The following is a 57671-nucleotide window of genomic DNA, read 5'->3' on the forward strand; positions in this document are numbered from 1 at the left end:
CGATCGAGCTCGGCGCCAATTACGACGCCTATTGGGCCTATATCCCGCATTTCATCCATTCGCCCTTCTATGTCTATGCCTACGCCTTCGGCGATTGCCTCGTGAATTCGCTCTACGGCGTCTATGAGCGGGCGCAAGAGGGCTTCGCCGAGCGCTATCTCGCCATGCTCTCCGCTGGCGGCACCAAGCATCATTCCGAGCTTCTCGCGCCTTTCGGCCTCGACGCGCGCGACCCCGCCTTCTGGCAGATCGGCCTGTCGATGATCGAGGGCATGATCGCGGAGCTCGAAAGCTTGGAAGGCAAGGTTTGACGCGGAGCCTGGCGCACATGCCCTGGCTCTTTCTCGCTGTCGCCATCCTGTCCGAGGTCGTCGCGACCTCAGCGCTGAAATCGGCCGAAGGCTTCACCCGCCTCGGCCCGTCTCTTTTGGTCGTCGCCGGCTATGCGCTCGCCTTTTACTTGCTCTCATTGACCTTGGACGCGATTCCGGTCGGCGTCGCCTACGCCGTGTGGTCGGGGGCCGGAATCGCGCTCGTGTCCGTGATCGGCTGGATCGTCTATAAGCAGGCTTTGGGCGTCGGCGAATTGGCCGGCATGGGCTTCATCGTCTTCGGCGTCATTCTGCTCAATATGTTTTCCAAGACGCCGCATTGAGGCGCGCCGCTCATGATGTTTCAGTCTCAGTCGCTTGCCGCAGAAAAGGTTGCGCCGAAACGCATCCTTCGTGAATGTGGATGATGCGATCGGCGACCTCGAAATAACGATCGTCATGTGAGACGACGATCAACATCTTGCCCTGACGTTTCAGCTCCGGCAGAATCTCCATGTAGAATATGCGGCGAAACGTCGGATCTTGCTCCGCCGCCCATTCGTCGAACACGATGATCGGGCGCCGCTCCAGATAGGTTCCAATGAGCGCGAGGCGCTTGCGTTGGCCGGCGGAGAGATCCGTCGTCGAGAAAGCTCCCGCCTCGACGCGCACCTTATGCGCGATGTCGAGACGCTCGAGATAGAAGCGCACGGCCTGCGACGCTTGCTCGTCCGCGACGATCAAATCGTCGAAAAGATAGAAGTCGAAAAATATCGCCGAAAAATTCTGGCGATAATCGTCTCGGCCGATGTCCGTCACAGCTTCGCCATTGAGCAAGATCTCGCCCGCCCTGGGCGGATAAAGGCCAAGGATCAACTTGATCAGCGTCGTCTTGCCGCTGCCGTTTTCTCCCATGATGAAAGCGATCTCGCCCGCGCTGAAAACGAGATCGACGGGGCCGAGCGTGAAGGATTCGCCGCCCGCCGCGTGGGGAAAAGCGTAGGCGGCCCCGCGCAGCTCGAGGCTTTCGATTTTACCGCCTGGCGTCGCAAGCGCATCTTGCAAGAGATTCGATTCGGGGCTCGCGAATTTGTCGGACAATTCCGCGACGGCCGCGAAGGCCACGAACATCCGATTGAGAGCCGGCAAAACGGCGACGATATGGCTGACCGGCCCTTTCATGAACATCAACACGAGCACGAAGCCGGACAGAGTCGCTGAGCTTTCGCTGATGAAAGGCGCAAGCGCGATCAGCATCCCGGCGATGAGAAAAAACGACGCATCATCGATCGCGCTGCCCGTCGCAAACCTGAGAAAGGAGCGATTGCTCGCATCGCGCATTTGGTCGATTGTCGCGAGAAGCTTTGCGTCAAGGAAGCGGCGGCGCCGCTCGCGGTTGACGCGCAGCTCCTTGGCGCCGTCGACCAGCGCGTTGTAGTGTTTTTGCAGCTGTTCGGAGATCTGTCGCTCGAGAGATAGATTCGCATGAGCGCTTTTCAGAAGGTGGCGAATGACCAACCATGCGCCGCCGCCCACCGCGGCGCAGACGAGGAACATCGGCAAAGACAAGGTGATCAGATAGGCCGCGGCGCCCACGGTCTCGCAAACCGAAACCACGAGGAAGGCGAACCCGCGCGAAAAATCGCTGAGGCTGTTCACGTCCTGATTGAGCGCGGTGATGATGCGATGCGATTGAAAACGTTCGATTTCGGCGATCGGGGCTGATAGAATTTTTTGCACGAGATCCTTGCGCATCGCGGCAATGGCGTCTTGCCCGACAAAGCTATTAGCGACCCCTGAAGCGATCTCGCTCGCCAGCAGGACGAAAAAGAGTCCGGCGAAAGACGCGACCAGGACCATCGAGGCGGGAGCCTCGGCATGGAGTTCGCTTTGGATGATGGAGAGAAGCGCGACCGCCGCGAGACTGTTCGCCGCGCCCATGAAAGTGGCGAAAACAGCCATTTTCCAGAAAGGCCGCAACAGGCGAACCGCATATGCGATCTGCGAGCTCGCATTGTCGTCCATGATCTCGCCGCCTCGCCGAGTTTAGCGCGACGCCTCGCGCCGACAATCGCAGTATAACGCTGCGTTTAAGCCCAGGTTGCGACGGAGCTGAGCTTCTGGCAAGCCGCTGCTCTGCATTATGTCGCCGACGCCGAGGACCAAAAGATGAACCAAGCACGCTATCAGCATCTCTGGCCCGGCGTTCCTTTTGCGCTTGCGTCCGCCCTGCTGTTTGGCGCCTCGACCCCTTTGTCGAAGCTCTTGCTTGGATCGGTCGAGCCGCAAATGCTCGCGGGCGCGCTTTATCTCGGCGCGGGCTTCGGGCTCGCTCTATTGCGCAAGGCCTCCGCTCTGGGCGGCCGACTCGCGCAGGAGGCGCCGCTGCGCAAAGGCGATCTCCCCTGGCTCGGCGCCGCCGTCTTCTTCGGCGGCGTGCTCGGCCCGCTGTTCCTGATGCTCGGCCTCGCGCGGACGGACGCGGCCTCGGGCTCATTGTTGCTCAATCTGGAATCGCTCGCGACCATGAGCATCGCCTGGATCGTCTTCAAGGAAAACGTCGACCGGCGCTTGCTCCTGGGGGCTTTCGCCATCCTCCTCGGCGCGATGCTCTTGTCCTGGACCGGCCAGGGCGTCTCGCTCGATCTCGGCGCCGGCCTGATCGCCGCGGCCTGCCTCGCCTGGGGCATAGACAATAATCTCACCCGCAAGCTCTCGGCCGCCGACCCGACCCAGATCGCCATGATCAAGGGGCTCGTCGCGGGAGCGGCAAATGTGGGCCTCGCGCTTTGGCGCGGCGTGGCGCTCCCAGAGCCTTGGCCGTTCCTCGCCGCCAGCTTCGTCGGCTTTCTCGGCATCGGCCTGAGCCTCGCCGCCTTCATCCTGGCCTTGCGCCATCTCGGCGCGGCGCGCACCGGCGCTTATTTTTCCCTGGCGCCCTTCATCGGGGCCATTCTCTCGCTCGTACTCCTGCCGGAGCCTTTCAAGGCGAGGCTTTTCGTCTCAGGCCTCTTGATGGGCCTCGGCCTTTGGCTCCATCTTAGCGAGGATCATGGCCATGATCATGAGCATGAAACGCTCGAGCATGAGCATAGCCATGTGCATGACGCCCATCATCAGCATGCGCATGCGCCCGCCGACGAGGCGCGCGCGCCGCATTCGCATCGGCATCGCCACGCGCCGCTGCGCCATACGCATCCGCATTATCCCGATCTGCATCATCAGCACCGCCACTGACGACGTCAGCGGACAAAGCCCAGAATATCCTTCACCGCGCGCATATTGTCCTGCGCCAGAGCGCGGGCGCGATCGGCGCCGTCGACAAGAACCTGATCGATAAAAGCCGCGTCATTGGTCAGCCGCTTCATTTCCGCTCCGATCGGCCCGAGCTTCGTCACCGCAAGATCGACGAGCGCCTGCTTGAACGCCGAGAACGTGCCGCCGCCGAAGGTCTTCAGAACATCCTGCTTCAACTCGCCGTTCAGGGCCGCGAATATGCCGACGAGATTCTCCGCCTCGGGGCGCCGCGCAAGGCCCTCGACCTCCGACGGCAGCGGCTCTGGGTCCGTCTTCGCCTTGCGGACCTTTTGCGCGATGGCGTCGGCGTCGTCGGTGAGATTGATGCGCGAATAATCGGACGGGTCCGATTTTGACATTTTCTTGGCGCCGTCGCGAAGGCTCATCACGCGGGTCGCCGGCCCCTGGATCAAGGGAGCGGGCAAGGGGAAAAAACCGTCGCCATAGCCGCGCGCGGCGATCGACTCGGCGAAATCCAGATTGAACTTTTGCGCAATGTCGCGCGCGAGCTCGAGATGCTGCTTCTGGTCCTCGCCGACCGGAACATGGGTGGCGCGGTAGAGCAGAATGTCGGCGGCCATGAGACAGGGATACGCATAGAGCCCGACCGACGCGTTCTCGCGATCCTTGCCGGCCTTTTCCTTGAATTGCGTCATGCGGTTCAGCCAGCCGATGCGGGCCACGCAATTGAAGACCCAGGCGAGCTCGGCATGCTCGGCGACCTGACTCTGGTTGAAGACGATATGCTGCCTCGGATCGACCCCGGAGGCGATGAAGGCGGCCGTCACCTCCCTGATATTCGCTTTCAGCTGAGCAGGCTCTTGGGGAAGAGTGATCGCATGGAGATCGACGACGCAATAAATGCAGTCATGCGTGCGCTGCAGCTCGACGAATTTGACGATGGCGCCGAGATAATTGCCGAGATGCAGATTTCCCGTCGGCTGGACGCCGGAGAAGACGCGTTCAACGAATTTTGCCATGCGGGCAACGATTCCTAGTGTTTGGCTCTAGCGGTCGGCACGTCTTATTACGCGTGCATGAGGGGGTGACAAGGACAATAAACGGATCGCAATAGCGCGTCAGATTTGAATGGAGGGAGACTTGAACGGACAGAATCTGATTCGTGGCGGCACCGCTTTTGTGCAGGACGTGCTGGCGGGATTGAGTTTGCCTGGCTCCGCCGTATTTGGCCTAGCGGTCGCTAACGCGTTGGAACGACGAAAACAAGAGGCAATTGGCGTATTGATTGACGAGATCAAAAAAGAAGGGATACAAAATATCAAATTCTCAAATAACGATGCGGACGAATTTGTACAAATGCTTCTACGCTTTTCAAGCGCCGTCGACGCTGGAGCTGTGCGACAAAATCTACGTTTGTTGGCGCAAGTCATAGTCGGATTAAAGCGGCACAAGACATTTGAATTCAAATTCGATCGTTTCTCAAAATGGGCAAATGTGCTTCAATCGCTCACAAGAAATGAGATTCTCTTTCTTGGTGCTTGTTACAAAAATGTCAGCGATAGGGACCCTAACGAGTTTTGGAAAAATATTTCAGCGTCCTTATCAAACACCTTCACACCCTTAGAAATATCTGAGTTAGCTGCCGCGTTGACTCGAACGGGGTTATTGCTGCCGATAGCTGCCTGGGGCGGTCAAACGTATAAACCGAGCCCTTCCCTTGAAGAGTTGGGTCAATTAGCCGAAATTGAACTCGCTTCATTAGACCGTTAATTCGATTCACGTGGAGATCAGCATTAAAGAATAAACCGGCTCAGATCCGCGTTCTTGGCGAGGTCGCCGATGTTTCGCTCGACGAAAGCCGCGTCGATCTCGATCCTTTCGCCAGAGCGGTCAGAAGCCGTGAAGCTCACGTCGTCGAGAACGCGCTCCATCACCGTCTGCAAGCGCCGCGCGCCAATATTCTCGACCGTCGAATTGACCTGCGCCGCGATCCGCGCGAGCGCATTGACGGCATCCGGCGTGAAGGAAAGCTCGACGCCCTCTGTGCCTAAAAGCGCCTCATACTGCTTGATGAGGCTCGCCTCTGTCTCCGTGAGAATGCGGCGGAAGTCGTCCTCGGTCAAAGGCGCGAGCTCGACCCGGATCGGCAGGCGCCCCTGAAGCTCGGGCAACAGATCCGAAGGCTTGGAAATATGGAAGGCGCCCGAGGCGATGAACAGAATATGGTCGGTCTTCACGACCCCATGCTTGGTCGCCACGCTCGTGCCTTCGATGAGCGGCAAAAGATCGCGCTGCACGCCTTCGCGCGAGACATCCGCGCCACGGCCTTCCCGCGCGCAAATCTTATCGATCTCGTCGAGAAACACGATTCCATTGTTCTCGACGTCGCGAATGGCGTCGCGAACGATCTCGTCCTGGTTGATCAGCTTATCGCTTTCCTCCAGAATCAAGGGATCGGTCGCGTCCTTGACCGTGGTGCGGCGCGGCTTGGCGGACTTGCCCATCGCCTTGCCGAATATATCGCCGATCGAGATCGCGCCGATGGAGGCGCCCGGCATGTTGGGGAGATCGAACATCGGCAGCGACGAGGCGGCCTGCGCCACCTCGATCTCGATTTCCTTGTCGTCGAGCTCGCCGGCCCGCAGCTTTTTGCGGAAACTATCCCGAGTCGTGGCCGAGGCGTTGACGCCGACAAGCGCGTCGAGAATGCGCTCTTCCGCCGCAAGCTCGGCGCGGGCGTGGACGAGCTTGCGCTTCTCGTCGCGCGCCATGGAGATCGCGGTCTCGACGAGATCGCGCACGATCTGCTCGACGTCGCGGCCGACATAGCCGACCTCGGTGAATTTGGTGGCCTCGACCTTCAGAAAGGGCGCGCCCGCGAGCTTGGCGAGGCGGCGCGAGATTTCGGTCTTGCCGCAGCCGGTCGGCCCGATCATCAAAATGTTTTTAGGCAGGACTTCGTCGCGCATGGCCCCTTCGAGCCGCAGGCGGCGCCAGCGGTTGCGCAGCGCGATCGCCACGGCGCGCTTCGCCTCGTTTTGCCCGACGATATAGCGATCGAGTTCGGACACGATCTCGCGCGGAGAAAAATCAGTCATCTCAATCGCTTTCCGTCTTGTTCAGTCGAAGCGCGCCGGCGAAGATTCGGTCGGCTCGCCTCATTCATCCATCGACCGCGGCGCTTCATCTAGACGCAATCGATTCGATGACGAAATTGCCGTTGGTGTAAACGCAGATCTCGGAGGCGATCTGCAGCGCGCGACGGGCGATGGCCTCGGCGTCGAGATCGGTCGCGAGCAGCGCCCGCCCCGCGGCCAGCGCATAATTGCCGCCGGACCCTATGCCCATGACGCTCGCGCCGCCCTCAGCGGCCTCGGGCTCGAGCACGTCGCCCGTGCCGGTCAGGACGAGACTCGCCTCCTTGTCCGCGACAAGCATCATCGCCTCAAGCCGACGAAGGTAGCGGTCGGTGCGCCAATCCTTGGCGAGTTCGACGCAGGCGCGCATGAGCTGTCCCGGATATTGCTCGAGCTTGGATTCGAGCCGCTCGAACAAGGTGAAAGCGTCGGCCGTCGCGCCGGCGAAACCGCCGATGACTTCGCCCTTGGCGAGCCGGCGGACCTTTCGCGCATTGCCCTTGACGATCGTCTGCCCGATCGAAACCTGGCCGTCGCCGCCGATGACCGTCCGGCCGTCCTTTCGGACCATAACGATTGTCGTCGCGTGCCAGCCGTCACGACCCGCCGGATGATCTTGCATCGAGGCTCCAAGAAAATGCAGGCCGCAGACCGGCGGCTTTCAGAAAAAGGATCGTCACCCGTCTATGGTCTTGTCAAACGCGATGCAAGCGCGGCGAAGGCGGCGACTCCCGCCGGCCAATGTCATGCCGGCAGGGAAAGATGCGGCTTGCCTTTCGTCGAGTCTTGAAACGCGCTCGAAGCAAACCTTGCATCAAATGGCCCGCGAACGGCTGCGCCACACCTCATGACAAAGCGAGGCGCGCGTTGACACACTAATCACAACCCCCTATTTTTTAATGGTAGTATGCCTACATTGAGTATTGAATGTTGATTATTGTATTTTGATTTTAGATGGGGCGGTTTGGAATTTCGTTCCTCATCAAACGCTCGAACCTGAATGCTGCATTCGCGAGCGCGGACGGCTGTTATATAAATTCGACCGGTAGAGTCCGGGCTCATGCAACGCCTTCGGGCCGCCCTGATCTAGCGCGTTCCGCGCTGGAGTTCCTTTGCTATCGTAAGCTTGAGTCGAACCCACCGATGATGAGTGTAATCAACAAACCCGAAACGGCGGCCACGGCGCGGCTGAAGCCGGACCTCGCCGGCATTCCGGAAACCATGCTGTGGACGCTCTACGATCGCGCGATCGAGTCGAAGCGGCCGGATCGGATGTTTTCCGATCCCGAAGCCGAGCGCATTTTCAATTCCATCGATTACGACTTCGAGAAAAATTACGGCGCGCCGACGCGGCTATTTTCCGTTCGCGCCATGCTGATCGATGCGGCGTTGAAAAAATGGCTCGCTCGCCACCCGAACGGCTTGGTCGTATCCCTCGGCGAGGGCCTGGAGACCCAGGCCCTGCGCGTCGACAATGGCCGGATGCGTTGGCTCTCGATCGATCTTCCCGAGGCTATACGCACGCGCGAGCTCTTCATCGCTCCGACGCAACGCTTCCGTCACTTGGCGGCCAACGCGCTCGATCCCAGCTGGATGGAGGACGTCGATCCGCGATCAGGTCTCTTCATCGTGGCCCAGGGACTTTTCATGTATTTGCAGCCCTCGGAGGTCCAAGGTCTTTTCGTCGAAATTGCGCGGCGCTTTCCTGGAGCGGACCTCATATTCGACGTCGTGCCGCGCGCGATGTCCGAGCTTACCCTGGCGGGGCATCGGCAGACGCCGCACTACGTAATCCCATCCATGCCATGGGGGCTCGACCGCAACGAGATCGAATCCACGCTCCGACAATGGCATCCCGGACTGAAAAGAATTGATTTTTTGCCTTACCGCCATCCAAGCCGGCGTCCGGCCCTGTTCGAAAAACTTCTCGACAAACTGTCCTGGCGCAGAAACAAGCTACAAAGCCTGGTGCATGTATCGGTTTGATCTGTGGCGCGGACGGGACGGGACAGATGCGGCGGCTCGTCGACACCGTCTATTTCGAAGGCTCCACTTGCGGATGCGCTTATATGGCGTTCGACATGGCGGGCTGCGCGCGCTGCGAAGTCACCTATTGGCGCGAAATCTGGCTTCGCCGCGTCGAAGCGCCCAACGAGCTTGCCGCCGAGCGCCGTTGAGCTCGTCCCTCATGGGAAGGGCCGTCGGCCCGAGCTCTATCCGGTCGGCCGACGATCATAATTAGCGACGGCCAACGGATTCGCGCGATAATAGCGCAGAATGTGGAGAAGACGATGGGCGACGTCGCGGGGTGGACGAAGACTTGGACCTTTTTCGAAGGGAATTGGCATGAGGGCAATGTCCCGATCATGGGGCCGCGAACTCATGCGGTTTGGCTCGGCTCCTCGGTTTTCGACGGTGCGCGCGCCTTCGAAGGCGTGACGCCCGACCTCGACCTACATTGCGCCCGCGTCAACCAATCCGCCGGGAAAATGCATCTTAAGCCGAGCGTTTCAACCGAGACCTGGGTCGGATTGACCAAGGAGGGCCTAAAGCGCTTCGATAGATCGGCGGAGCTCTACATACGCCCCATGTATTGGGCAGAGAGGAACGGATGGCTCGCTGTTGCGCCCGATCCGGATTCGACGCGCTGGTGCCTGACGCTTTACGAAGTGCCGATGCCGAAGCCTGACGGCTTTTCGATCACCCTGTCGCCGTATCGCCGTCCCACGAACGAGACCATGCCGGTCGAGGCCAAGGCCGGCTGCCTCTACCCCAACAACGCGCGAGCCATATTCGAGACGCGGGCGCGTGGATTCGATAATTGCTTGCTCTGCGACATGCTCGGCAATGTCGCAGAGCTCGCCACCGCCAACATCTTCATGGCGCGAGACGGCGTCTTGATGACCCCGAGCCCGAACGGCACTTTCCTCGATGGGATCACCCGCCGCCGGGTCATCGGCCTGTTGCGCGCCGCCGGAATTGAGGTCGTCGAAACAACCCTACGTTATGCCGATTTTCAGGCCGCCGACGAGATATTCTCGACTGGCAACTACACCAAAGTGAATCCCGTCAATCGGATCGACGACCGCAAGATTGAGCCGGGCCCATTTTATCGCAAGGCCAGAGAGCTATATTGGGCCTTCGCCCATTCTTGACGACAATCGCCAGCGCTTTCAATTTTTGGCGGCGATCATCGATTCGGCGAGAGGCGCGAGCTGGCTTTTCAAAATCTTGCCGGTCGGCCCCGCAGGAAACACGTCCAGCGCAAACACCCGCGACGGCCGCTTATAAGGGGCCAAGCTCTGCGTCGCGTAATCGGAGAGATCGTCAACCGTGGCGGCCGCGCCTGGAACGAGCCGCACAAAGGCGATGACTTCTTCCTCTCCATTGGCGGTCCGGCCGATGACCGCCGACTGTGCGACGGCCGGATGCGCGTTCAACACGGCCTCGATTTCCGCTGGATAAACATTGAAGCCGTAGCGGATGATCAATTCCTTGGTGCGGCCCACGATGAACAGATTGTCCTGCTCGAATCTCGCGAGGTCGCGCGTATTGAACCATCCATCCTTATCGATCACGGCGGCGGTTTCCTCCGGGGCGCGATAATAGCCTTTCATGATGTTGGGACCTCGCACCCATAATTCGCCGACCTCCCCCGCCGGCGCCTCCCCGCCATCGAGCCCAACGAGTCTTGCCTCAACCCCCGGCAGCAAGGGACCGACGGAGCAGTCGGCGCGTGGCCTGTCGACTCTGATCTGCGCGACGGTCGGCGAACATTCGCTGATCCCATAGCCATTATGCAGCGGCAGGCCGAAGAGGCGCTCGGCCGCCGCCTTGACCGCGGAATCGAGCGGCGCGCCCGAAGCCGAGATGATGCGCAATGCGGGCGCCGCCAATTGCGTCATGCCTTTCTGCTTTGCGTATTCAGCAATGAGCGAATACATGGCGGGCGTTCCAAGCATAATCGTCAGTCGGTCGCGGTCGAGGGCCGCGATTGCGGCGACCGGATTGAACCGCGACTCGATGTAGAGCGCGGCGCCATGCATCAAGGCGCCGAGGACCAGCACGGACAGGCCGACGATATGCGCGATCGGCAGGAGGCAATAAACGCGGTCCTGCGGTCCGAGCGAGCGGATCTCTCCTGAAACGCGCGCAATGAAAAGCAGGTTGCTATGCCTGAGCATCACTCCTTTGGGGCGACCGGTCGTGCCGGACGTGTAGATGAGCGCGGCGACCCTGCTCGCAGCCTCGACCTCCGTCGGCTCCGGCTGCGTCGCGTCGTTCAGGGAGCCGAGGCCGGCGCGGCCGAGCAAGCTCAGTTCATGTTCAACGGCGCCGTGGCGCGCCGCATGCGCTTTGGCGGCTGAGGAGGTCGCGGAGGTGTAGATGATGCGGCGCGGCTCGCAATGGTCGCGGATTTCGTCGATTTCGCGATCCGACAGACGAGCGCTCACGATCACCGGCCATGCATCGAGTTCCGAGGTCGCAAGCCATAGGGCGACCAAGGCGCGGCAATTTTCATTGACGATCATCACACGGTCGCCGGCGCGCACGCCCTGATCCGACAGCCAGGACCGCGCCTCGGCCACGGCGTCGGCGAGCTGCCCAAAGGTCCAGGCGCCGCTGCTTTCCACCAAAGCGATCCGGTCCGGAGCTCGCTCCGTCCATGGCGCCACCACTTGAGAAATGCGTTGTGGGATTTGCGAAAGAGGGCCCTTCTCTGGGTCCTTCTCCACACTCATGGCGTTCGCCATTTCATCCGCCTCTTCAAATTATTGAATCGAAAATCAACACGTATGGACGCCTACAGAGAACCCGGCGTCGCTTCAAACCGGCAAATCGATATACTTCGCTACGCCGGAGCTGTCACCCGATCCGCCGAGCCCGCGCTCTACCTAATTTGGACGATAAGGCCCTAAATGACTTAGGAAGAGTGATCTGTGCCTTTCGATGATCATGCGCTAGCTTGTCTCCTCAATCCCCACGTCTTTTGAGCCCGCGCGGCTCGGAGCCGGATCCATTCGATCGGAGAGTGAAATAAAATGAACGGAGCCGAAAGCCTCGTCCGCACCTTGACCGCGGGCGGCGTCGAGGTCTGCTTCGCGAATCCGGGGACATCCGAAATGCATTTCGTCGCCGCGCTCGACCGTGTGGCGGGGATGCGCTGCATTCTCGGCCTTTTTGAGGGCGTCGTCACGGGAGCCGCGGACGGCTATGGGCGCATGGCCCGCAAGCCCGCGTGCAGCCTGCTGCATCTCGGTCCTGGACTCGCCAATGGCCTCGCCAATCTTCACAACGCGCGCCGGGCGCGCGCGCCACTCATCAACATCGTCGGCGAGCACGCGACCCGGCACAAGCGCTATGACGCTCCGCTCACGACCGACATCGAGGCGATCGCGCGGCCCTATTCGGACTGGCTGCGCATATCGGCTCACGCGGCGGATCTCGGAAGCGACGCCGCCGACGCCATCGTCGCGGCGCGTTCGGAGCCGGGCCGCATCGCCACCCTTATCCTGCCCGCCGATGTCGCCTGGACGGAAGGCGGAGCCGTTGCCGCGCTCCCGCCGATCCCTTCGCCGCCGATGCCGGCGTCCGCGACCATCGACCGCGCGGCCGCTATGCTGCGCGCGGATCTTCCGACAGCCATCCTTCTCGCCGGCAATGCGCTTCTCGAACCGGCCCTAACCGCGGCCGGACGCGTCGCAGAGGCAAGCGGGGCGCGGCTTCTTGCGGCCTATTCCATGGCTCGAATCGAAAGAGGCGCCGGACGGCCGATCGTCACGCGGGTTCCTTATGTGCTGGAGCAGGCGGCCGCCCTTCTTCGAGAGTTTCGACAACTCATCCTGGTCGGCGCGGGGCCGCCGGTCGCCTTTTTCGCCTACCCAGATAAGTCGAGCGCGTTGACGCCCGAAGGCTGCGAGACGCATGTCTTGGCGCGGCCAGGGGAAGATTGCGCCGCCGCGCTCGATGCGCTGGCGACGATTTTGGGCGCGAGCCCAATATTGCGGCGCGTCCAGGACTTCGATCGGCCGGCGGCGCCGAGCGGCGAGATCACCTTGCCGGGGCTCGCCGCCGTCGTCGCCGCGCTGCTTCCCGAGAATTGCGTCGTCGTCGACGAATCGATGACCTCGGGCCGCGGCATGCTGGCGGCCACGAAGGGGGCTCCCCCGCATGATTGGCTGTGCAACACGGGCGGCTCCATCGGCATCGCCATGCCTATGGCCGTCGGCGCGGCGGTCGCGCGCCCCGACCGCTCGGTTCTCTGCCTCTCGGCCGATGGCAGCGGCATGTTCACTTTGCAAGCGCTCTGGACCATGGCGCGCGAAAATCTTGCGATCACGACAGTCGTCTTCGCAAACCGCGCTTACGCCATCTTGAAGGGCGAGTACGCCAATCTGGGCGGAGGTCCTCTTGGACCCTCGGCCACCAGCATGCTCGAGATCGGCCGCCCCGAACTCGACTGGACGGCGCTTGCGAAAGGCATGGGCGTGCCGGGCGTTCGGGTCGAATCGCTCGAAGCCTTCGCAAAGGCCCTCGATGCGGGATTGCGAAGCCAAGGGCCGTACCTGATCGAGGTTCCTCTATAAGCGGCGCGGAGCGCGCTACGGGCTCCAACCCATCACCGCCTTGACCTCGAGGAATTCGTTGAAGGCGAGCGCGCCCCACTCGCGCCCATTGCCCGATTGCTTGTAGCCTCCAAAGGGCGCAGCGAAGTCGAAGGGCACGCCATTCAACACGACCTGGCCCGCCCGCAATTCCGCCGCGACGGCCCGCGCGTGCGCGAGCTCGCCGTAAACATAAGCCGCAAGCCCGTAGACCGTGTCATTGGCGATCTCGATCGCTTGGCTCTCCGTCTCATAAGAGAGGATCGCAAGAACAGGCCCGAAGATTTCCTCGCGCGCGATTGTCATGTCATTGGTCACATCGGCGAAGATCGTCGGCCGCACGTAATAGCCGCGCTCGAGCCCTTCCGGCTTGCCGGGGCCCCCGAGCACGAGAGTCGCACCCTCCTCGACGCCCTTATGAATCAGCGCCTGCACCTTGCGCCATTGAGCGTCGGAAACCACGGGTCCGAGCTTCGCATTGCTGTTGGGATCGCCGGGCGCCTGCGCTTCGCCGGCCGCGCGCGCGAGCCGAACGACCTCCTCCATGCGCGACGCCGGCGCCAATAGGCGCGTCGGCGCGTTGCAGGATTGGCCGGAATTGCGCATGATCGCAGCGACCGCCCAGGGCACGGCTTCGGCGAAATCCGCATCCTCGAGCAAAATAAACGGGCTCTTTCCGCCAAGTTCCTGGCAGACGCGCTTGACCGTCGGCGCGGCGTTCCGCGCAACCTCTACCCCCGCCCGAGTCGAGCCGGTGAAGGAAACCATATCGACAAGCGGATGCCCGCTGAGCGCCGCCCCGGCGACTGGCCCATCGCCATTCACCATGTTGAAGACGCCCGCGGGCGCTCCGGCGGCCTGCAAGATCTCCGCGACGAGATAGGCCGAGAAGGGAGCGAGTTCTGACGGTTTCAACACGACGGCGCAGCCGGTTGCAAGAGCGGGGGCGAGCTTGCAACAGATCTGATTCAGCGGCCAATTCCAGGGCGTGATGAGGCCGCATACGCCGATGGGCTCCTTGAGCAGGCGCGTGGTCGCATCGAGCGGCTCCTCGAAACTGTAGCGTTGCAGGATCTCGCGGGCGATTTTCAAATGCGCGAGGCCCGCCCCGAATTGAGCCTGCCGGGCAAGCCAGGCCGGCGCGCCCATCTCTTCCGTCATCGCCTCGGCGAGATCGCTCGCCCGCCGCTCGAATTCGGCGACGACGCGATCGAGAAGAGAGATCCGCTCGTCCCGGCTCGAGCGCGAGAACGTCTTGAACGCCCGTCGCGCGGCGACCACGGCGCGATCGACATCGACGGCCGACGCGAGGCTGATGCGCCCAACCGGCGCCTCGGTCGCCGGATTGACGACATCCAACACCCGCGGGTCTATAGGATCAACCCAGGCGCCGTCGATAAAAAATTTCAGATAGTCACGCATCATTGGCTCCTGAACTCAACGCGGATGTTGCGGCGGCGCAGTGCTCGCCCTTCGCAGTGCGGCGCCGCCTAACGAACGCGGTCATGCGACGACGTGCTTCGACAACGCACTTGCCACAGCAAAGGGACTTGCCTCAACGAGAGACATGTTGCAACAAAGAGAAGCGAGGCCTCGGCCTGCACGGAAGATTGCATGGGAACGGCGACGCGGGCCGAGGCGGCCTATGCGCGGCCCTCTCCGGTCGGTGAAGGAAGGCGCGTCAATTCAGCGCAAGTCTTTCGGATGATTCATGTTGATAAGGCTTTGATCGAAAGTTCGGACAGATTCCCTGTTACGTTACTTGAACCTACCTAAATTAGCTTAGGTCCACTGAACAGTTTACGGCGCGCCCAAATGTTGGAGCCCAGCTAATTTTCAAAATCATTATCAGAAATTTGTCATTCAACAGAAGTTATCCGGACGGCGAAGCCGCCTCCGCAAACGCCAAATTCCTGCTCACCGCCTATGCAGAGCATTTTGTTTGAGCTAAAATTATGTGGTGCCAGACCATATCCTTGGCTCGATCGCCGGCAAAGGATTTCAATCGTCCCTTTTGATCGAAATTCATCATTTGCGACTCTTGCAGTTTTAAGGTTGCGCTTAATGGCTTCTATTTTATTGGTTGCGCTGGACGATTGGATCTCGACTGCGCGACTGCCCAAGGCCTTTGCCGGGCTCGGGGTAGAGATCGTCGCGCTTTGCAAGGCCGACGCTCCGCTCGAAACGAGTAGGTACCTTGCGGCGGCTGCGATCTCGACATCTAACATTCTAACCGATTTGGAGCGACTGGTCGAGAAACACGATCCAGTTGCGCTGATCGCTTGCGACGAGAGCGCGGTCCGTGAGCTTTACCGCACTGTCGACGCCCCTTCCCTCTCGTCTCGGCTCCGCGAATTGCTTCGCCGATCCCTCGGCGATCCCGCCGGACATCGCGTGGTTTCCAGCAAATGGGCGACGGCGAAGCTAGCGGAACAGCTCAATATTCGCGCGCCGAAGCAACGTCAGATCAATGCGCCGGAACAAGCTTTGGATTTCGCGGCGGAGGTCGGCTATCCGATCATCCTTAAACGGCCGGGCACTTACGGCGGCATGGGATGCTATATCTGCCGATCGGATCACAAGACGCAGGACAATTATCACGCGCTCCTCATGCCGGCCGGCTTGCGCAAGTTCCGGCACGCTCCGGGCCTTCTTGCGGCTTTTCGCCGCTTCCTCCCCCACTGGCAAGCGCCCATCGACGAGCCGCTCATTGCGCAACGCTACCATGAAGGACAACCTGCATTTTGCGCCGCGGTAGCGCGCAACGGCGTCATGCTGGGCGGCTTCGCCGCCGTGGCCGAGGAAGTTCACCCAGCCGTCACCGGAGCAAGCGCGGTTGTGAGAGCCGTCAACAATCCCGCGCTGCTGGAGGCGACCGAAGCGTTGATCAGGCAAACCGGTTTCAGCGGCTTCATCGGCGTCGACTTTATTCTCGATCGGACAGACGGCGCCCCCTATCTGCTCGAAATCAATCCGCGCGTGACCCCGGTTTGTCGCTTGGGCGGTCTTCTCGACGCGGATCTTTGCCGCTTATTCGTCGCCGGTTTCACTGGCGCGCGCCTGGAGTCCGCCGCCTCCCGGACCTTGGAGCCGATCGCCTTTTTTCCCAATGAATGGCTCAGGGATTGGCGCAGCCATTATCTACGCCTGCCTTACGATGACGTTCCCTATGATGAACCGGCGTTGCTTGCGCGAATCCATCGGACCTTGCCGCTTCGGCGAAGGCTGATGCTCGCGCTCGGGCTACGCGGCGCCCTTCCATCAACGCCAGGCCAACGTCTTCCGTCCACCACCTCCACGGAGAAGATCGGCAACATCAGCCCGGACGCGAACACGGCGCTCAACGCGCCTTCAACCGGGGTCGGCCAATAGCGCGCAGCTCAGGCGGCGGCCGTTTGGCGACGGCCGGAAGCGCCAGTCACTCGGCTTTCTTATAGTAGTTGTCGTAGTGTCGATGGTAGTAGCCGTCCGAGCCGAAGTCCTCGTAAACCCTAAGCTTTTTCATATCGACTTTATTCAGAATCACCCCGAGCAACTTATCCCTTATGGCATGCTCTTTGGTGAGAACCGCTCGGACCGCGCCGCGGGAGGTCTCCCCCCATGCTACAACAAATATGAAGGCGTCGACAGACGAAGCCATTCCACGCGCGTTGACGACCGGACCGACAGGGGGAAGATCGAGGATGATATAGTCGAATATTTGATCCGCGCCCGCCAACAGCCTATGTAGCGTCTCCGATGTCAGCCCATCGGCGACCCGCGGATCCTCCTTGGAATAGATGCAGGGCACGATCAGGAGCTTGCTGTCGGGCTCATATTTGACGAGTTCCGAAAGGGGCGGCAGGAGAGCTTCCTTTTCCGATCCCTGCCTCCGCTCGCAACCGATAGCCCGGGTCAGAGCAGGATTTCGCGTATCCGCGTCGATGAGAAGAGTTTTCGCGCCTTGCAACGCAAGTAGGCTGGCGAAGTTCTTGGCGACCGTCGATTTTCCTTCTCGAGGCACGAGCGACGCCACGCCAATGATCTTCGGCCGTTGGTCGTGGAGAGCAAGATCGGCCGCGACCTTGGCCGAGCGCAACGTTTCGGCGAAGGCCGAAAAAGGGTCGTCGATCACATAGCGCATGATTGGCGCCATGGCGCCGTGATCGGACCGCGGGAGCGCTTCGTTTGGAAGGTTGGGCAAAAGGCCGAGCGCTTCGACGCCGAGCTCGTCGCGAATTTGTTCCGCGGTTCGAAAAACGCGATCCAACATCTCCCGAAGCAATCCAAGGCCCCCGCCCACCGCCGCTCCGAGCGCCAGAGCGAGGCCGAGAACAATGGGCTTGCGCGGAAAAGTCGGAGTGAGTGAGGGATTCGCCGCGCTGACGATATGCTGATCGGCCAAAGGAAATGTCTCTTGTTGCGCGGAGCCCTGAAAGCGCTGCATGTAGCTTTCATAAAGCCCCTTGTAGCTGTCAGCCTGTTGCTCGAGCTGCCGCAACTTCACTTGCGCGTCATTCGCCTCAACAGCTACTTTCTTTTGGCGCGCCAAATTTTCAGCCAGGGATTTTTCGCGCGCCACAGCGACTTCATAGTCATTTCTGTAGCTTTCTGCGACCCGGCCCAATTCCTCGAAAAGACGCGCCTGGAGTTCGTCCATCTGATTCTTGTAATTGACGATCGCGGCGTGGGTCGGCGCGAGATTCCGTGCGACCTCCAAGTCTTTCAAACGGTTCGCCAAGTCCAGATATTTTTTGCGCAGGTCGTTGATGATCGGATTCGCGAGAGATTCGCTGACTGCGGATTCGGTTTGCTTGGTGTCGATAATGTTCTTCAGATGCAGATAACGCGCCTTCGCCTTGAAGGTTTCGGATTGCGCGCTGACGAGCTGGGTCGTCATCTCGTTGAATTCCTGGTCCGAAACCAGCAAGCCCTTCACTTCCAGAAGATTATTGTCCGCGCGGAACTTCTGCACCGCGAGATCGGCCTTCACGTGGAGGTCGCGAAGCTCATCGATCCGTTGCTTGAGCCAATCGCGGGCGCGATGCGCGGATTCGATGCGCGAATTGACTTGCTCGCGCATGAAGGCCTCGGCGTAACCATTCGCGATCTCGGCCGCGCGGTCGGGGTCGGTCGCCGTATACTGAACCTCGAGAACAAACGTATGTCCGACGCGGCTCACCGCGAGATTGCGATTCAGGTTTTTTAGAGCCTCGAGTTGTCTCGCCTCGGCGGCTTCGGCGCCCGTCAAGGTTTTCGTTGGCGCGGCGATAATCCCCATCTTCGCTTTCAACGAAGCCCAGAGCTCGCGCAGCCAGGACTTGGGGGGATCGGTAAATGCCGGATCATTCGCCAAATTCATATATTTGACCGCAGCCAAACCGATTTGGTCCGATCGGAGCACCTCGAGCTGATTTTCCACGTCGGCGCTCACGCCGCTCGCGTCGGCCGGAGGCTGGTCGGTCAAGCTCGACACTTCATGAAAGGTGCGGCCTGACCGATTGTCGATCATGATTCGCGCGGACGAGGTATATGTCGGCGTCGCGACCATGATAAATCCGACTCCGCCAGCGAGGCCGAGAAGGCAACAGGCCGCGAACAACCACGCTTGTCGGCGAAGGGCCGAAATGAGGCGAGAAACTCCGGCTGCGGATCTCACGGCCTCGTCGACATGGTCATAGGCCGGGCCGCGATCCATATTGTTCAAATGCAATGGGCTTTGAAACATATCCAGCCTTCAGTATCGGTTTCGCGGTCAGATGCCGCAAGACAATAATTTCTCAAAGCCGCGCCGGCTTTATTTGGGGCGCAAGAATAGAAAAATAAGGCTCGTCTCTCGTCATCGCATCCCGCGCCTATCCATCCTTTTTGGCCGCCCAGCTCGGCGCACCTAAACAAACGGCGACGAAAAACTCGCAAAACGCCCAAAATGTCTCAAATATTCAACCAGCCCGCCTCAGGGCGTTTTGACCTGACATACCGACATGCTGATCAGACGACTTAGCCAGATCGGCAATGGCTTGAAGAGTAGCGCATCAAGGCTTGGAATGACTTTGCTCATATTAATTTATCAGCCCAGCTAAAGACTATAAATATAACTTGTTTACGCCCAAATGTCTATTTCGAAGCGAAAAGCTGAAACCAGCCATTGTCGAAGTCGCCGCGACCTCTGCGCTAGCGGGACCCCAGCGAGGCAGCGAGCGAACAGTGGCGCTGCGAGATCGCTTCGGACCTAAACGCCCCACTCCGCGCGCCTCGACTTAACCGCCAAATACTTCAGATCCTCAGTTGCTCACAGGACGCAATAAGGGACGAAGACAATCATTGAGCGTCAAAGCGACGCCCGCGACGTGAGGCTGATCCAGCATAGTGCGATGGCCGCCAGGGACGAGATGGACTTCCAGCTCCTCGACGCGAGCGCGCCAGAAAACATCCGGATCCAATGGCGCCCAACCCGGAGTGTCCGCGGCGAGAAAGATCATCTTTCCCGGGTAGAACCCTGGACAATAATTGGACCCGGCGACGACCTCCTGATCCCAGACAGCCTGTAGGGCGGGGGGCAACTTCCTTTCGGCGGCGATCATTGGCTTTGCGAGCCGCAAACGTGCGAGGACGACATTGACCAACATGCGCGATCTTCGGACGACATAGGCGGCCGCTTTGCCCGGCGAGAGCGAAATGATGACGGATAGATGGTGGCGCAGCCGAAGCCAGAGCACGAAGAGAAAATAGGACCACGGCCAAAACGCTTGATCGATTGGCGAGTCGAGCAGGATCAGCGCGCCGATCTCGGCTCCGGCCGCGCGCAGCCGCGTTGCGATCTCGAAAGCCACCAGGCCGCCGAGAGAATGACCACAAAGGAAATAGGGCCCTTCCGGTTGGAGCCGAACGACTTCCACGAGGTAATGTTCGGCCATGTCCTCGATTTTCGGATTTGGCCGGGTCTCGCCGTCGATTCCGAGCGACTGGAAAGCATAGACTTTCACCGGCGTGTCCATTGAGCGGCTCAGTTCCGTCAAAGCGTCGACGGTCCCGCCCAAACCCGGAAAAATAAACAGGGCGGGAAGGTCTTCCCTACCTTTCCTGAGTTGGACGGCGCAGGTGAAACTGGGCAGCGGGCGTGCGATAGGCCATGTCATGTGAGGTCCTCGCGATTATGCGGCGGCCCTATTCCGCCGCCGCGCCCTGCCGGCGCTGCGCAAGCCATTGCGCCGCACGTCTTGCATAGCTGAATGCGCGCTCCCGAGAGTCCAGCACATTGAGCGCGACCGCGGCGGCCGCATAGGTCACCGAACCGACGAGTCCGCGCGAAATCAACCCTGCCCAACCGCTATCGGGCAATTGCGCCACGACCATAGCCATCACGGCGCAGCACAAGCCGATTCGAGCAGCAGGCTCGATTGGGAATGGGAGCGGATAGGCGCGACGGCCTGCGATGACTGCATGAACGCAGGAAACCGCCATGGCGACCGTCACGCCGATCGCAGCGCCGACCGGTCCAACTCTCGGAATCAGGACATAGCTCAACCCGATCGCAATGATCACGGCCAGACCCATGATCCAAATCTGGAGATGCGGCTTCTTGCCGAGTTGGAAGGCGTGATCGAGATGGAAGGCGCGAAAGCAGCCGAAGAAAGAGCTGGCCGCCATCCAAGGCATGAGCGGGATGACTCCCGCGATGAATTTCGCGCCGACCAAAGTGGTGGCTATGCTGCGTCCCGCAAGCGCCATGCCCAGGCTCGCTGGAGCGAGAATCGCCAGCAGCAACGTGCTATTGGCCAAAAGCTGGCGGCGCGCCGCAGCTTGATCGCCGCTTTCCACGGCCTGAACCGCCAGCGAATAGCCGGCCGAATAGACCCCCGCGGCCATGACCCCGAGCGTTGTCTGCATGAGAATGGACGCGGCGGTGTAAATGCCGAGCGCCGCCGCCGAGTCGAGCTTGTCGAGAAGGACGCGCGTCCCATTGTCGATCAGGCTATACAACGTCATGCTGGCCGCGACGGGAGCGCCGAAAAAAATGACGTCGCGCGCGAGCTTTCGGTCGAAGCGGCGCAAGGACGGCAGCGGAATGGGAATCCGCCCTAAAAACGCTCCGCCGAACATGCCGGCCGCATTTCCCATCGCGGCCCAGAGCGGATTTGCGGTCAGCCAAGCGGCGGCCGTGGTCCCGACCAGGATCAACGAGGAACGGCCCAAGTTCATGGTCAAATATCTGAAGGGCTGGAATTCGGCCACAGCCAGCCGAGACACGAGCTCGAACCAGGAATAGGTCCAAACCATGATCATGCCGACGATTGAAACGCCGATCCTGTTCGCTGGGATAAGACCGAAGATCAGCGCAAGCGCGAGCGCCGCCGCCGACAGGATCGCGATGGCGACGAAAAGCGTGACGAATGTCACGAGGACGTCCGGATCCTCTCGCCGCGCCTGGTAGAACCGGAGGAACGACATCCCCAGCCAATCGAAAAGCACCGTCGAGCCGAGCATCATCACGACCAGGGCGAGGCCATAATGTCCATATTCCAACGGGTTCAAAAAACGCGTCAGGACGGCCGTCGTCGCCAAGCCGAAAATGCCGGGCAGCAATTTGGCGACCGCGTAAAGGGCTGTGTCGCGGATCAGCATTTCGCAGCCCGAACCATAAATTTCGAGCCGAGGAAAGCCTCAGCCGCGCCCGTTGTCGGAATCGTGTCGACCATTATTTCCCATCCAACAGCTTATGGCCGCGTTTCTTCGATCTGCCTATCAGCAGACAGACTGTGGGGCGCGTCCCAAATGGTTTATATGGATTGCGCTAGCGTTAATAAAACAGGCGACGACATCTTATGCGAAATCTTACGCATTTCCACCGCGCCGTTCGACCAACGCTACAAGCGTTCAAATAGGGATTGGCGCCATAAAAAGATTTCTCAAGAAAAGATGCAAATTACAGACAAAGATAAGCGCGTCGCTAGCCCACAAAGCAGCTAGCGGCTAAGACTACCGCTCGTTTTGGCAAAGCGCGCTTCAAATTAAATTGATTGAAGTCAGAGGACAACGCGCCCGCACTCGGAGACCCAGGCAAGGCCTGCTAAAAGAATTAGCTAACTTATTCGGAACCGATCCAGACAATATCCTCGCGAGAGGAGAGCTTCCAACCCTGCTTTCGCTCGAGATAATCGAGCCCGATCATCTCGTCGAAGGCAAAAGAGTCGCTCTGTTGCCAAGCCATATACAATAAAACATAGCATCTACCCTTAACCAGCGCAACGACAAATAGTCATCAGTATTTATCAGCTGAAATCATATAACTGCCGTATATTGAAAATAGTGGAAAATATCGTCCCACATATCTTGACGCCCGTCCCGACCCAAATATTCTAACATTAGAAAATCCATGCATCTGCATTCTTAAGCGAAGAATTTTTGGGAAATGTTGAGTAAGATGACCCGGTCCATAAACAGAATAATTATATATCTTATTTCTTAAATAATGCGGATTTGGCGTCGTCAGCAACACCCTCCCGCCGATCTTCAATATTCTTTGAATTTCGCAGAGCGTCTTATCAACGTCTGAAGGGTATAAATGCTCCAGAAATTCTCCCGCAACCACCACGTCGAACGAACGGTCCTCGATCGGCATATCCGTCGCTAGGCCGTAGATCTTTTCTGAATACGCCTTCGGAAGACGCTCCAGCCGTTCATGAACGCAATCAATGCCGACGATCTGGAGACGATTGTCGAGAGCCTTCAGGGCTTCGCCGCCGCGCCCGGTATTGCATCCAATATCCAGAAGTTTTTCCGCGCCCGATGGAAGCAACCGGTAAAATTGTCCATAACGTTCGACGGTGAAGCCATCTTCTTCGGAGATGACCTGAACCTCATTTTGCTGCTCATAGGCTTGAAGCGACACGCTCACAACAAAAGTCCCTCGTTAAAAGACCAATCGACAGGCGTCCGGCGGCCGAGCGTGGATTACCCGCTGACCCTGCCGCCGCGTTGCACGCTTGCCTGGCGATCGCCATAGGCCGGCGCGGCGACATATGGCTTGCGCGCCCGCGTGGCGCGGACGATATGGTTGGCGATTTGAGGCGCCGCGAATTTGGCCCCGACAATAAAGCGAAGCACTGGACCGAAGCTGTTCGCCGCCGCCGGACCGGCAAAATAGAGGCCCGGGACCGTGGACTGCAAAGAGGACGAGAGCACCGGGGTATTGCCGGCCGTCTTAAGCCGGCCGAGAATAGATGCGCTCAAGAACGGCAAACGTCGGACATCGGGCGCATATCCGGTGGCGGCGACGACATGTTCCGCCGTCAATTGCTTCCTCGCGCCGTCGCGCCCCAGTAAATGAAGGTTCACGCGGCCGCCTTTAATTTCCGCACAATCCACTGTGTAGCCGAGAAGCGCCGGGACTTTTCCGACAAAACGCTCCTTCATGAACCATCCCGCGGAAGGGCCGAGCGACTTTCGCACGATGCGCAGCCGTCTTTGTTCAGGAATCCAATGAAAAAGCTGCGGGAAATCCGAATAGAGCAGGCTGCGCCAACCCGGTCCGACGCCTGACATCGGCGCCGTGAGTCGATCCCAAAGCGGACGGGGCAGTTGCATTTTTTCATGAATGGAGAGGCTTTGGCCGCGCGCGACGAGTTGCGCGTCGGCTCCGCTTTCATGAAGAAGCGTCGCGAGGTCAATTGCGGAAGAGCCGCCGCCTATGACGACAACCTTTCTCGATTTGAAGGGAGTCAGGTCGTGATGATCCTGAGAATGCGTGATGAATTCGCTTCCGAGCCCTTCCAGCGCCGGGGGGATCTGCCGAAAATAGCTCAAGCCGACCGCGACCACGACGGCGTCTGCGGCGACCGTTTCACCGTCGTCGAGAGTCAGGACAAATTCGTCCTCTCGGCGATCGAGGCCAGCGACAAGCCTGTCCTCGACGTCGGGAGCGAACCTGCTTTGAAAGGCGAGCCCGTAGGCGTTGAGCGTATCGAGGGGCACCGGAAGGCCGAGATCGGCGTAAGGCAAGCCGGCGTCATGGCAATATTGCTTCAACGTAAAGGCCGACTGCGGATCGTACAGGGTCGACGCGAAGCCTTCCGACTTGAGATGCATGCCCGCCGGCATTTGTGTCCGCCAAGGCCCCATCGTCCGGCCGAATATCCGATGCTCCACGCCACAGGCGCGCAAATGCGCCGCGATCGACAAGCCATACGGACCGGCTCCGATAATTGCGACTGGAATAGATTTCGTCATATCTTTCCTCATACGCGCGTCTGAATAAATCCAAATGATAAAAGCGCCGCGGCCCTTTCGGCCTCCGTCGCGAATGCTGGCTTACGACGCCGAAAATCTCTTCTCCGACGCAAAATCTCCGGCCCAAATATTGCGCGCCGATCCTACAGGCGCGCCAATATTTCCTGCTCCTTGCGCGCAACGAGATGCGATAGCCAATTGCGATAGATGATCGCCGCCGGCGTCCCGAGCGACCGGTCCGCCGCCTGGACTTCGGATGCGAGAGGAAATTCGGCCAGGAGCCCTTCATCCCGCCGCACGGCCGCGCGCGCGCGAAAGCCCGCGAGCCGCTCGACCGAGTCCGCGTCGAAATAGCCTTTCGGAATATTGGGATAGTCGGGCCTTTCCGACCGGAGATATCGCCCGACGTCGCGCTTGTATTCCTTAAGCAGGACACCCGAGTCATACTCGGGGTGTCCTTGAAAGAACAGGAACAGGGCCTTTCTCTCCTTGATGAAGAGATCGACGCCCGCCTCGGGCGAACAGGTAAGCACAAGATAGCCGCAGGCGCGCAGGGTCGCCGCGTCGACCTCGTTCCAACGCGAGTGTGGAATTTTCAAGCGCGGCGGAAGACCGACGACGAGCGGATGATCTTCGACGACGTCGTGGTCGAAGAGGCCGAGGCGTTTGTCAGGAAGCGCGCGGCGTTCGACGCCGTCGAGGTGCAGCACCGCGGCATGAGCCGCGAGGCACGACGAAACCGTCGAGACGGCATTGTCTTCCGCCCATTCGAGAACTCGACGAAAATCGGGCCAAAAAGGCTCGTCCTGAAGCTTCGCCGTCTGCGGCTCGGCCCCGGTGATCACCAGTCCGTCGAGCCGACGATTCCACAGATCCTCGATCGGGGCATAACGTCCGCTGGCGTAATGTCCGTTTATGTAGCGCAGCCCACGTTCGGCGCGGGGAACGCCGGGTAGGGAGTAGCAAGTAATGCGCAAGGGCGCGCCGCCGCCTGCGGCGCTCATTAATCCGGCGAACTGTCGTTCCGCGCCTTCGAGCGCAGCGTCCGGCATATTGTTGATCAAGCCGATCTCGATCGGCTCCCGCGAGCTTGGCGTGAGCCTCGTCCGCACTGGCTCGCGCCGCCTGATCGAGACGGCGGCGCCCTGATCCGTAGTCAAGATCGCCGGCATATTCGCGCCTCGCCTTCAATCGAAAAAGCCGCCCCCCCGCGCCGGTTCATCGCGTCGCGTCCAACGCCTGAGCGAGATCGGCGAGAATGTCGTCAATATGCTCGATTCCGATGCTGAGGCGGATCGTCTCGGGCGAGATGCCCGCCTTGCGCTGCTCCTCTAGCGACAATTGTCGATGCGTGGTCGAGGCTGGATGGCAGGCCAAGGATTTCGCGTCGCCCATGTTGACGAGCCGCTTGAATAATTTCAACGCATCGAAAAATTTCGCTCCCGACTCGAACCCTCCGGCGACGCCGAAGGTCATCAGGGAGCAGCATCGACCAGCCAAATATCTTTGCGCGAGCTTGTAGTAAGGGCTCTCCGGAAAGCCGACATAATTGATCCACTCCACGCGATCGTGGGCGCGCAGGAATTCCGCCGCGCGACGCGCATTCTCGACATGGCGCTCGACGCGAAGCGGCAAGGTCTCGACGCCTTGCAGCAGCAGAAAAGCGCTCAGAGGCGATAGAGTCGAGCCGGTGTTTCTTTGGGCGACGGTGCGGCATCGGGCGATATAAGCTGCGTCGCCATACTGCTCCGTGTAGACGACGCCGTGGTAGGACGGCTCCGGCTCGTTGAACATGTAGAAGCGCCGCCGATGCTCTCGCCACGGAAACCGCCCGCTGTCGACGATGATCCCCCCCAACGTGGTGCCGTGGCCGCCCATGAATTTCGTCAAGGCGTGAACGACGATATCCGCGCCATGCTGGATGGGCTTCAGGAGAACAGGCGTCGCGACCGTATTGTCGACGATGAGCGGAACGCCATGCTTGTGGGCGATCTCCGCGAGCGCGGCGATGTCGGCGATGTTGCCGGCAGGGTTGCCGACCGTTTCGCAGTAGATCGCGCGCGTGCCGTCGTCGATCAGCCGCTCGATCGCGGCTGGATCGTCGCTTTCGGCGAAACGCGTATTAATTCCCTGCTTAGGCAGCAGATGCGCGAAAAGCGTGTAGGTGGCCCCGTAAAGCTGAGGCAGCGATACAATGTTGTTTCCCGCCTCCGCCAGGTTGAGAATGGCGTAATTGATCGCCGCCATCCCCGAGCTCACGGTCAACGCCTCCACGCCGCCCTCGAGCGCCGCGACGCGCCGCTCCAGCACGGCGTTGGTCGGATTGCCGATCCTCGTGTAGATATTCCCCTCGACCTCGAGATTGAAAAGCGCGGCCCCATGCTCCGCGCTATCGAATTCATAGGCCACGGTCTGGTATATCGGCACGGCGCAAGCGTGCGTCGTAGGATCGCCGGCATAGCCGCCATGAATGGAAACGGTCTCATCCTTCATTGCGCAGCAAACCTGACGATAAAAATTTGTAAATAAGCCTTAAGATGTAAATATAACAATGAACATTTCAACATTGTTATCACTTTCTAAAGATTTAAGTGATTTATAATTATGTAAACAATGCATGCACTATTTTTTATGTCAAGCTTATCAAGACGGACTACACCATGGACCGTTGGTTTATAAATTTATCACAAATATTATCTTTCAGAATATCTTCTGGGCTGCTTCGGTCGCCCGTCGGCTAAATCATGGGAACGAACGCAGCGCCGCGATGCGATCATCGGGCATCGTCCTGCCTTCCGCCTCGACGCCTCCCATCAAGAAAACGACTTCGGTGCGATTTTTCGCGCGAAGCTTCTTCATGATATTTCGGACATGAACCTTGACGGTGCTTTCGCACATGCTGAGCTCATGCGCGATCACCTTGTTGGCTTTGCCTTGCCGCAACAACTCAACCACAGCCATTTGGCGGGCCGTAAAAAGGCCGCGCCGAGGCTTCTCGTCCCGCAACGACGGATGTTCTATCGAACCGCGCGACGCGATCAGCGCTCCCGCCGGCACGAAAGTGCCGCCTGCCCTCACGAGATGAATGGCGTGCAGGACGACGTCAAAGGCCATGCTCGTCGTGACATAGCCGCGCGCGCCCTTGTCCAGCGCCTGGAATATGCTTCGAGGATCCTCCCGATCGGAAACGACGACGATTGCAAGATCGCTGACAGCCCGCAAAAGCATGGCGACGTCCCGCCCGACCTCGACCTCAGACCTCTCGCCGAGGCAAAGAACGATGACCGGCCCAGGCGCCGCGAAGGGTTGCTCCTTTAACCAATCTTCCGCAGAAGAAAAGGAACGGACCAAATCGTAGCTGGAGCTGCCCTTCAGACATCGCACAAGGCATTCGCGAATGAGCGCCCGCTCCTCGATCACGACCAGCGTTCGCAGACCCGCATCCGCCGCCCTTGCCGGAATAGGCGGGCTACGTCGCGCATCAGCGACGAGCGCAACAGCTTCATCCAAGCCCTTAGGCGCATCAGCCTGCGTAATGAGAAGCGACTCATGAGCGAATGCCGATGATCCCATTTCGGATTCGGCCATGCGACAATGCCTCCTTTTAAATTTTGGGGTAAATTGCTTCATCGCCCGGGTACAAAACTCTAAAACAGCTTAACTATAGATATTTAGCTATTAATAAATACAATACGCTAAAAACTTTGCATAATCGTCAGTTGATAGTCTTATTTATTTAAAATGCACATATAATGTAAAATGCACAAGTGACTTTCATATACATAAGTTTAATACGAATAGCAACTGCCTGTATATATTTGACCATGAGGTCTTGTCCAAACCTACCTCCAAATCAAATAGTGGTGAACCTCGCGACGCTTTTGCCGCTCTTGCAACAAAATCGCAGGCCGTGATGTTCTATTAAATTTTGAAAGTATTTAGCGCGCATACATCATCGCGCTATGTTGCGACATTTATTTTCACTTACTGGATCGACGTGGCATGATGGCGCAAACGTAAGGCCCTACCAGCTTGAGGCCTTCGATCAAATATACGCATCAGCGGTCGCAGACGACCAAAACACGATCGGATCCGTGTCGGAGCCCGCGAAGCGCATGGCTTATGTCGCTTCCGAGGGCTCCGGCAAAAATGCTGGCGTCTTAAAAGCAGTTCCGATGGATCAAATGCCCATCCCGCAGCTCGTTTTCCGACGCTTAGCGAAAAGCGAGACCCCAGCGCCGAGACGTAAAGCCTTACGCCGGGAGCGGCTGCGCCGGCGGCGTAAGGCTTCGGGCTTTAGGGATGCACCCGCGGACCCGCCGCAGCGCGCGGATAGGCGCGAGCAATCCACCGACCGTCTGTCAGCAGGACCGGATCTGAAGGGGGAAACGGCCGAGGCGACAACCCGCTCAATTCGGCAGGAGGCCGCCCATAGCCATGATCAAGAGCCGATTTCGATCCAGATTTACGCGATCTAATGCAAGAGCGCATCCGATCGGTCGTGGCGCAATTTGGCGATCTCATCCTTGAGCAAAAGCTTGCGACGCTTCAATTCCGCCAGCTTCAGCTCGTCGGCTGCCGGATGGGCCAATTCCTTGGCTATTTCCTTGTCGAGGGCCTCATGGCGCTGCTCAAGCGCGCTCAAATGAGTATCGAGGGACATGCAGAACTCCTTTCGTCAAGGTCTTCGCATAGCCATCAAATTTGGCACAGGTTTTGGAATTTACGAAGGCGCTTCTTCGGGCTTTCATTCAATTTTCATATCGCCGCCATGTCGTCGAAGAAAGCGCTGCGGCGCCGCGACGGCCCTTGTCCGAAACGACCGCCGAACTTATTTTCGCGCGTCGCGCGCAACGACGGCATATCGCGAGCGGTCTGTCATCAAGCGTGACCGAGACCCTAGATTGGCTCAAAGCAGGGGCGAACGCATATTCGCGCCGGCGCCCCAGAAGCTTCGCCCGCCGCTAGAATAAGGAGAGTTTCAATTCATGGCCGAAAAACTGAGCGACGAAGACCGCGCCTTGCTACAGGCGGAGCTCGAGCATCTCAAGCAAGAGCACCGCGATCTCGACGCCGCGATCGAAGCGTTGCTCCAGCTCGGCGCCGCCGCCGATCAACTGCAAGTTCAACGGCTCAAAAAGCGCAAGCTCGTTTTGCGCGACCGCCTCGTCTTCCTCGAAGATCAGCTGACGCCGGATATTATCGCGTGAGGAGGCGCGTCAGGCCTACAGCTTCTCGATGCGCGCGAGGGTGAACAATCCGAAAGGCGCCAGCCGCCGCCGCTCCAACAGGCGAACCTGGGGATTGGAGTCGATCCAATCTCCCAAGATGGACCAAGGAAATTCCGGTCGCCACCCGAGTTCCGCGCTGCACCTTGCGAGCATGCTTTCAATCCAAGCCATAGGGCCGGACGCCGCGCCGACATGGTTGACGAGGATGATTTGGCCGCCGGGCTTTGCGACCCGAACCAATTCGTCGAGGCTTGCCTCCGGCTCCGGCACGACGGTCAGAACATAAGGCGCAACCACCGCATCGAAATGACTGTCGGGAAAGGCGAGCCGCGTTGCGTCCATCGCCGCGAGCCCCTCCACATTGGATAGAGCCTTGGCGCCGACGCGGCGCTGCGCGCGCCGCAACATCGGCTCGGATAGATCAATGCCGATCAATTTGGTTCGGCGATCGAACATGGGAAGTTCGAGGCCCGTGCCCACCCCGACGTCGAGGACTCGTCCGCCCGGGCGGGCGCCGGCGGCGGCAACCGCTTTCCGTCCAGGCCGCATGACCAAGGCGAAGACAAAGTCATAAACCGGCGCCCAGCGCGCATAGCTCGACTTGACATGCTTATTGTCGAGGATGGAGACCTCGTGCGCCTCTGGCGCGGACGCCGCATCCGAGGCGAGCATGGGGCCGGAAAAGACTTCCTCCTGCACGGGCGTTAACCTCCAGCCTGGGCCGTCGACGGATTGAGCTCCGAGAATCGGAGACCGCCGCCGCGATCGCGTTTTTTTAGTTTGTTTATTCGAAATTCAGGCCCCGCCCGCTGCAGGAGCTTCAACCAAAGACGGAAACTCATCCGTCCGCGCGCGGCGCGAGATCTTAGTCGCGGCCGGGCAAGCCGGTTCAGTCGCGCTGATGAAGCCTCCGCCCAGAACCCGCGCCTGTGGCCGGTCCGACTCGTAAAAGACGCAAGCTTGGCCGGGAGACACCGCGTCCTCGTCGCTCGCGAACTCGACCAAGGTGTCGCCGTCGGCGACATAAAGATAGCCTGGAACAGGCGGTCGGCTGGAGCGCACCTGCACGAAAAGCTCACGCCCTTCACTCGTCGCGGCCCCAGGCCCGTCGGGGCCGATCCAGTTGAGGCCGCGCAGTCGCACCAGGCGCGTCGCAAGCGCCCGTCGCGGACCAACGATCACGCGCGCGCGCGCCGCATCGAGCCGGATGACGAAAAGAGGCTCGCCCGCGGCGGCGCCTGTGGCGCCCAGTCCCAGCCCGCGCCTCTGCCCGATCGTATAATGGATGACGCCCGAATGACGCCCGAGAACGCGGCCGTCGACATGGACGATCTCGCCAGGCGCCGCCGCGCCCGGCGACAGGCGCTCGATGAGATCGCTATATTTGCCTTCAGGCACGAAGCAAATATCCTGGCTGTCCGCTTTATCGGCGACGAGCAGGTCGAATCGGCGCGCCAAGGCGCGAACCTCGCTCTTGGCCAAATCGCCGAGGGGAAAGCGCAAAAGCTCAAGCTGGGCCTTTGTCGTGGCGAACAGGAAATAGCTTTGGTCTCGCGTGGCGTCGGCGGCGCGGTGGAGCGCCCGCCGTCCGGATGAGTCGAGCCTCGAGGAGACATAATGCCCCGTCGCCAGCGCATCCGCGCCGAGATCCTGCGCCGTCTGGAACAAATCGGCGAATTTGATCTCGCTGTTGCAGGAGACGCAGGGGATGGGGGTCTCCCCCGTCACATAGCTATGCGCGAAAGGATCGATGACCTTTTTACGGAATAGCTCCTCGTAATCCAGAACATAGTGGGGAATGCCGAGACGCGACGCGACGGTGCGGGCGTCTTGAATGTCCTGGCCAGCGCAGCAAGATCCTTTGCGATGGACTGCGTCTCCATGATCATAAAGCTGCAGGGTCACCCCGATCACGTCGTAACCCTGCTCCTTGAGCAGAGCGGCGACGACTGCGGAATCGACGCCGCCCGACATTGCGACGACGACGCGAGTCTGCGCCGGCGGCTTCGCAAAGCCCAGACTATTGACGCCGTCGTTGTGTCTCGAAGCTTGGCTTTTCGTCATGGCCGCCGTATTTCTATTGAGCCGAACCCGCCTCCGCGCAGTCCCATCGCCGCGCGCCTTCCACGTCTCGGATCCGTGCGCCTGATCGCGGCGGCGCAGCCGTCTCGCCATTCAAATCCAATCCTCTTCATATATCGTCCGCCCGCCACCGCGCAATCCCGCTCCGCGCCAAGCTCGCGGATCCTGGCGACCTTCCGCCAGCTCGCCCGACAGGCCGGAGCTCCGCGCGAGCTGCAAAAGCGTGGTTTTTGTCGTCAAATGGATCGATCCGAGCTGAAATCACAAAAATCCGGCGGCAAGGGCACGGAGATTCTTCAGCAAAATCATGGCGCCGGCTTAGGCAAATTTTAAAACACCGCCCCTATTCTCGCGACCAATGAACAGAGTTTGTCGCGCGAGTTTCGGAAATGGCTGAACCAAATCGTCACCGGGCCAAATATGTCATCGGGCCGGACGGAAGCCCATTGACCATAGCGGACTTGCCGCCCGCGACGACAAAACGTTGGGTGATTCGGCGTAAGGCGGAAGTGGTCGCGGCGGTTCGCGGCGGCCTGCTCACCCTGGACGAAGCCTGCAGCCGTTACACGCTCACGGTCGATGAATTCCTATCGTGGCAAATGTCCATCGATCAGCATGGGCTTGCCGGTCTTCGCACAACGCGAATCCAGCAATATCGGCTCTGAAGCAGATTGCCGCGAAGCGCGGTTTTTCGTCCCGGCGCCTATTTCGCCGCTGCGCTTCAAACATCCGCATTGTCTATTGGGTCGGGCTCCAGCTTGTAGCGCACGATCAAGGGCGCCTGGGCGACCGAGAAGACGAAGATCAGTATAAGAATCCCCGGAAATTTGAAGTAGACCCAGAAATCATTCGACTGGGTCCGCCAAACCAGCTCATTCAACAGCGCGAGCAAGAAGAAGAAGGCGCCCCAGCGAATGGTCAGCGCGCGCCAGCCTTTCTCGGTGATCGCGAAAGCGTTTTCGAATATGATCGGCAGCAAGAGCTTGTTCATGGCGAGGCCGCCGAAAAGCGCCACGCCGAAGCCGACATAAAGAACTGTCGGCTTCATCTTGATGAAGCTCGTGTCCTGCAAATAAAGGGTAAGAGCACCGAAAATCAGCGCCATGACCGCTGTCAGGAGAGGCATGGCCGGAAGCTTCCGGGTTTTGACGAGCGAAACCGCCAGCGCGACGACGACCGCCGCCATCAATACCAAGGTCGCCGTGAAAAGACCGGCGTTGGGGCCGGCGAGGATCGCTTGCGGCAAGAACGGCGCGACAAGAGGCTCGAACAGTTTCGGCCGTGCGTTCGCGATGAAAAATAGCAGAAGCGGGCCCATCTCCACGCCGAGCTTCAACCACGGGACGGACCGCTTATCCTGCGGAGCGGCGAGGGCCGTCACCGGATTCGACATATCGTTCATATGAACCGCTCTTCCTTCTCTGCGCATCCATTCGCCCCCAATGTACGCGAGACGCTGACCCGGGCAAGACTGCTCTACTCTTCCATTCCCGCGATCGCGCGGGCGAAATCGCGCGCGGTGAAGGCTTCGAGATCATCAGCCGTTTCGCCGATGCCGATGAAATGGACCGGTAGCTGAAACTTATCCGTAATCGCGACGAGAATGCCTCCGCGCGCCGTGCCGTCGAGCTTTGTCATGACCAGGCCGGTCACGCCCGCCACCCGACCGAAAATCTCGACCTGGCTGATGGCGTTTTGACCGACCGTGGCGTCGAGGACGAGAAGGACGGCGTGCGGCGCCTCCGCGTCGACTTTCTTCATGACGCGAATGATTTTCTCGAGCTCAGCCATGAGCTCGGCCCGATTTTGCAAGCGTCCTGCGGTGTCCATCAGCACAATGTCGTCGCCCCGCTCCTGCGCGGCCTTGATCGCGTCGAATGCGAGCGCCGAGGCGTCGGCGCCTTGCTCGCGCGAAATCACCGGGCAATGAAGCCTTGAGCCCCAAATCATCAATTGCTCGATCGCCGCGGCGCGAAACGTGTCGCCGGCGGCCAGAAGCACGCGTTGGCCTTCGGCCGTGAATTTGGCTGCGAGCTTGCCGATGGTCGTCGTCTTGCCGGAGCCGTTCACGCCGACCACGAGAATCACATAAGGTTTCTTCGCGGGGTCGATTTCAAGAGGGCGGGCGTAAGGCGCCAAGACCCGCTCCACCTCCGCGGAGAGGATCGCCTTGACCTCGTCCACTTCGACATTCTTGTCGTAGCGGCCCTGGCCGACGATTTTGGCGATGCGCGACGCGGTGGCGACGCCGAGATCGGCGCGAATAAGGACGTCCTCGAGATCGTCGAGCATAGCCTCATTGAGCTTGCGCTTCGTGAAGATCGCGACGAGACCGCTCGCAATCGAATTGGACGAGCGCGCGAGGCCCTCGCGCAGCCGCGCCCACCAGCTCCGCTTCTGCGCCGGGGCCGCTTGCTCCAAGGGCTGCAAGGGCGATTGCGCGAGGGGCCGCGCCTCCGGCTCCGCATCCATCTCGCTTTCGACCGGCTCGCGCGTTTCCACGAGCACCGCCTCGGCCGCCTCGGGAAGCAGCGCTTCCTCCGTGCGCAGCTCGCCAACCGGGCTCTCCTCGGCCAGAGATTGATCGGGCTCCGACGGCGCCGCCTCGCGGCTTTGCGTCTGCGTCTGTTCCTCGACGCTCTCCTTGCGGCCGAAGACGCGGCGGAAAAAACTCTGCTTCGACTTTGCCGTCGAGTCGTTTTCTTGGCTCACAATCACATCCTATCCTTCGGTCCGCCGGAGCGGCCGCTTACGCGCCGGCGCGCTTTTGGGAGGTCCCTGCTCGCGTTCTTTCGGCGGGCGCCTCGGCCAAAAGGAACGTAAAAACAACTCGTGGACGCAGCGCTTCTCAATATTCTCCGTTTCAGCGAACTATATAAGACTGGCGGCGCGATTGTGATCATATAAAATTCCGGTCGACGGGAACGGTCTCGCCTCAGTTCCATTATTATACGCGGCGGCGCGCCGCAGGCGGCGAAGATCAGAGCCTCAACTCCGAATCGTCGCGTCTTGGCACCGGGAGGATAATAATGGATCGCCGGTCTTTCGTGACGTCGGCTCTGCTGTCTGCGGGCGTTCTTGCTTTGACGCTTGGAGCAGCCCAAGCTTTGCCAGGAGCCTCTCCGCACGACGATCTCGCTCAGATAACGAAAAGCGATGTAGAAACCGTCTGGTGGAGACGCCGTTGGCGCCGTCGCCATTGGCGGCGCTGGCGGCGTTGGTGATCGAGGCCCGCCCCAATCCGAACGGGCCTAGAGCGCTTTCCGACCGAATGGACCCGTTCGGTCGATTAGAACTCGCTCCAGTTTCAGAGACTCAAGCATATTCTGGTCGATCTGATCGATTCGGCCCGAGCGAAATACGCTCTAGGCGAGCGGATCGATCTGGCCGGGCGTGACTCGCAGCATTTGCGCCCGCATCTCCAGCCCCGTGAAAGTCGCCGGATCGGCGCCGGTCAACCAAACCTGCCCGCCGAGAGATCCGAATTGATCGTAAAGCGCCATCCGCCGGGTCGGATCGAAATGCGCCGCGATCTCGTCGAGAAGGACAAGAGGGGGAAGGCCGCTCGTCCTTTCGACCAGATGCGCCTGCGCCAGGACGAGCCCGACCAGCAGCGCCTTCTGCTCGCCGGTCGAGGCCTGAGCCGCCTCGATGTTCTTGGGGCCGTGGCGCACGCAAAGGTCGCTCGCCTGCGGCCCAATGAGGGCGCGTCCCGCCGCGCTATCCCTGGCGCGATGGTCGCGCAGCATCTCGCGATAGAGATCTTCCGCCTCCAGCGCGGGCCGCTCGGCGACAAGGGTCTCCACCTCCCCGCGCAGAGCGATTTCCGCCCAAGGAAAAGCCGCTGCCCCTTCTCGCGTCGCCGCGATCAAAGCTGAAAGCAAGGAGACCGTCTCGACGCGAGCGGCGGCGACCGCGACCCCGAGCTCGGCGATCTCGCGCTCGATCGCGTCGAGCCAGCTCCTTTCCGATTGGCTTTGTCCCGATTCGAGAAGCCGGTTGCGGCCGCGCAAGGCGCGCTCGAAGGCGCTCACGCGCGCGCCATGATCGGCGTCGACCGAAAGCACGAGCCGGTCGAGGAAACGGCGGCGTTCGCCCGGCGATCCGGTGAAAAGCCCATCCATGGACGGCGTCAGCCAGACGACACGGAGGTGATCGCAGAAGGCGCGGATCGAGCCGACTGGCTCCCGGTCGATACGATATTTGCGCAAAGGCGGCGCATTATCCTGGCGCTCGACGCCGGTCCCGAGCTGAATTTCGCCCAAGGGCGCGGCGAGCTCGACCGAGACCGCAAAACCGCCCGAGCTCATCTTGCGCGAAAATTCGCTCAAATCCGCCCGGCGCAGGCCGCGCCCCGGCGTCAGCAAGGACAAGGCCTCGATCACATTGGTCTTGCCGGCACCATTGTCCCCCGTGAGGACGACGACGGGCGCCGATATAGCGAGATCAAGCGCTGAGTAGGAACGAAAATCGGCCAGGGTCAGGCGCCGCACGCCGCGAAAACCGTCTCCGCGCGGCACGGCGCTGATCGGCGCCCTTTCCATCTGATCACACATTGAAACGCGCCTTCAAGGCCTCAAGCCTCTTGAAGCTCGAGCGATCTCTTGCAACCGATAAGCGCCGAGGCCAATCGCTTCATCGCCGGCCGTGTTATGGTTCGGCCATGGAAAAAGCGCTCCTCCTCCGCCGCCGGACGCCCGATGACCTCGATCGCCTCGCCGATCTTTGGGTCGCGAGCTGGCGGGAAGCAATGCCCGACATCGATTTTTCCGCGAGACGCTCCTGGTTTTGCGATCATCTCCGCGCGCTCGAAGCGGCTGGAGCCGCCACGGTCTGCGCAGTCGACGGGTCCGACCGGCCAATCGGTTTCGTGACCATTGATCCCGCGACCGCCTATCTCGATCAGATCGCCGTCGCGCCGAGAGCCAAGGGGAGCGGCGCCGCCGCCCTCCTTCTGAGCGAGGCCCGCCGCCTCTCGCCGACCAGCCTGATCCTGGAGGTCAACCAGGACAACGCCCGCGCCCTTCGATTTTACGAGCGCGAAGGCTTCGAAAAAATCGCCGAAGGCGTGAATCCGCGCTCCGGGCTGAAAACGTGGCGCCTTCGCTGGCAGAAACGAGCTTGAATATTTTTGTGCATTGCGGCATTTAGATCGCGATTGCTTTGGATCGTCTCGATTCAAGATCACTAAACTAATCGATTTCAATAACTTCAGGTGACTTAACGGCGGATTGCCTGACGTCGCCTCTCCTCACACTCCGCGCCGGCATCCAGCGGCGCGTGACGCCGATCAGCGCGCATCCGGCGCAAAACGGGAGCTGCGGTCAATGCTGCAAAGATTCGTGGTGGTCCAGGCCCTGGGCGGCAAGCCCTTGAAGCGAATCGTCATGACGAGCGATTCAAAGGGCATTCTCGTCGCAGACCCAGGCCTTCTCGGCGAAATCGAAACCGGCATTCATCAGCCCGTGACCGCGCCGCTGAGAACCGTGTTCAATTTCGACGAACCGGTCTTCGCCGAGCTCATGTCGCAATGGCATGCGGACAAGAAGACCGACGCCGCGACCTGGGCCAAGCTCGACCGGTTCCAGCCTATGCTTGACGCGGCCGAATAAGCAATTTTTCGCGGCCTTCGCCGTCACTCGGCGGCGACTGATTGGTCCGGCTTCAGCGCCGCCGCGCCGGTCTCGAATTGCAGCTTGGCGAGGCGGGCGTAAAGCCCGTTCCGCGCGACGAGGGTCGCATGATCGCCCTCCTCGACCAGCCGGCCGTTGTCCAGGACCAGAATGCGGTCGGCCTTGAGCACCGTCGCGAGGCGATGCGCGATGACGATGGTCGTGCGTTCTGACATCACCTTTTCGAGCGCGCCTTGGACGAGCATCTCGTTTTCCGAATCGAGGGCCGAGGTCGCTTCGTCGAGGAGCAGCACCGGGGCGTCCTGAAGGATCGCGCGGGCGATGGCGAGCCGCTGGCGCTGCCCGCCCGAGAGAGTCACGCCACGCTCGCCGACTTTAGTCGCATAGCCTTCCGGCAAGGCGCGGATAAATTCGTCCGCCGCCGCCCGCACGGCGGCGTCGCGCACCGCCTCGTCGCTGGCGTCGGGCGCGCCATAGCGGATATTGTCGGCGATCGAGACGCCGAAAATCACCGGATCTTGCGGCACGCTTTTGATTCGCCGCCGCAGCTCCGCCGGATCGGCGCTCTTGATGTCGACGCCGTCGAGAAGGATGCGGCCAGCGGTCGGATCATAGAAGCGCAACAGAAGCTGAAAAAGCGTCGTTTTTCCGGCGCCCGACGGTCCGACGAGCGCGACCGTCTCGCCCGCCGCGATCGTGAGAGTGAGATCATGCAGGGCGCGGTCGTCCGGCCGCGTCGGATAGTGGAATTCGACATGCTCGAAACCAATGGCGCCGCGCGTCGGCGCCGGGAAAGCCGCCGCCGGAACCGGCGCCACAATGGTCGGCTTCAGACTTAATATGTCGGCGATCCGCCCAGCGGCGCCGGCGGCGGCGGCGACTTCGCCCCAAACCTGGCTCAACTCGCTGAGCGCGCCGGCGCCGAGAATGGCGTAAAGGACGAATTGCGAGAGCAGTCCTCCGGTCATGCGGTCGGCGAGCACGTCCTGCGCCCCGAGCCAGAGCACGCCGACAATGCTGGCGAAAACCAGAAAAATGACCACGATCGTGAGCCGCGCCCGCGCGGAGGCCGCGTTGCGGGCGGCGACATAGGCCTCTTCGGCCGCTGCGGCGAAATGCGCGCCGGCAGCGGATTCCGCGCCATAGGCCTGCATCACCCGCACGGCCCCGAGATTTTCCGCGGCGAAGGCGCTCGCTTCGGCGAGGGCGTCCTGCGCCGTGCGGGACCGCTTGCGCACGAGGCGTCCCGACGCGACGAGGGGCAGGACGATGACCGGAATGGCGATCAGCACGAAAGCCGATAGTTTCGGGCTGGTATAGACCATGAGCCCGATCGCGCCGATGAAGAGAAATAAGTTACGAAGCGCCAGCGCGGCTGTCGCGCCGAACGCCGATTTCATTTGCGTCGTGTCGGCGGTGAGCCGCGAAAGCAGCTCGCCGATTTTGGCGGAATCGAAAAAGGCGGCGTCTTGCCGGCAAAGATGCTTGAACACATCCGCCCGGAGGTCGGCGACGACCCGCTCCCCGAGGGTCGTCACGAAATAGTAACGCGCGCCCGATGAGAGGGCGAGAATCGCCGCGACGCCGACCAGCGCGAAGAAATATGTGTCGACCAGGCCGGCGCTATCCGTTGAAAAGCCGAAATCGATCATTCGGCGGATCGCCAGCGGCACGGCGAGCGTCGCCGCCGCCGCCATCGTCACAGCGATGAGCGCGCCGGCGATGCGCGGCTTGTAGCGCAGCACATAAGGCAGCAACGGCAGCAGGGCGCGCGGCGAGGCTTTTTGCTTCGGCGCGGCGGATGGGTCGAGAGCGGGGCGGGGTTTGGCCATGGCAGGATGATCCCGGGATCGTGGACATTCGGGCCCGAACGCCCTTCGTCGCGTCTCTAATTTACGCGTCTCCGAACGCCGCCGTCGCAGCGCCGGACGCCTCTCTTTCCTTAGAACAGATCAAGCTGTGACGAAAGTGAGAACCACGCCGCGCCCTTAGGCCGGCCGCGCAAGCTCCGGCCGGCGCAGCGCCCCTTCTTTCTCAATCCCGGCGAGAAGAATGCAGAGCGCGATCCCTTCCGACGCCGCGCGAACCTCCTCGAGACTCGGATAAGTCGGCGCGAGACGCAGCGAGCTGTCGTCGGGGTCCTGGCCAAACGGCCAGGTGGCGCCCGCCGGCGTGAGCGCCAGCCCCGCGTCCTTGGCGAGCGCGACGACGCGCTTCGCGGTCTCCTTGCGGGCGTCGACGCTGATGAAATAGCCGCCTTCGGGACGCGTCCAGCGCGCGACGCCGGTTCCGGCGAGCCGGCGCTCCAGGGCCTCTTCGACCGCCGCGAATTTCGGCGCGATGAGGGCGCGATGCGCGTCCATCAGGCGGAGGATGCCCGCCTCGTCGCGGAGAAAACGGACATGGCGCAGCTGGTTCAGCTTGTCTGGACCGATGGTGCGCTTGCCGGCCCGCGCGAGAAGCCATTTCACATTGGCGGAAGACGAGGCGAAAAATGCGAGCCCCCCGCCCGCGAGAGTGACCTTGGAGGTCGAGGCGAAGACGAAGGCGCGGTCGGCGTTTCCGACGCGCGCGCAGGCCTCGAGAATATTCAGAATTTCATGCCGGCGCTCGGTCAGATGGTGGACGACATAGGCATTGTCCCAGAACAGCCGGAAATCGGGCGCGCCCGTCTTCATCGCGGCAAGACGCTCGACAGTGGCCGCGGAGTAGATCTCGCCGGTCGGGTTCGAATATTTCGGCACGCACCACATGCCCTTCACCGCCGGGTTGGCGGCAAGAGCCTCGACCGCATCCATGTCGGGTCCCTCGCCCGTCATGGGGACCGGCAGCATGCGGAAGCCATATTCCTCGCAGATCGCGAAATGCCGGTCATAGCCGGGCGACGGGCAGATGAACGCGACCTCCGCCTCCTTCGACCAGGGCCTCGGCGAACCGACGACGCCTTTTAGCAGCGCCCAGACGATGCAGTCATGCATCAGCGCGAGGCTCGAATTATTGCCGACGACGACGCGATCCGGCGGCGCGCCGAGCATGGGCGCGAACAGGGCCCTCGCTTCGGCGAGCCCCTGCAGACCGCCATAGTTGCGGGCGTCTTCGCCGGCTTCGGTGAAATGGTCGGCGTTGCCGGGAAGCGCGAGCAGCCCGCTCGAGAGGTCGAGCTGCTCCGGCGCGGGCTTGCCGCGCGTCATGTCCAGCTTGAGGCCCTGCGCGCGAAAGGCGTCGTATTGATCTTGGACGCGCGCCCGCAGCGCTTCGAGATCGGCGTCCGAAAGATCGGCGATCGTGGTCATGGAAACCCCGGCTATTTATCGAGTTGGCGGGTTGTAGCGCTACGTCGACAGCGGCGCCAGCCCAGCGCGCTTGCAAATGGCTTCCAAGGCCTCGACGCGTCCGCTTTGCGCCGAGGGACGATGGGCAAGGAGGGACCCGCTGCGAAGCCCCGTCGCGAAATTTTGATCGCGCCGCCGTCCAGCGCCCCCCGATCGGGCTTAAACTATTGTCGAAAGGATTATTTCGAGAGGTTCCGATCTCGGGCGCCGGCCGTCTTGCCGATAGCGCCGCAGGGGTGATATGCCGCAACTGTCAAATGGATGGCGGCGCAAGCGCATGCTGCGGAGGGCAAAACGACGTGGCGGGCGACAAGGTTCTGGTCACGGGGGCTTCGGGCTTCGTCGGCTCCGCCGTCGCGCATGCGCTGGTTCGATCCGGCTATTCGGTGCGGGCGCTCACGCGCTGCACGAGCCCGCGAACCAATCTCGCCAATCTGGACATTGAGATCGCCGAGGGAGACATGCGCGACGCCGCGGCGGTCAAGCGAGCGATGACCGGCGCGCGCTTCTTGTTCCATGTCGCCGCCGATTATCGGCTCTGGGCGCGCGACCGCGAGGAAATCCTGACGACCAATCGCGACGGGACGCGCAATTTGATGCAGGCTGCCCTGCACGAGGGCGTCGAGCGAGTCGTCTATACGAGCAGCGTGGCGACGATCGCCTGCACGAAGGACGGCAAGCCGGCGGACGAGACCATGCGCCTCGCGCAATCCTGCGCGATCGGCGCCTATAAACGCAGCAAGGTCGCCGCCGAGCAAGTCGTCGAGACGATGATCACGCGCGAGCGGCTGCCGGCCGTTATCGTGCATCCCTCGACGCCGATCGGCCCGCGCGACGTCAAACCGACGCCGACGGGCCGCATCATTCTCGAAGCGGCGGCGGGGCGCATGCCCGGCTATGTCGACACAGGACTTAATCTGGTGCATGTCGACGATGTCGCCAAAGGCCATTTGGCGGCTCTGGAGCGCGGCGAGATCGGCGAGCGCTATATTCTCGGCGGCCAAGACGCCTCGCTGGCGCGCCTTCTCGCCGATATCGCCGCGCTCTGCGGCCGCAAGGCGCCGAAACTCCAGTTCCCCCGTGCGCTGGTCTACCCTCTCGCCATTGCGGCCGAGGCTGCGGCGCATTTCACCAAACGAGAGCCCTTCGTGACCGTCGACGGATTGCGGATGTCGAAGCATCGCATGTTCTTCAGCTCCGCCAAAGCCGAACACAAGCTCGGCTATGCGGCGCGGCCCTATGGCGAGGCCCTCGCCGAGGCTTTGGCTTGGTTTCGCGACAATGGCTATCTGCGATGAGCGACGATTTCCGCGCGGAGCCCTCAAAGACGCATCGCCAAGAGAATTTTCCCGTCGCCTCGCGGCTGATCGCGGCGAAATATCGCCCTGCGATCCTTGCCTATTACCGCTTCGCGCGCGGCGCCGACGATGTCGTGGACAATGGCGCGCTGTCCCCGGACGCGAAGCTCGCCGGGCTCGATCTGTTCGAGGCCACGCTTCTGGGCGACAGCGACCGCGTCGAGGCGGCCAAGCCGCTTCGCGCCATCCTAGCCGAAAGAAAGCTCTCGCCCCGGCATGCGCTCGATCTGCTGCGGGCGTTTCGTATGGACGCTGTGAAATCCCGTTATGCGAATTGGGACGAGCTGATGGAATATTGCGCCTATTCGGCGGCGCCAGTCGGACGCTTCGTCCTCGACGTGCATGGCGAGAGCGAGGCGACATGGCCCGCCTCGGACGCGCTGTGCTCGGCGTTGCAAGTCATTAATCATTTGCAGGATTGCGCCGCCGATTTTCGCAATCTCGACCGCGTCTATATTCCCCTGGACGCGCTCGCCGCGCAGGAAGCAGCGGTCGAGTCGCTCGCTGCGGCGCGGGCCTCGCCGGGGCTCAGGGCCTGCCTGCGCGGCCTGGCCGAAAAGACCGGAACGCTCATCGACGAGGGCGCCCGCTTGCCTGCGCAAGTGCGCGATTTCAGACTTCGGCTCGAGACTGCGGCCATCGCGAGGCTCGCCCGCACGCTCAACAACATCCTGCTCGCGCGCGATCCTCTGAGCGAAAAGGTGCATCTCAGCAAGCCGGCCTTTCTCGCCTGGACCTTGATCGGGGTGTTTTCGGTCCTCTCGGCCCCAGCGGCCAGCGCCTCGCGGCCTTCGGCGCCACGCGCGGAGGACGCATGAGCGCTGAAACCTCGGCGGCCGCGGACGGCGAGGACGCCGCCGTCCGCTCGCGCGGAAGCTCCTTCTACGCGGCCATGCGGATCCTGCCCCGCCCGCGCCGCGAGGCCATGTTCGAAATCTATTCCTTCTGCCGCGCCGTCGACGACATCGCGGACGAGGGCGGCCAGCCCGCCGCTCGCCTCGATGCGCTTGAAGCCTGGCGCCGCGACATCGGCGCGCTTTGCGGCGGGCGGACGCCCTCTCGGCCCCTGCTCGGCCTCCAAACCGCGATCGAGCAGTTCGATCTTCGGCGGGAGGATTTCCTCGCCGTCATCGACGGCATGGAGATGGACGTCCTCTCCGACATTCAGGCGCCGAGTTTCGCGACGCTCGATCTTTATTGCGATCGAGTCGCGAGCGCGGTCGGCCGGCTCTCGGTGCGCATCTTCGGCGCGCCGCCGGCCGAAGGACGCGAGCTCGCGCATCATCTCGGACGCGCGTTTCAGCTCACCAACATCTTGCGCGACCTCGACGAGGACGCCGCGATCGGACGTCTCTATCTGCCGCGCGAGCAATTGCTGGCGGCAGGCATTTTCACCACAGCTCCCAACGAGGTGCTGGCTAGTCCCGCGCTCGGAAAAGCTTGCGCGCCGCTCATCGACATCGCGGCCGAGCATTTCGCGCAAGGCCGCCGCATCATGGCAGGGCTCCCACGCGCGACCGTGCGCGCCCCACGCGTGATGGCCGAGGTCTATCAGAGCATTCTCGCCGGCTTGGCCGCGCGGGGCTTTGCGCCGCCACGCCTGCGCCAGCGCACGCCCCGCCATCGCATTCTCCTCGCGATCCTCCGCTACGGCCTCATCTAATGCCGGGATCCGCCATTCATGTCGTCGGCGCCGGGCTCGCCGGCCTCGCCGCGGCGGTGCGCCTCGCCGATGGATCGCGCGAAATCATCCTGCACGAGGCTGCGCGCCAAGCGGGCGGACGTTGCCGCTCCTATCACGACGCGCAGCTCGGCATGACGATTGACAATGGCAATCACCTGCTCCTTTCGGGGAATGTCTCTGCGCGAAACTTCCTCGCTGCGATCGGCGGCGCGGAAGAAATGCAAGGGCCGGACGACGCCGAATTCAGCTTCGTTGATCTCGCCTCCATGCAGCGCTGGGTCGTGCGGCCGAACGCCGGCCCGCTGCCCTGGTGGATCTTTTCCGCGCACCGTCGGACGCCTGGCTCCCGCTGGAGCGATCATCTCGCCCTGCTGCGCCTCCTCCTTCCTGGCGGTGACCGCCCGATCGCGGAGGTCATGCGTTGCGAAGGCGCTCTTTACGAGCGACTCTGGCGTCCGTTCCTTCTCGCCGCACTGAACACCGAGCCGAAAGAAGGCTCGCGCCGCCTCGCCGCCGCCGTCGTGCGCGAGACCCTGGCGAAGGGCGGAGTCGCTTGCCGTCCGCTTGTCGCCGCGCATGGGCTCTCCGCAGCCTTCATCGAGCCGGCGCTCCGCCATCTCGCCGCGCGCGGGGCGCAGATCCGCTTCGACCACAGGCTGAAGAAGATCATTTTCTCGCAAGACCGCATCGACGCGCTTGATTTCGGCGAGGAGACGACCCCGCTCGGACCGCAGGATCATGTCATTCTCGCCGTGCCGCCGAATGTCGCGCGCGAGCTCTTGCCGGAACTCGAAACTCCGGAAAGTTTTCGCGCCATCGTCAACGCCCATTTCAAAATCCCTCCGCCAGCTGATTTGCCGCCTGTGCTCGGCGTGATCAACGGGACTGTGGAATGGATCTTCGCCTTTCCGGACCGGATCTCAATCACGATCAGCGGCGCTGACCGTCTCCTCGACGTTCCGCGCGAGGAGCTTGCGCAAAGCCTGTGGGCGGAGGTCGTCAGGGCCGCGCATATTGAAAAGCCGCTTCCGCCATGGCAGATCATCAAGGAAAAACGGGCGACTTTCGCGGCGACGGTCGCTGAAAACACACGCCGTCCAGACGCAGCCACGGCCTACGCCAATTTGACGTTGGCCGGCGATTGGACAGCGACCGGCCTGCCGGCGACGATCGAAGGCGCCATTCGTTCAGGCGACCTAGCCGCCGATCTCGTCGCGCGATCGCGCCGATGAGCGCGCGCGCCCGTCGTCCTTGAGCGGGATGCGAAAAAGTGGAATCCGGTTTTTCGCGTAAGATCTCGCTCTCGCTTTCAAAACACGATCACGTTTCATGCTTTTGGATGTTTTCATCCAAAAGCTTCGTGATCTAAGACGGCGAAAACAGCGGAGGCTTCATGCTGGAACTGGGAATGGGGGCGAATAAAGTGGGTGAGCGTGATTTCGACCTCGCCGAAGTCGAGAAGGCGGTCGGCCACGCATCCCGAGCGCTCCGAGCGCAGCAACGTCCCGACGGCCATTTCGTCTTCGAGCTCGAGGCCGACGTTTCGATTCCGGCCGAATATATTCTCTTCCGACATTTTCTCGCGGAGCCGATATCCAACGCGCTCGAAGCCAAGATCGGCCGCTATTTGCGGGCGAGGCAGGCTGCGGACGACGGCTGGCCGCTGTTCACCGACGGCGCATTCAACGTCAGCAACAGCGTCAAGGCCTATTTCGCGCTGAAAATGATCGGCGACTCGCCCGACGCCGAGCATATGAGGCGCGCCCGCGCCGCCATTCTCGCGCATGGGGGAGCGGCGGCCAGCAATGTCTTCACCCGCGCTTTGCTCGCTCTCTACGGCGCGTTGCCTTGGCGCGGCGTGCCGGTGATGCCGGTCGAGATCATGCATCTGCCGCGCTGGTTCCCGTTCCATCTAAGCAAGATCTCCTATTGGGGCCGGACGGTGCTTGCGCCCCTGCTCGTGGTGAACGCGCTCAAGCCTAGAGCGCGTAATCCGCGCAAGATCGAGATTCAGGAGCTATTCGTCGTTCCGCCGGAAGAGGTCCGGCAATGGCCGGGCGCGCCACATCAGAAATTTCCTTGGACCACGCTGTTTGGCGCGGTGGACAAGCTGTTGCGTTGGGCCGAGCCGTATTTTCCGAAGGGCGTGCGCCAAAGCGCGATCGATAAGGCGGTCGCTTTCGTCACAGAAAGATTGAACGGCGAGGACGGACTCGGCGCGATTTACCCGGCGATGGCCTATTCCGCGCTGATGTTCGACGCACTCGGCGTCCCGCGATCCGACCCGCGACTGGTCCAGATCCTGGCCGCCATCGACAAGCTGCTCGTCGTCAAGGACGACGAAGCCTATTGCCAGCCCTGCGTCTCGCCGGTTTGGGACACGGGCCTCGCTTGCCACGCGCTGATGGAGACGGGCGGCGGCGATCTCGCGCCGGCCGTCGACGCCGCGCTTGCTTGGCTCATGCCCTTGCAAGTCAAGGATGTCGTCGGCGATTGGGCGATGCAGAAGCCGCATGTGCGGGCGGGCGGTTGGGCGTTCCAATACGCCAACGCCTATTATCCCGATCTCGACGACACGGCCGTCGTCGCCATGGCCTTGGATCGCGCCTCCGCGACTTGGCCAATCGCGCAGGAGGCAGATCGCAAGGAGGCGATTGCGCGGGCGCGCGAATGGATCGAGGGCCTGCAAAGCGCCAATGGCGGCTTCGGCGCCTTCGACGCCGACAACGATCGCGAATATTTGAACTACATCCCCTTCGCCGATCACGGCGCCTTGCTCGACCCCCCCACGGAAGACGTCACCGCACGATGCGTCTCGCTCCTCGGTCAGCTCGGAGAGACGGCGGATTCGAGCCCCATCGTGGCTCGCGCAGTCGACTATCTCATACGCGCGCAGAAGCCCGACGGCAGCTGGTTTGGACGCTGGGGCATGAACTACATCTACGGCGTTTGGTCCGTGCTCTGCGCCTTCAATGCAATCAAGCTGGACCCGAAGAGCGAAACGGTGCACAAAGCAACAGCGTGGCTGAAACGCATTCAGAACCCAGATGGGGGCTGGGGTGAAGACGGCGAAAGCTATGCTTTGGACTATGCCGGCTATCGATCGGCGCCGAGCACGGCGTCGCAGACGGCATGGGCGTTGCTTGGCCTCATGGCGGCGGGCGTAGTCGATGACCCCTCCGTGGAGCGCGGCATGCGCTATTTGGCGCGGAGCCAGACAGGGGACGGATTTTGGAGCGAAGAGCGTTTCACCGCGACGGGCTTTCCCCGAGTTTTTTTCCTCCGTTATCATGGCTACGCGAAATTCTTTCCGCTTTGGGCGATGGCGCGCTACCGCAATCTCAAATCAGGCAACCGTCCGCCAATTCTGACCGGAATGTAGCCGGGCGTCCCGTCATCGCGGTCACCGGCCTTCGCGCCGAAGCCCGGGTGGCGGCAGGCCCTCAAATCATTGTGATGTCCGGCGGCGGCGATGGCGCAGGCCTCGCGCGCGCCCTGGATCAAGCGGCCGCAAACAAAGCGTCGGCGATCATTAGTTTCGGCGTCGCGGGCGGGCTGGCGCCCGGCCTCGCCTCGGGCGCGGCTCTCGTCGCCCGCTCGATCGTCGCGGAAGACGGCCAGCGTTATTACGGCGACCCCAAATGGTCGCGTCGACTGTCGACCGCGCTCGGCGGCGCCCCGATCGTCGACATGGCCGGAGTTGACGCGCCGGTAGTCGACCACGCCACGAAACACGCGCTGCATCTCAGGACCGGCGCCTTCGCCGTCGATATGGAATCGCATATCGCCGCCAGGGTTGCCGCAGCGCATGGACTTCCATTCGCGGCTTTTCGCGTGGTCGCAGATCCGGCGGAGAGGCGCTTGCCGCATGCCGCGTTGGTCGGCATGCAGGCCGACGGCTCGCTCGCCCTAGGGGCTGTAGCGCGTTCACTTCTCCGCGATCCGCGCCAGGTTCCTCAATTGCTCCAGGCCGCGCTCGATGCGCGCGCGGCCTTCACAGCGCTACTCCGCGGCCGAAAGATGCTCGTCGGCGCGCTGGGCTTCACCGAATTCCGCGAGCTTGTCCTCGACCTGCCGCCCGAAGACGTAATCGGCCGGTCGTTGCCGGTCTAACGGAATATCCGGGGCCATCGGCCCTTCGGTGCGGACGCCGCGCAAGGCGACGCCGAGCAAGCGCAACGGATGGCTGAAGGCCTCCTCGACCGCGGTCGCCTCGAAGCCGCTATGCACCATGCAGTCGGCGCATTTTTCGTAATTGCCGGTTCCGTAGGCATCCCAATCGGTTTCTTCCATCAGTTCCTTGAAACTGGCCGCATATCCTTCGCCAAGCAGATAGCAAGGCCGCTGCCAGCCGAAGACCGTCCGCGTCGGATTGCCCCACGGGGTGCACTGATAGGTTCGATTGCCGGCGAGGAAATCGAGGAAGAGCTGGGACTGGAAGAACGGCCAAGCCTTGCCGCCGCGTCCGAGCGCGAAGACTCGACGGAACAGGTTCTTCGTCTTCTCGCGATTGAGAAAATGCTGCTGATCGGGCGCGCGCTCATAGGCGTAGCCGGGAGACACGGTGATGCCTTCGATCCCCAGCGCCGCTGCGCTGTCGAAAAAGGCCGCGACTCGCGCCGGTTCGGCCGTGTTGAACAGCGTGCAATTGATGGTGACGCGAAACCCCCGCTCCTTGGCGAGCTTCAGAGCGGCGAGCGCGCGATCATACACGCCAGTCTGGCACACCGACTGATCATGCATCCCGGCGTCGCCGTCGAGATGAATGGACCAGTTGAAATAGCGGTTCGGCTTGTAGCGATGAAGATTCTTCTCCAACAGCAAGGCGTTGGTGCAAACCGTGACGAATTTCCGCCGGGCGATGGCGCCGGAGACGATCTCAGGCAGATCCTTGTGCAGCAAGGGCTCGCCGCCAGCGATGACGACGACCGGCGCGCCGCATTCGTCGATCGCGGCGAGACAATCGGCGAGCGGCAAGCGCTGATTGAGAATCGTGTCCGGGTAATCGATCTTGCCGCAGCCGGCGCAGGCGAGATTGCAGCGAAACAAGGGCTCGAGCATCAGGACGAGCGGAAAGCGCTTGACGCCGGAGATGCGCTTGCGAGCCACATAGGCGCCGACCTGCGCCATTTGGAGAAACGGTATTCCCAATGCGTGCTCCTCGAAAGTAGTGCGATCCGCCAAATCGCGATGATTCGGACCGAAGAAACCCAAAAATCAGGGACGCGATCGCTTCCTATAGGTTTGCGCAGGGCGCCGTCGGAAAGCGACTCCTGCTGCGCGCCGTCCCGCTCTCGCGCCTTGCCGGATCCGCGCGCATCCAAGGCGCGAGACGCGGTCCAGCGGCTCGAGATTTGGATTATTGCTCGGACAAGCCGCCTGAAACGGACAACGCTCCGCTTTGCCAGGTTTCGTCCGTCGCGCCTCATCGACGGCGAACCGTGCTTCGCCGTCGCAGCTTCCGCCAACAGACAAGCTGCATTTTGAGTTGCGGCGCAAACAGAAAATGCGCATCAAATTTCATTACAGATTTTTTTTTGGAGTTATCACGAGGCGCGCGCGTTCCGTTCGACCGACGAACAAGGCCTGTGGCGGAGGTCCGGCGGCCGCGTCAATGATCGAGCAACTCGGCCGGCAATTTGAACTCGATGTTTTCCTCTTCGCCGGGCAACATGGAGAGCTCTAAGGGGCCGAGGCCGCGCAGCGCCTCGATCACCTCTTCGACGAGAATTTCCGGCGCCGACGCCCCGGCCGTGAGGCCCACGATCCCCGCGCCGCGCAAAGATTCGAGATCGAGCTCGGATTTGTCGGCGATGAGAAAAGTCGGAACCTGGGCTTCCGTCCCTATTTCGCGCAATCTGTTCGAGTTCGAGCTGTTTTTCGCGCCAACGACCAGGATCACATCGACCAACTGACTCAATTGCCGCACGGCGCTTTGCCTATTCTGCGTCGCGTAGCAAATGTCCTTGGTCTCGGGACCGACGATGTCGCTGAAACGGCGTTCGAGCGCCGCGATGATCAATTTCGTGTCGTCGACGCTCAAGGTCGTCTGGGACACATAGGCGAGAGGCTCGTCGGGAGCGAGCGCTAGCGCCTCGACGTCCGCTTCGCACTGGACAAGATGGACCGGCCCCGGAATGCGCCCCATCGTTCCCTCGACCTCGGGGTGGCCGGCATGGCCTATGAGGACCACCGACCGGCCCTGTTGCACATAACGCTCGCCCTGGCTATGAACCTTGGCGACCAAGGGGCAGGTCGCATCGAGCACGGGCAGGCCGAGCGCCGCGGCTTCGTCCTCGACCGATCGGGCGACGCCATGCGCGCTGAAGATCGTTCGCGCGCCGGACGGCACCTCGGCGAGGCTCTCGACAAATCGGGCGCCTTTTGCTTTCAGGCTCTCCACGACATAACCGTTATGGACGATTTCATGCCGCACATAGATGGGCGCGCCATATTTGGCGAGAGCTTGCTCGACGATCTCGATCGCCCGGACAACGCCGGCGCAGAATCCGCGAGGCTGTGCCAAAATGACCTTCATGCAATTCGCCTAGCGTGGAAGCCCCCTATAAGCGGGCGATAATTGACGCAAGTCTTATAGTTTAGCTTGTAACGACGACATTGACATTGTCAAACAACGCTCGTCTCTGTCGCTCGGCTCCCAAACAAGACGCGGATTGGCCGAATCACAAGATTGCAAGCCATTAAGCTTATCTGAACTCAATATTCGTTAACGCTGCCTTGCTCTGGCCCTTTTCGATTGGCGATGACCCCGCATGACGACACATGAAGACAGCATGAGCCTGACGCCGCCGCCCGAGCCGACGGCCTCGGGTCTGATCGCCAGAGCGATCGTCGCGATCGTAATCGCGTGCAAACGCTTCAAATGGGTGGTTCTCGCCCTCGCGGTGGTCGCGACGCTGTTTTCAGCGCGCTACGCCGCCCTGCATTTCAAGATCAACACCAACACCAATGATTTCATCTCCGCCAAGCTGAAATGGCGGCAAAACCTCGCCGCCGTGGACAACGCCTTTCCACAGCGCAAGGATCAGATCCTGGTCGTGATCGACGGCGCCACGCCCGAGCTCGCCGATTCGGCGGCCCGGCGCCTAACCGAAAAGCTCGCCGCGCGGCCCGATCTTTTCCAATCGGTCCTGCGGCCCGACGGCGGCGCCTATTTCAATCGAAACGGCCTGATGTTCATGCCGGTCGCCGAGCTTCAACGCACCACGGACGAACTCTTCAGAGCGCAGCCCTTCCTCGGCGCCCTAGTGTCCGATCCGAGCCTGCGCGGAATCATGGACGCCTTCGCCTTCATCAATCGGGGCGTGCGGGCCAAGGCTGGCACGCTCGACGATTTCGATCGGCCGATGGCGGCGCTCGCGGGCGCCTTCGATGGCCTGCTCGCCGGCCGGCCGACCTTTTTCTCCTGGCGGAGCCTGATGACCGGCCAGGCGCCCGATCCGCGCGAGCTGCGCCGCTTCATCGAGACCAAGCCGCGGCTCGATTACGCCGCGCTGCAGCCCGGCGCGGTCCCATCGGATTTCATCCGCCAGAGCGCCGAGGCGCTCGGTCTATCCCCTGCCGCTGGCGTAACCGTGCGGTTGACTGGCCTCGTGCCGCTGGCCGACGAAGAATTCGCGACGGTCGAGCAAGGGGCCGGTTGGAACGGCGCCGCAACCGCCCTGATCGTCTTATTCATCATTTGGCGAGCGCTGAAATCGAAGCGCATCGTCGCCGCCGTCGCCTTGAGCGTCGCCGCGGGCCTCGCCATCACCGCGGCGGTCGGGCTGATGATGGTCGGCGCCCTTAATCTCATATCGGTCGCTTTCGCCGTTCTCTTCGTCGGCATCGGCGTCGATTTCGGCATCCAGTTCAGCGTGCGCTACCGCGCGGAGCGCCATGTCGAGCCTGATTTCGACAAGGCGCTGCGCCGCGCCGCCGCGAAATCCGGACGACCCTTGGCGCTGGCCGCCGCCGCCACCGCCGCCGGCTTTTATTCCTTCCTGCCGACCGATTATCGCGGCGTGTCGGAGCTCGGCCTCATCGCCGGGACGGGCATGTTCATCGCCTTTTTTTCCGCGATCACGGTTCTGCCCGCCCTGCTCGCGATCTTTCGGCCTCCTGCAGAACAAGAACCGGTCGGCTATAAGTTCCTGGCCCCTGTCGATGAATTCATGGCCACGCATCGCTATGCGATCGTCATCGGCACGCTGACCATAGCCTTGGCCGGCGCGCCCTTGCTGCGCCACCTGCATTTCGACTTCAACCCGCTCAACTTGCGCAGCAGCACCGTCGAATCCGTCTCGACCTTGCTCGATTTGATGAAGAACCCCTCGACCGACCCCAATATGATCGACGTCCTCGCGCCTTCGCTCAAGGAGGTCCCAGCCCTCGCGGCGCGTTTGCGCAGCTTGCCCGAGGTGGCGCAGGTGACCGACCTTTTGAGCCTCGTTCCCGACGACCAGGATCAGAAGCTCGCGATCATCCACAAGGCTGCGCTGGTCCTCGGCCCTGTGCTCGATCCCCGCCGCGCCCGCCCTGCGCCGACCGACGCCGAGGATGTGGCGGCGATGCGCCGCGCCGCCGATTCCTTCGCGGCGACCGCCGGCGACGCTCCGGGAAAGGGCGCGGACGACGCCCGTCGTCTCGCCGATTTGATTCGGAAGATGGCCGATGCGCCCCCCGAACGACGGGAGGCCGCCCGCGCCGCCCTTCTACCCGGCCTCGACACAATGCTCGATCTCTTGCGCCAGTCGCTGAACGCGCAAAAGGTGACGACCGCGTCGATTCCGCCGGAATTGATGCGCAACTGGGTGAGCGCCGACGGCCGCGCGCTGATCGTCGCGGCCCCAACCGGCAACCCGAACGACAATGAGAATCTCAAGCGCTTCGCCAAGGCGATCGAGGCGATCGATCCCAACGCCACCGGTCAGCCGATCGCCATCCAAGAATCCGGAAACACGGTCGTGCACGCCTTTGTCGAGGCGGGCGTCTGGGCGCTGCTTTCGATCAGCGTGCTCTTGCTGTTCGTCCTGCGGCGGGTGACTGACGTGCTCCTGACTTTGGTGCCACTGCTCCTGGCGGGCGTCGTCACGCTCGAGATCACCGTCTTGATCGGCTTACCGCTCAATTTCGCCAATATCATCGCCTTGCCCTTGCTTCTCGGCCTCGGCGTCGCCTTCAAGATCTATTTTGTGATGGCCTGGCGAGCGGGCACGACCAACCTCCTGCAATCAAGCCTGACGCGCGCGGTCTTTTTCAGCGCCATGACCACGGCGACCGCCTTCGGCAGCCTATGGCTCTCAAATCACCCCGGAACGTCGAGCATGGGCAAGCTTCTCGCCTTGTCCCTCCTCTGCACCCTGGCGGCGGCCGTCCTGTTTCAGCCGGCGCTGATGGGCCCGCCCCGACATGTGAACAAGGAAGGGGAGAGCGCTTGAGGCGGCAGGGCGAGGGCGCGGCGACGGCTTCCGTTCCGCTCACGCCCATTCGATTCGAACCATCGCGACGGACAGCTAAACCTGCCTCGTCGATCGGGAATCTCCAATTCTGGATCGCTCCCGCGGGTCTATTGAACAACCCGGTAGCGTGGCGCGTTATTGCCTTCATTGGCGCCTCCGGTGGCTGCGCCGAGCGTGTTGAGATCGTTCATGCCGCCGGTTCCGGCGCCGATCGCCGTCCCGTTGATTCCGCCCGTATTAATGCCGATGCCGGCCGCGGCCGTATCCTTGATGCCGCCGCTGCCGGCCCCGAGCCCACGACCCACGCCATTGACGCCGCCCGTGGTGCTGCCCCAAGATGCTCCGTCCTTGATGCCGCCGGTGCCCACGCCGATCGCGCTCGCGTTGACGCCGCCGACGGCATTCCCCATTCCGAGACCGAGACCGCCGGTCCCGGCGCCGATATGGCCTTGCCCGCTGATGACGGCCGGGGAGCGAGCGCGATTGCCCAAGACGTTTCCTTGGGATCCGGCGGCGCCGGCGCCGGCCCCCAGGCCCGTGCCGGCGATGCCCCCGCCGCGATTGATAACCGGCGTCTGGCTCGTCTGCTGCCCGAGCACGGCCGACGACGCTCCGAGAATCAAGACCATGCTCGAGACGAGTTGGATGCGCATCTGCCCTCCTCCTTGGCGACGAAACCGTCGACTCGCCAGCCATTCCGCCGAGCTTTGCCCAAAATCCTTAACCGGCATCCTTCGCGCGGCGTTGGCCCCTCCGAGTCCGCTGGACGCCGGCCCGATCAAGCCATTATCAACCGCAAAACGGCGAATTTCGGGAGCTCAACCGTCAGGCTTGGCCTTCTCTTCAAGTTGCGCCTTGAGGGCCGCCAGCTTGGCGAAGGGTGAATTAGGGTCCGGCGCGCGTTCGGCCTGCCTCTTTTCGCCGCCGAACGAGCCGCTGCGCCCGTGGCGACGATCGTCGCCGCCCCGCGTCTGGCTTCTCTCCTCATTGCGATCGCTGGATGGACCAGCGAAGCGGCCTTTTGTTTGGCCTTGAGGCGGCCGCCCGTTCCCGTGGCCGTTTCGGCGCTGATCCGGCCCCGCCGTACCGCGCCCTGCGCCCGGCCTCCCTTCGGCCGCGCCCCCTTCGCCGCGTTTTCGTTCCGGACGGCGCCGGTCTTGACTCGGCGGTCGGGCGGCCGCGTCGCCTTGCGGTTCGCCGATGGCCCCGGCCGCTTCGCCGACGGGCGGTCCGCGCCGCGCGCCTCGGTTCGCGCGCGGCTCGGGCCGGCGACCATGGTGATGCTGACGATGTGGTCGCCAAACCTCGATCAAGGTTGGCTCGGACTCGGCCGAAACTTCGGCCGGCTGAGCCGGATCACCCGCAGAGTCGGAGACCGCCGCTATCTCGGGCGAGGTCTCGGCCTCTTCAGAAACGATCGCCGAGGCGTCCGCCGCGACGGCCTCAGCCTCGTCCGTCGACAGTGAATCGGCCTGATCCCCTGATGGCTCGGGGGCGTCCTCGGGCTGCGCCGCGCGCTCTTCCGCTTCATCGGCGAACTCGGCGCGCGCTTCGTCGATCTGCTCGGGGGATGCATCGGACTCTAGCTCCGACGCCTCGGTAGGCGCGAGAGCGACTTCGGCTTGCTCCGCTCCATCTTGCGCCTGCTCGCGCGGGTCGGCGTCCGCCATAAGCTCGGCCGTTGCCGCAAACTGCGCGGCGTCTGATTCGGGCTCGGACGCCTCCGCTGACGCGGCGCTCGGCCCCCGCACGGGTTCGATCGCCGCCTTGGGGACGAGCGTCGCCGTGATCGCGGGACCCTTGCGGCGCTCGAGAACATAGCCCAGAGACCGCAGGATCGACGCGAAGCTCTCGCCCGAACAGCCGGCGAGCGACGTCATTCCGACGGTGACGACAAACCCGTCGCCGTCAGCGGTCCCCGCCGGCGGATCGCCCGGGGTCAGGCCCGGACGATAGGACACCGCGGGACGAATCAGATCGGCGAGACGCTCGAGAATATCGACCCTGACCGCGCGGTCGCCGCAAACGCGGAAGCCCGCGGCGCGATAAAATCCTTTGGGAACGTCCTTGTCGGCGACGAAGGAGGTCCGGCCGGACGAGGCGAGATGGGGCACGTCTTCAAGGCCTTTGACCTCATCGACGCCGCCATTTTTCAACGCCCAGAGCTGAGCAGCGAGCGCGCGGGGCGCCGGCTTCACGAGATTGGGAAGATAAAGGTGATAGGCGCCGAAACGGACGCCGAACTTCCGCAGCGCTGCGCGCGCCTCCTGCGAAAGCGCCTTGACGTCATCGGCGACGCGGGCCCGCTCGAGAACGCCAAGCGATTCGGCGATTTGGAAGGCGATGCCTCTGGCTATGCCCTCGAGCCCTTCGCCGGCTTCGAGTTCGGCGAGCGGGCCGAGCAGCTTCTTCACATGCTGGGCGAGCCAGAGCGCCAGACGGCGCTGGACCATTTCAAGCGCCGGGCCGGACAATTGCTCGTCGGACAGGACGCGCAGGCTCGGCTCGAGCATATGCGCGCCCGCGGCGATCTTCGCCACCGGCTCGCCGAGCCAACGAATAATTCCGTCATTGGCGAGAACGAACGCCTCGTCGACGGCCTCGTTGACGCGGGCGGCGCGGCCTTCGATCTCGCTGACAAGCGCCTTTTGCGCCGCCGCGTTGAGGGCCTTGGCGGCCTCCCCGGCCGCGTGCGGATCGGCGGTGAAACGAAATCCGTTCAGTTGGCCGACGTGCTGGCCCTCGACGATGACGTCGCCGCTTTGGGTGACTTCCGCTTCCAGCATGGCGTTCTCTCTTAAGCGTCGCATCAACACGCTCGTCCGGCGGTCGACAAACCTTTGGGCCAATCGTTCGTGCAAGGCGTCCGATAATGTGTCCTCTACCTGACGCGTGACGCCCTGCCAATGCTCAGGATCGCGCAACCAGTCGGAACGGTTGGCGATGAAGGTCCATGTCCGCACTTGGGCGATGCGGGCGGAGAGCGCGTCTAGGTCTCCGTCGATGCGGTTCAACGCGTCGATATGGCGGGCGAACCAATCGTTGGGGATGTGGCCGGCCCGCACGACGAAGCCATAGACGGAGAGGACGAGTTCCGCGTGCGCCGCCGGGGCGAGCTTTCGATAATCCGGAATCTGGCAACATTCCCAGAGCCGGGCGATGTCCGCCCGCGTCTTGGCCTCGCGGATCACTTTTTCATCGCGCGCGACTATATCGAGAACCAATTGGTCCTCCGCGAGCGGCGCGCGGGCGAGGCCCGCCTGCTTCGGCAAAACGTCGAGAGACGCGGCGAGATCCGCGATCGAGGAGAAATCGAGGTCCGAATTGCGCCATTGCAGCATCCGGACGGGGTCGAAACGGTGGTCCTCGAGCGCTTCGACGAGTTCCGGATCGAATGGCGGACAGCGCCCGGTCGTGCCGAAGGCGCCGTCGCGGAGGTGGCGCCCCGCGCGCCCGGCAATCTGGCCGAATTCGGCCGGATTGAGCCTGCGATATTGCCAGCCGTCGAACTTTCTGTCGCCGGCGAAGGCGATTTGGTCGACATCGAGATTGAGCCCCATGCCGATCGCGTCTGTGGCGATGATGTAATCGACGTCGCCGCTTTGAAACAACTCGACCTGAGCATTGCGGGTGCGCGGCGAGAGCGCGCCCAGCACGACCGCGGCGCCGCCGCGCTGACGCCTTATCCATTCGGCGATCGCATAGACCTCCTCGGCGGAAAAGGCGACGATCGCGCTACGGCGCGGCAAGCGGGTCATCTTCTTGTCGCCGGCGAAGCTCAGCTTGGACAGGCGCGGGCGCGAAAGGATGCGCGCGCCAGGCAAGAGCTCCTGGACAGCGCGCTGCATGGTCGCCGCGCCGATGAGCAAAGTCTCCTCGCGGCCGCGGCGGTTCAGGAGCCTGTCAGTGAAGACATGGCCGCGGTCGAGATCGGCGGCGAGCTGAATTTCATCAATCGCCACAAAGGCGAGATCGAGGTCGCGCGGCATGGCCTCGACGGTCGAGATCCAATAGCGCGCTGATTTGGGCTTGATCTTCTCCTCGCCGGTGATCAGAGCCACGGCGCCGGAGCCGACCTTTTCGACGCAGCGATTATAGACCTCGCGCGCCAATAGCCGGAGCGGCAGGCCGATCATCCCGCTCGGATAGGAGAGCATCCGCTCGATGGCGTAATGGGTCTTGCCGGTGTTCGTCGGGCCGAGCAAGACGCTCACCCCTCTGGCGCGATCCAGCGGGTGCGGTTTGGCGGCCGGAAAAGAAATGTTCATCAATTTCTCGACCCGGGAAAGGCGGCGCAAGACCGCATGGGCGCGGGGGTCAAAATCTCCGACGGCGGCGCGGAACGACCGGCGCCTCGGATGAGGTCGGATT

46 protein-coding genes (1 of these 46 cut by a window edge) are annotated in these 57671 nt (G+C 61.9%); 20 read left to right on the plus strand and 26 right to left on the minus strand.

Going from position 1 to position 57671, the window contains the following annotated elements; all coding sequences use genetic code 11:
- Both METAC_RS0114775 and METAC_RS0114780 read left to right on the plus strand, forming a co-directional pair.
- A protein-coding gene (locus tag METAC_RS0114775) for a M3 family oligoendopeptidase (protein WP_026607641.1) crosses the window boundary here: on the plus strand, positions 1 to 311 show its end. It extends 1552 nt beyond the left edge of the window; 311 of the gene's 1863 nt are visible here — the last part of the coding sequence; its start codon lies beyond the left edge, outside the window; its stop codon occupies positions 309 to 311.
- A gap of 17 nt (positions 312 to 328) precedes the next feature.
- On the plus strand, positions 329 to 655 hold the full coding sequence (locus tag METAC_RS0114780; RefSeq protein ID WP_026607642.1) for a DMT family transporter: 327 nt from the start codon (positions 329 to 331) through the stop codon (positions 653 to 655).
- A 10-nt stretch (positions 656 to 665) separates the two neighbouring features.
- Here the strand turns inward: METAC_RS0114780 and METAC_RS0114785 are convergent, their stop codons facing one another.
- A complete protein-coding gene (locus METAC_RS0114785; protein ID WP_051335603.1) occupies positions 666 to 2336 on the minus strand; it encodes a cyclic peptide export ABC transporter in 1671 nt (556 codons plus the stop codon).
- A 144-nt stretch (positions 2337 to 2480) separates the two neighbouring features.
- On the opposite strand from METAC_RS0114785, the gene METAC_RS0114790 reads away from it, so the two are divergent.
- The gene (locus METAC_RS0114790; protein ID WP_026607644.1) at positions 2481 to 3548 is read left to right on the plus strand and encodes a DMT family transporter; all 1068 of its coding nucleotides are present in this window, start codon (positions 2481 to 2483) and stop codon (positions 3546 to 3548) included.
- A 5-nt stretch (positions 3549 to 3553) separates the two neighbouring features.
- Here METAC_RS0114790 and trpS read toward each other — a convergent pair whose 3' ends face one another.
- Positions 3554 to 4588, minus strand: a complete 1035-nt coding sequence (gene trpS, locus METAC_RS0114795; RefSeq protein ID WP_026607645.1) for a tryptophan--tRNA ligase — start codon at positions 4586 to 4588, stop codon at positions 3554 to 3556.
- A 121-nt stretch (positions 4589 to 4709) separates the two neighbouring features.
- Between trpS and METAC_RS0114800 the strand changes: the two genes are divergently transcribed.
- Positions 4710 to 5339 (plus strand): hypothetical protein, encoded by a 630-nt coding sequence (locus METAC_RS0114800; RefSeq protein ID WP_156898234.1) that lies wholly within the window; start codon positions 4710 to 4712, stop codon positions 5337 to 5339.
- 23 nt (positions 5340 to 5362) lie between these two features.
- Here METAC_RS0114800 and hslU read toward each other — a convergent pair whose 3' ends face one another.
- A complete protein-coding gene (gene hslU, locus METAC_RS0114805) occupies positions 5363 to 6667 on the minus strand; it encodes an ATP-dependent protease ATPase subunit HslU (protein WP_026607647.1) in 1305 nt (434 codons plus the stop codon).
- A gap of 85 nt (positions 6668 to 6752) precedes the next feature.
- Positions 6753 to 7328: an ATP-dependent protease subunit HslV gene (gene hslV, locus METAC_RS0114810; RefSeq protein WP_026607648.1), complete on the minus strand. Its 576-nt coding sequence runs from the start codon at positions 7326 to 7328 to the stop codon at positions 6753 to 6755.
- A gap of 521 nt (positions 7329 to 7849) precedes the next feature.
- Here hslV and METAC_RS0114820 point away from each other — a divergent pair.
- The 3 genes from METAC_RS0114820 to METAC_RS0114830 all read left to right on the plus strand — a co-directional run bounded on the left by METAC_RS0114820 (position 7850) and on the right by METAC_RS0114830 (position 9861).
- Positions 7850 to 8692: a class I SAM-dependent methyltransferase gene (locus METAC_RS0114820; protein ID WP_198017227.1), complete on the plus strand. Its 843-nt coding sequence runs from the start codon at positions 7850 to 7852 to the stop codon at positions 8690 to 8692.
- Positions 8693 to 8718: 26 nt separating this feature from the next.
- Entirely contained in the window at positions 8719 to 8883 is a 165-nt protein-coding gene (locus tag METAC_RS26520) for a hypothetical protein (protein ID WP_156898235.1), read from the plus strand.
- Between the two features lie 114 nt (positions 8884 to 8997).
- Positions 8998 to 9861: a branched-chain amino acid aminotransferase gene (locus tag METAC_RS0114830; protein WP_026607651.1), complete on the plus strand. Its 864-nt coding sequence runs from the start codon at positions 8998 to 9000 to the stop codon at positions 9859 to 9861.
- A gap of 18 nt (positions 9862 to 9879) precedes the next feature.
- Here the strand turns inward: METAC_RS0114830 and METAC_RS0114835 are convergent, their stop codons facing one another.
- Positions 9880 to 11448: a class I adenylate-forming enzyme family protein gene (locus tag METAC_RS0114835; RefSeq protein ID WP_026607652.1), complete on the minus strand. Its 1569-nt coding sequence runs from the start codon at positions 11446 to 11448 to the stop codon at positions 9880 to 9882.
- 300 nt (positions 11449 to 11748) lie between these two features.
- Here METAC_RS0114835 and METAC_RS0114840 point away from each other — a divergent pair, with 300 nt between their 5' ends.
- The gene (locus tag METAC_RS0114840; RefSeq protein WP_026607653.1) at positions 11749 to 13293 is read left to right on the plus strand and encodes an acetolactate synthase large subunit; all 1545 of its coding nucleotides are present in this window, start codon (positions 11749 to 11751) and stop codon (positions 13291 to 13293) included.
- A gap of 15 nt (positions 13294 to 13308) precedes the next feature.
- On the opposite strand, the gene METAC_RS0114845 is transcribed toward METAC_RS0114840, so the two are convergent.
- Positions 13309 to 14733, minus strand: a complete 1425-nt coding sequence (locus METAC_RS0114845; protein ID WP_026607654.1) for an aldehyde dehydrogenase family protein — start codon at positions 14731 to 14733, stop codon at positions 13309 to 13311.
- Between the two features lie 642 nt (positions 14734 to 15375).
- Between METAC_RS0114845 and METAC_RS0114860 the strand changes: the two genes are divergently transcribed.
- The gene (locus METAC_RS0114860; RefSeq protein ID WP_026607655.1) at positions 15376 to 16683 is read left to right on the plus strand and encodes an ATP-binding protein; all 1308 of its coding nucleotides are present in this window, start codon (positions 15376 to 15378) and stop codon (positions 16681 to 16683) included.
- A 46-nt stretch (positions 16684 to 16729) separates the two neighbouring features.
- On the opposite strand, the gene METAC_RS0114865 is transcribed toward METAC_RS0114860, so the two are convergent.
- From METAC_RS0114865 to METAC_RS0114925, 9 genes are all read right to left on the minus strand, one after another.
- On the minus strand, positions 16730 to 19018 hold the full coding sequence (locus METAC_RS0114865; protein WP_051335604.1) for a Wzz/FepE/Etk N-terminal domain-containing protein: 2289 nt from the start codon (positions 19016 to 19018) through the stop codon (positions 16730 to 16732).
- Between the two features lie 556 nt (positions 19019 to 19574).
- Complete coding sequence (locus METAC_RS0114870) at positions 19575 to 20429, minus strand: thioesterase domain-containing protein (protein WP_084143676.1); 855 nt, start codon at positions 20427 to 20429, stop codon at positions 19575 to 19577.
- Between the two features lie 28 nt (positions 20430 to 20457).
- The gene (locus METAC_RS0114875) at positions 20458 to 21915 is read right to left on the minus strand and encodes an oligosaccharide flippase family protein (protein ID WP_026607658.1); all 1458 of its coding nucleotides are present in this window, start codon (positions 21913 to 21915) and stop codon (positions 20458 to 20460) included.
- Between the two features lie 637 nt (positions 21916 to 22552).
- Positions 22553 to 23188 carry a class I SAM-dependent methyltransferase gene (locus METAC_RS0114895; protein WP_026607660.1) on the minus strand — a complete coding sequence of 212 codons (636 nt, stop codon included), beginning with the start codon at positions 23186 to 23188 and terminating at the stop codon, positions 22553 to 22555.
- A gap of 56 nt (positions 23189 to 23244) precedes the next feature.
- Positions 23245 to 24519, minus strand: coding sequence for an NAD(P)-binding domain-containing protein (locus METAC_RS0114900; RefSeq protein WP_026607661.1), 1275 nt, complete (start codon positions 24517 to 24519; stop codon positions 23245 to 23247).
- A 143-nt stretch (positions 24520 to 24662) separates the two neighbouring features.
- Complete coding sequence (gene metA / locus METAC_RS23845; RefSeq protein WP_036255630.1) at positions 24663 to 25691, minus strand: homoserine O-succinyltransferase MetA; 1029 nt, start codon at positions 25689 to 25691, stop codon at positions 24663 to 24665.
- A gap of 46 nt (positions 25692 to 25737) precedes the next feature.
- Complete coding sequence (locus METAC_RS0114910) at positions 25738 to 27012, minus strand: O-acetylhomoserine aminocarboxypropyltransferase/cysteine synthase family protein (protein WP_026607662.1); 1275 nt, start codon at positions 27010 to 27012, stop codon at positions 25738 to 25740.
- A 249-nt stretch (positions 27013 to 27261) separates the two neighbouring features.
- Complete coding sequence (locus tag METAC_RS23850; protein ID WP_051335605.1) at positions 27262 to 28107, minus strand: response regulator transcription factor; 846 nt, start codon at positions 28105 to 28107, stop codon at positions 27262 to 27264.
- Positions 28108 to 28993: 886 nt separating this feature from the next.
- The gene (locus METAC_RS0114925) at positions 28994 to 29182 is read right to left on the minus strand and encodes a YdcH family protein (protein WP_026607664.1); all 189 of its coding nucleotides are present in this window, start codon (positions 29180 to 29182) and stop codon (positions 28994 to 28996) included.
- A 325-nt stretch (positions 29183 to 29507) separates the two neighbouring features.
- Here METAC_RS0114925 and METAC_RS0114935 point away from each other — a divergent pair, with 325 nt between their 5' ends.
- The gene (locus METAC_RS0114935) at positions 29508 to 29729 is read left to right on the plus strand and encodes a YdcH family protein (protein WP_026607666.1); all 222 of its coding nucleotides are present in this window, start codon (positions 29508 to 29510) and stop codon (positions 29727 to 29729) included.
- Positions 29730 to 29744: 15 nt separating this feature from the next.
- Here the strand turns inward: METAC_RS0114935 and METAC_RS0114940 are convergent, their stop codons facing one another.
- Complete coding sequence (locus METAC_RS0114940) at positions 29745 to 30422, minus strand: class I SAM-dependent methyltransferase (protein ID WP_036255632.1); 678 nt, start codon at positions 30420 to 30422, stop codon at positions 29745 to 29747.
- A 123-nt stretch (positions 30423 to 30545) separates the two neighbouring features.
- Positions 30546 to 31814 (minus strand): tRNA 2-thiouridine(34) synthase MnmA, encoded by a 1269-nt coding sequence (gene mnmA, locus METAC_RS23855; RefSeq protein ID WP_051335854.1) that lies wholly within the window; start codon positions 31812 to 31814, stop codon positions 30546 to 30548.
- Positions 31815 to 32221: 407 nt separating this feature from the next.
- On the opposite strand from mnmA, the gene sciP reads away from it, so the two are divergent.
- Positions 32222 to 32497 (plus strand): CtrA inhibitor SciP, encoded by a 276-nt coding sequence (gene sciP / locus METAC_RS0114960; protein ID WP_026607668.1) that lies wholly within the window; start codon positions 32222 to 32224, stop codon positions 32495 to 32497.
- Between the two features lie 56 nt (positions 32498 to 32553).
- Here sciP and METAC_RS0114965 read toward each other — a convergent pair whose 3' ends face one another.
- The 3 genes from METAC_RS0114965 to recF form a co-directional block, all read right to left on the minus strand.
- Positions 32554 to 33234 carry a septation protein A gene (locus tag METAC_RS0114965; RefSeq protein ID WP_026607669.1) on the minus strand — a complete coding sequence of 227 codons (681 nt, stop codon included), beginning with the start codon at positions 33232 to 33234 and terminating at the stop codon, positions 32554 to 32556.
- 74 nt (positions 33235 to 33308) lie between these two features.
- Positions 33309 to 34544 (minus strand): signal recognition particle-docking protein FtsY, encoded by a 1236-nt coding sequence (ftsY, locus tag METAC_RS0114970; RefSeq protein ID WP_036256594.1) that lies wholly within the window; start codon positions 34542 to 34544, stop codon positions 33309 to 33311.
- A gap of 653 nt (positions 34545 to 35197) precedes the next feature.
- Positions 35198 to 36376: a DNA replication/repair protein RecF gene (gene recF / locus METAC_RS0114975; protein ID WP_051335606.1), complete on the minus strand. Its 1179-nt coding sequence runs from the start codon at positions 36374 to 36376 to the stop codon at positions 35198 to 35200.
- Between the two features lie 119 nt (positions 36377 to 36495).
- On the opposite strand from recF, the gene METAC_RS0114980 reads away from it, so the two are divergent.
- A complete protein-coding gene (locus METAC_RS0114980; protein WP_026607672.1) occupies positions 36496 to 36957 on the plus strand; it encodes a GNAT family N-acetyltransferase in 462 nt (153 codons plus the stop codon).
- Positions 36958 to 37159: 202 nt separating this feature from the next.
- Positions 37160 to 37444: a hypothetical protein gene (locus METAC_RS0114985; protein WP_156898236.1), complete on the plus strand. Its 285-nt coding sequence runs from the start codon at positions 37160 to 37162 to the stop codon at positions 37442 to 37444.
- Positions 37445 to 37467: 23 nt separating this feature from the next.
- Here the strand turns inward: METAC_RS0114985 and METAC_RS23860 are convergent, their stop codons facing one another.
- Both METAC_RS23860 and METAC_RS0114995 read right to left on the minus strand, forming a co-directional pair.
- Positions 37468 to 39297: an ABC transporter transmembrane domain-containing protein gene (locus METAC_RS23860; protein ID WP_036255634.1), complete on the minus strand. Its 1830-nt coding sequence runs from the start codon at positions 39295 to 39297 to the stop codon at positions 37468 to 37470.
- Positions 39298 to 39453: 156 nt separating this feature from the next.
- Positions 39454 to 40758 carry an aspartate aminotransferase type Ic gene (locus METAC_RS0114995; RefSeq protein ID WP_026607674.1) on the minus strand — a complete coding sequence of 435 codons (1305 nt, stop codon included), beginning with the start codon at positions 40756 to 40758 and terminating at the stop codon, positions 39454 to 39456.
- A gap of 296 nt (positions 40759 to 41054) precedes the next feature.
- On the opposite strand from METAC_RS0114995, the gene hpnA reads away from it, so the two are divergent.
- The 6 genes from hpnA (at position 41055) to METAC_RS23865 (ending at position 47952) form a co-directional block, all read left to right on the plus strand.
- Positions 41055 to 42095, plus strand: a complete 1041-nt coding sequence (gene hpnA, locus METAC_RS0115000; protein WP_051335856.1) for a hopanoid-associated sugar epimerase — start codon at positions 41055 to 41057, stop codon at positions 42093 to 42095.
- Positions 42092 to 42973 carry a squalene synthase HpnC gene (gene hpnC / locus METAC_RS0115005; RefSeq protein ID WP_026607676.1) on the plus strand — a complete coding sequence of 294 codons (882 nt, stop codon included), beginning with the start codon at positions 42092 to 42094 and terminating at the stop codon, positions 42971 to 42973. The genes hpnA and hpnC overlap by 4 nt, the downstream gene beginning before the upstream one ends.
- Complete coding sequence (gene hpnD, locus METAC_RS0115010) at positions 42970 to 43818, plus strand: presqualene diphosphate synthase HpnD (protein WP_026607677.1); 849 nt, start codon at positions 42970 to 42972, stop codon at positions 43816 to 43818. The genes hpnC and hpnD overlap by 4 nt, the downstream gene beginning before the upstream one ends.
- A complete protein-coding gene (gene hpnE, locus METAC_RS0115015) occupies positions 43818 to 45071 on the plus strand; it encodes a hydroxysqualene dehydroxylase HpnE (RefSeq protein WP_026607678.1) in 1254 nt (417 codons plus the stop codon). Before hpnD ends, hpnE begins: the two co-directional genes overlap by 1 nt.
- A gap of 161 nt (positions 45072 to 45232) precedes the next feature.
- Positions 45233 to 47221: a squalene--hopene cyclase gene (gene shc / locus METAC_RS0115025; protein ID WP_245257499.1), complete on the plus strand. Its 1989-nt coding sequence runs from the start codon at positions 45233 to 45235 to the stop codon at positions 47219 to 47221.
- A gap of 47 nt (positions 47222 to 47268) precedes the next feature.
- Positions 47269 to 47952 (plus strand): phosphorylase family protein, encoded by a 684-nt coding sequence (locus tag METAC_RS23865; RefSeq protein WP_245257500.1) that lies wholly within the window; start codon positions 47269 to 47271, stop codon positions 47950 to 47952.
- Here the strand turns inward: METAC_RS23865 and hpnH are convergent.
- Both hpnH and ispH read right to left on the minus strand, forming a co-directional pair.
- The gene (gene hpnH / locus METAC_RS0115035) at positions 47842 to 48990 is read right to left on the minus strand and encodes an adenosyl-hopene transferase HpnH (RefSeq protein ID WP_026607680.1); all 1149 of its coding nucleotides are present in this window, start codon (positions 48988 to 48990) and stop codon (positions 47842 to 47844) included. The genes METAC_RS23865 and hpnH overlap by 111 nt on opposite strands.
- Positions 48991 to 49450: 460 nt before the next feature.
- Positions 49451 to 50377 (minus strand): 4-hydroxy-3-methylbut-2-enyl diphosphate reductase, encoded by a 927-nt coding sequence (gene ispH / locus METAC_RS0115045; RefSeq protein ID WP_026607682.1) that lies wholly within the window; start codon positions 50375 to 50377, stop codon positions 49451 to 49453.
- Positions 50378 to 50612: 235 nt separating this feature from the next.
- Between ispH and hpnN the strand changes: the two genes are divergently transcribed.
- The gene (gene hpnN, locus METAC_RS0115050; protein WP_084143682.1) at positions 50613 to 53279 is read left to right on the plus strand and encodes a hopanoid transporter HpnN; all 2667 of its coding nucleotides are present in this window, start codon (positions 50613 to 50615) and stop codon (positions 53277 to 53279) included.
- A 128-nt stretch (positions 53280 to 53407) separates the two neighbouring features.
- On the opposite strand, the gene METAC_RS0115055 is transcribed toward hpnN, so the two are convergent.
- Both METAC_RS0115055 and METAC_RS0115060 read right to left on the minus strand, forming a co-directional pair.
- The gene (locus METAC_RS0115055) at positions 53408 to 53953 is read right to left on the minus strand and encodes a hypothetical protein (protein WP_156898237.1); all 546 of its coding nucleotides are present in this window, start codon (positions 53951 to 53953) and stop codon (positions 53408 to 53410) included.
- 165 nt (positions 53954 to 54118) lie between these two features.
- Positions 54119 to 57568: a helicase-related protein gene (locus METAC_RS0115060; protein WP_026607685.1), complete on the minus strand. Its 3450-nt coding sequence runs from the start codon at positions 57566 to 57568 to the stop codon at positions 54119 to 54121.
- Positions 57569 to 57671 lie beyond the last annotated feature (103 nt).

Origin of the sequence: Methylocapsa acidiphila B2 (assembly GCF_000427445.1) — a bacterium.
In the GTDB taxonomy this organism is placed as follows: domain Bacteria; phylum Pseudomonadota; class Alphaproteobacteria; order Rhizobiales; family Beijerinckiaceae; genus Methylocapsa; species Methylocapsa acidiphila.

What these genes read in the sequence shown, in the direction of transcription:
- METAC_RS23860 (WP_036255634.1), bottom strand. Translation starts at nt 39,297, where the DNA reads ATGGCCAAACCCCGCCCCGCTCTCGACCCATCCGCCGCGCCGAAGCAA.
- METAC_RS0114940 (WP_036255632.1), bottom strand. Translation starts at nt 30,422, where the DNA reads ATGCTCGCCTCGGATGCGGCGTCCGCGCCAGAGGCGCACGAGGTCTCC.
- METAC_RS0114820 (WP_198017227.1), top strand. Translation starts at nt 7,850, where the DNA reads ATGATGAGTGTAATCAACAAACCCGAAACGGCGGCCACGGCGCGGCTG.
- hpnA (WP_051335856.1), top strand. Translation starts at nt 41,055, where the DNA reads ATGGATGGCGGCGCAAGCGCATGCTGCGGAGGGCAAAACGACGTGGCG.
- METAC_RS0114835 (WP_026607652.1), bottom strand. Translation starts at nt 11,448, where the DNA reads ATGAGTGTGGAGAAGGACCCAGAGAAGGGCCCTCTTTCGCAAATCCCA.
- hpnD (WP_026607677.1), top strand. Translation starts at nt 42,970, where the DNA reads ATGAGCGCTGAAACCTCGGCGGCCGCGGACGGCGAGGACGCCGCCGTC.
- hslU (WP_026607647.1), bottom strand. Translation starts at nt 6,667, where the DNA reads ATGACTGATTTTTCTCCGCGCGAGATCGTGTCCGAACTCGATCGCTAT.
- METAC_RS0114985 (WP_156898236.1), top strand. Translation starts at nt 37,160, where the DNA reads ATGCTGCAAAGATTCGTGGTGGTCCAGGCCCTGGGCGGCAAGCCCTTG.
- METAC_RS26520 (WP_156898235.1), top strand. Translation starts at nt 8,719, where the DNA reads ATGCGGCGGCTCGTCGACACCGTCTATTTCGAAGGCTCCACTTGCGGA.
- hpnN (WP_084143682.1), top strand. Translation starts at nt 50,613, where the DNA reads ATGACGACACATGAAGACAGCATGAGCCTGACGCCGCCGCCCGAGCCG.
- hpnC (WP_026607676.1), top strand. Translation starts at nt 42,092, where the DNA reads ATGAGCGACGATTTCCGCGCGGAGCCCTCAAAGACGCATCGCCAAGAG.
- recF (WP_051335606.1), bottom strand. Translation starts at nt 36,376, where the DNA reads ATGGAAAGGGCGCCGATCAGCGCCGTGCCGCGCGGAGACGGTTTTCGC.
- METAC_RS0114900 (WP_026607661.1), bottom strand. Translation starts at nt 24,519, where the DNA reads ATGACGAAATCTATTCCAGTCGCAATTATCGGAGCCGGTCCGTATGGC.
- METAC_RS0114965 (WP_026607669.1), bottom strand. Translation starts at nt 33,234, where the DNA reads ATGAACGATATGTCGAATCCGGTGACGGCCCTCGCCGCTCCGCAGGAT.
- METAC_RS0114980 (WP_026607672.1), top strand. Translation starts at nt 36,496, where the DNA reads ATGGAAAAAGCGCTCCTCCTCCGCCGCCGGACGCCCGATGACCTCGAT.
- metA (WP_036255630.1), bottom strand. Translation starts at nt 25,691, where the DNA reads ATGCCGGCGATCTTGACTACGGATCAGGGCGCCGCCGTCTCGATCAGG.
- METAC_RS0114995 (WP_026607674.1), bottom strand. Translation starts at nt 40,758, where the DNA reads ATGACCACGATCGCCGATCTTTCGGACGCCGATCTCGAAGCGCTGCGG.
- trpS (WP_026607645.1), bottom strand. Translation starts at nt 4,588, where the DNA reads ATGGCAAAATTCGTTGAACGCGTCTTCTCCGGCGTCCAGCCGACGGGA.
- METAC_RS0114785 (WP_051335603.1), bottom strand. Translation starts at nt 2,336, where the DNA reads ATGGACGACAATGCGAGCTCGCAGATCGCATATGCGGTTCGCCTGTTG.
- hpnE (WP_026607678.1), top strand. Translation starts at nt 43,818, where the DNA reads ATGCCGGGATCCGCCATTCATGTCGTCGGCGCCGGGCTCGCCGGCCTC.
- METAC_RS0114845 (WP_026607654.1), bottom strand. Translation starts at nt 14,733, where the DNA reads ATGCGTGACTATCTGAAATTTTTTATCGACGGCGCCTGGGTTGATCCT.
- METAC_RS23850 (WP_051335605.1), bottom strand. Translation starts at nt 28,107, where the DNA reads ATGGCCGAATCCGAAATGGGATCATCGGCATTCGCTCATGAGTCGCTT.
- METAC_RS0114925 (WP_026607664.1), bottom strand. Translation starts at nt 29,182, where the DNA reads ATGTCCCTCGATACTCATTTGAGCGCGCTTGAGCAGCGCCATGAGGCC.
- METAC_RS0114875 (WP_026607658.1), bottom strand. Translation starts at nt 21,915, where the DNA reads ATGCTGATCCGCGACACAGCCCTTTACGCGGTCGCCAAATTGCTGCCC.
- METAC_RS0114840 (WP_026607653.1), top strand. Translation starts at nt 11,749, where the DNA reads ATGAACGGAGCCGAAAGCCTCGTCCGCACCTTGACCGCGGGCGGCGTC.
- METAC_RS0114830 (WP_026607651.1), top strand. Translation starts at nt 8,998, where the DNA reads ATGGGCGACGTCGCGGGGTGGACGAAGACTTGGACCTTTTTCGAAGGG.
- METAC_RS0115060 (WP_026607685.1), bottom strand. Translation starts at nt 57,568, where the DNA reads ATGAACATTTCTTTTCCGGCCGCCAAACCGCACCCGCTGGATCGCGCC.
- shc (WP_245257499.1), top strand. Translation starts at nt 45,233, where the DNA reads ATGCTGGAACTGGGAATGGGGGCGAATAAAGTGGGTGAGCGTGATTTC.
- METAC_RS0114790 (WP_026607644.1), top strand. Translation starts at nt 2,481, where the DNA reads ATGAACCAAGCACGCTATCAGCATCTCTGGCCCGGCGTTCCTTTTGCG.
- METAC_RS0115055 (WP_156898237.1), bottom strand. Translation starts at nt 53,953, where the DNA reads ATGCGCATCCAACTCGTCTCGAGCATGGTCTTGATTCTCGGAGCGTCG.
- sciP (WP_026607668.1), top strand. Translation starts at nt 32,222, where the DNA reads ATGGCTGAACCAAATCGTCACCGGGCCAAATATGTCATCGGGCCGGAC.
- mnmA (WP_051335854.1), bottom strand. Translation starts at nt 31,814, where the DNA reads ATGACGAAAAGCCAAGCTTCGAGACACAACGACGGCGTCAATAGTCTG.
- ispH (WP_026607682.1), bottom strand. Translation starts at nt 50,377, where the DNA reads ATGAAGGTCATTTTGGCACAGCCTCGCGGATTCTGCGCCGGCGTTGTC.
- METAC_RS0114910 (WP_026607662.1), bottom strand. Translation starts at nt 27,012, where the DNA reads ATGAAGGATGAGACCGTTTCCATTCATGGCGGCTATGCCGGCGATCCT.
- METAC_RS0114935 (WP_026607666.1), top strand. Translation starts at nt 29,508, where the DNA reads ATGGCCGAAAAACTGAGCGACGAAGACCGCGCCTTGCTACAGGCGGAG.
- METAC_RS0114860 (WP_026607655.1), top strand. Translation starts at nt 15,376, where the DNA reads ATGGCTTCTATTTTATTGGTTGCGCTGGACGATTGGATCTCGACTGCG.
- hslV (WP_026607648.1), bottom strand. Translation starts at nt 7,328, where the DNA reads ATGCAAGATCATCCGGCGGGTCGTGACGGCTGGCACGCGACGACAATC.
- METAC_RS0114865 (WP_051335604.1), bottom strand. Translation starts at nt 19,018, where the DNA reads ATGTTTCAAAGCCCATTGCATTTGAACAATATGGATCGCGGCCCGGCC.
- METAC_RS0114780 (WP_026607642.1), top strand. Translation starts at nt 329, where the DNA reads ATGCCCTGGCTCTTTCTCGCTGTCGCCATCCTGTCCGAGGTCGTCGCG.
- METAC_RS0114870 (WP_084143676.1), bottom strand. Translation starts at nt 20,429, where the DNA reads ATGACATGGCCTATCGCACGCCCGCTGCCCAGTTTCACCTGCGCCGTC.